This window comes from Vibrio sp. GJ43-1, assembly GCF_055808835.1.
Window position 1 is genome coordinate 1267719 of sequence record NZ_CM147885.1, and the last position, 57671, is coordinate 1325389.

Consider the following 57671-nt stretch of genomic DNA (forward strand, 5'->3'; position numbering starts at 1 on the left):
GCTTTGATGGATCGAATCTCATTGACCATTGTGTCGATATCTAACATGCCACATGGCAGTGAACCAAGTCCTCCTGCCTGACTAACCGCAACGCAAAGGCGGTGATCTTGCACGCCTGCCATTGGGGCTTGAATAATGGGTAAATCGGTTCCTATTAGCGCCTTAACGTGGTCTATTTTCTCGGTCTTTTGATACATCGCCATCTTCCTTTTGTTGAGTGTTTTCTACTAAACACCCATATGTACATCCGTTGTGCTGCTCTGTGTAAGCGGAAAATAATAGTCTACGGCATGGCGGTTTACTCTGTATTTAGACTTAAGTTGTGAGGTAAGAACAAATAGTCTTCTGAGGTACCGAGAAAAATCGTTGGTCATGGCGTATGGTTACTACTAGGGACTAAAAATAAGTATTCTACGTGATTGATGTTTACAACGGATTCAAGGCGGAGTGTTGTGTGGGCAACAGTAAAAGTACGGTATTTCTAGTGGGTGGGTTTTAGTAGGATGTGCCGCCATAGTGTTGACCGCACGAATAATAATAAAAATGAGGCTTTAAAGCATGCAGACAAGTTTACGGTGGTTAGGTTCTTTGTCATCTCTTGTGTTACTTGGGTGTAGCAGCGCTATTCCTCCCAATGAGCGACAAATGGTGCGTGATGAGATAGATGCAACTTCCGCTGAAATTGTTGGAAAACTGAGTGATGAGTACAGTGAAATACCGACGTTAGTCGATGAAGCGTACGGTTATGCTGCAATCAGCATGGCGGGAGTCAAAGTGCCTGTTATAGGTGGGGGCACCGGAATTGGGGCGATCTACAATAACCAAGATGGTAGCGTGACCTATATAGATGTTGATCGTTACGATGTTGGGTAGGCTTAGCATTGGGCAACAATGAGGCTTTGCTTATCTTTGACGATGAACAATCGTTGGAGTCCTATCAGTAGCGTTGTGTGGCGATTTTCAATTGGGGCGGATGTGAGTTTGGGAGAAAGTAGTTCGCATGCCAGTACTACTTTAGCGGGTGATGATGATGTTCCAATATACTTAATTACGAGCTCTGGTGCATCAGCCGTTGGTAGCGTCAGGGTAGTGTCGAGCTCAGTGAACTATGACTTAACGGAAACTGGAGTTGGGGACATTGGTATCGCGAATAAAGACTTGAACACCGAGGTTCCACCGAAAGGTGCAAAAAAATGGGATAGAGCACTGCCGTTTTTTGCTCAGGAAGTGATTGATAAAGGGTATTCACTGCCTAAGCCTTATGGTATTAGCATTATCTATACCGATACTTTTCAGTATATGGACATAACAGACCTTAATGTAGGGATAAATGGCTCTCAGAAGTACCCGATAGAGTTTGTTTCCTTTGATAACAATAGCAACAATACGCAGTCACCTCAGCTCAAACTTGATGCTTGGGTATTTCCCTTTATGAATGTGTTTGGCGCAGTGGGGAAAATCACTGGCACGGCTGATATAGGGATTAAATTCAGTGGTAATGATCTCATCAACCAAATGGGAGCAGACTGCAGTTTACCGCCCCTCCAACGACCAATAGTGTGTTTATTGAAAGATGAGGAAGCAGAGTTTGTCGCGCCAGCTCAGCTTGACGGAAATAACTATACGTTAGGTACCATCTTAGCGACAGGATGGAATGATTATTTTGTTACCCTGCCAATTTCATTTACTTATGCTGACATGCGAAAAAATGATGCAGAAGGGCTGATTCTCAATGTTTCGCCTCGAGTGGGTAAAGTGATCCCTACTGTGGGCTCACAATCAGTGGCGTTATATCTCGGCGCGACCTATCTTGATAGCACGCTAACTCTGACAGGGACTTACACCTACAGTGGGGTTGGTATTGACTATAAGGTAAAACAAAGCAATACCGATAAATGGGCGGGACTCGTTGGTGCGAACTACAACTTTAATCGTGATTGGTCATTGATGATGGAATACGGTTGGAAAAGTGATAGGAAACGCCAATTCATCTCCGCATTAAATCGACGTTTTTAATATATCGGGTTGAGAGCGTTGAATTAGGATAAATCGAAAGGGTTGGCAGAGGAGGAGGTGCTGATGACGGTTTATCAGTTCTAGTTAGGGAACACGAGCAAACCGATAGTGAGATAGAAGTCGTGGTGATTATTGGCCAAGCATTAGCTTTTCTAATAAGCGAACATGAATATAATTAGTAAGTTAATTACCAAATAATATTTGACCTGCGTCACGATTAGAGTAAAATTTGTCCTGTTCTTGAAATCAAATTACAAAACGGTACATAAAATGAACTCAGCACTACTATCAACACTCGACAATTCAGCAGAAAAAACAGAAGTAGCCCAAACTGCAACTAAACAAACGTCAACGCTTGTAGAAATCGTATCTCTAGCGACGATGTTTTTAGCAACGTCAGCAGTGGTTCTATTACTTAGCCTTACTTGGGTGATGTAATACTTCGTTTTCAGGGACATGAAACCGAGCGATACTCTTAGCATTATCATGAGTATCGCGTAAGTTCCCTGCTTGGTTACCTCTACCCCGTTAGTGGTCTTACCGCGAGTACGCGGGCACCTTTTTACTGTAACGCTATTTATTCTAACGCTATTTACTCCAAGGTTTTACCCTCATCCGCGAGTGGTATGACTGATAGAGCGTCTACAATAAACGTCTCACTAACACGTAAGCCATAATACGTTACGGTCTGACGACAACAAATTTCCCCTGACCTGTCGATAAAAACCAATCTCCTCTTGAGACAAAGTACTGTTGACCTCGTTTATTGACCGCCGTTGCACCTTCTGGCAATTTTCTGATCACTTGACCTAAGCGATAGCGTCTTTTCGGTGGCTTCTCGACCACGACATAATGGTCATCATTCTCTTTATAGTATTGACCGTTAATTAAGGCATAAGACACGCCAGCAATGGCAAGAAATATCGCTGAATCCGGCAGGCGGTGGCGGTCGTAGTGATGGACAACGTGCACCTCTTTTTTATGATGGCGATGGTGTTTATGTTTTTTCCAAGGGTCAGCCAAGCTACTGCAAGAAAGGATAAGTAAAGTCATGCCGATTATATAGCGGGTGTTGTTCTTCATAAATCTCGCACCTAATAATAGTCAGCCGCTATTTTTGTCTATGTTGAGTAAACGAAAGTGAAGACGATGTCAGCAGATGGTAGGGTTTGTATTGGGTGTCAATCCATCTGGTCGTAATCATCAATTGTGGTGATGTCACCGCGTGTCCATCTCCTCATGGTCCTTTCTTACCAGAGTGTGATATTGAATCCGGTAACTTACTCACTTAAACACGTGGAACCTATTACACTTAGTGGCTTAATCAGTTGAGTTAGCCGCTAATGGTTTAATTCATAGTTGGCAAATCAGCGACGTCTCCTTTTTGAAGGTTAAGTAAGGGCTCTAATGAAAAAGAAAATCTTAGTAACAGGCGCAACGAGCGGTATTGGCTACGCATTGGCGTTGGAGCTGTGTGAAAAAGGGCATGATGTTGTCGCGACAGGGCGAAATGCGCAAAAACTGTATGAATTGAGTTCGGTAACGGGTTGCCATACCATTGCCGCCGACCTCAGTATTGTCGATGACGTGTTGAGTATGTTTGAGTCTACTTGTTCTCATTTAGGCGGCTTAGATGTATTAATCAATAACGCGGGCATGATCTCCCGTAAATGCTCGATTGAAGATTTCACTTTAGAAGAATACGAAGCGCAGTACGCCATTAATCTTCGTGCGCCTTCTTTGTTGTGTCGTGAAGCCCTTAAAGTCATGAAGCCACAGCAACAAGGACAAATTATCAATGTCATCAGTACTGTGGCTAAGCGCGCGAATGCGACCATGAGTATTTATACGGCAATGAAGCAAGGCCTTGCAGGCTTCAGTGCTATCTTAATGAAAGAGGCACAGCCTCATGGCATTAAAGTCACATCGCTATTTCCCGGTGGAACGGATACTAACTTTCGTGAAGCTGAGCGTCCGGAATACATGAACCCAACCAGTGTGGCTAAAACCATTGCGCACCTGCTAGAACTCCCTGCGGATATTGTCATGCATGAAATGACATTCCGCCCACCAGTTGAACTTGAGTAGTGATGGTAACCTCTCCGTGTCAACATTTAGCGCTTAAACGAAAACGGTGGAGTGTTCGGTCTCTGAGGGCTTAGATACTCCAGCGTCGGCATCCCAAGGTAGTGCAGGAAGAAGAATATCTTGCATATCGCACAGATATTGAGCAACGAGCTCGGAACAATCAGCATGGTTATCTTGCGTAAAGGTAACCATGATATTTTCCATGATATGAATAGGGATCAATTGTACGCAGTGTGTTGGGTAATACATCAAATAGAGCCGGATATAACGGCGCAGATTTGTCATCACCGAGCCAAAAAACACATCCACTACTGCGGCGACTCGCTGATTTCTAAGCAGTGACAACAAAGCAACTAAATGGTCTTCAATAATAATCACGTTCAAATTATGACGTTCATTTTTATTTAGCTCGTTACGTAATTGCATGCAATGAAAAATAACCTCGGCGTGTTGCGTTGTTAGCCTATCAATAGAGGACCTCTCTTTTTCTTGAAAGGCAACACTATTACCAAAGTCTCTAAAGTGGGAAATTAAAAACTGTATTAAAGAACGTAATTCAAGCGCCGTAAGCGGGGTGACATACGCACCAATATTTGGCTGGTAATCTATAAATCCTAGCGATGCAAGCTCTTGTGTGGCTTCGCGAATAGGCGATAGTCCAAGACCATATCGGTTGGACAACTCTTGGATGACAAGCCTTTCATTAGGCGCAATCGATTGATTGAGGATATCTCGTGTTAAATATGCCATTGCTTTGTGTTTACTGGTTTTCACGGAACGTGACCTGTATTGTGGGTTTCGGATTATTGTCCATAATTTATAAAACGATAAACACCGTAAAATTACGGTATTTTTTAATTGTATTTATTTGAATCAGTAATTTTACGCTATGAAGTGACAGTAAATAGTTCAAACTCACTGACTCGTTAACAACTCTTAGTTTTTATAAGTTGTAGTTTTTACAAGTTTTAGTTTTTATAATTTTAGTTATTGAAAACTTTAGTTATTGAAAACTTTGCTTATTACAAGGTTTGGTTATTACAAAGTTTAGTTACAGTCAATTCTTGATTGTTAACAAGTGTTGATTATTAACAAGTATTGATTGTGAACAAGCGTTGATAACTAATAATTATCCAAACTCCACTAATTAACAAGTTAGAGAAAACCGCTCATGAATAAGCTTATTGTTTCTGCTGCTATTATCATCGTATCACCCTTTGCTATTGCCCAAACGACGGGGGGCGATATTGTTGATCCCAACTCCAAGCTGATTTTTACTTATAACAATGTGACCGAAGAGGTGGCTCGACAAGAGCTTGCCCATTGCCAAACGTTAGCGAACCATACGCAAGAAGAGGTGACGAGCAATCAAGGCTCTGCTGTTCGCGGTTTACTTAAAGGGGCAGCGGCTGGTGCGGCTGTTGGGGCCATTTCGGGCGGTAGTGGTTCCGATACCGCAAAAGTAGGGGCTGCGGGTGGTTTGGTTGTGGGTCGTATGCATGGTAATGCGAATCAAGCCGCGCAGCAAAGTAACAATCTGAATAACTATAAAACGGTCATGCGTAATTGCATGGTAGAAAGGCAGTATGTAGCACTAAATTAAGCACAGAAGTCGAAGACGTACGACGTGTATGGGTTGCCAAAGGGACATGGCAACGTCCAAGATCAGCGTAGCTTGATAGCAAACCTTGAACGTTAGCGATTGAGCGACGGTGTGTCGCTACGTTAATTACTCAGTTACATGGCGTTTAGATAAGATTTATAAGAGTGTAAACGTACCGTCGCAGCTCCAATCACATCAATAAAGCCAAAGAAAGCGTGTGGTTTGGTTGCAGCAATCCACGCCGAACCCGTTGCACCAATAGGAATCACTTTGCCTTCAGGTTCAATGATCTCTAGAACCACTGTTCGACCATGGGTACTGGTGTTTGCGCCTACGTGTTGACGCACACTTTGTGGCCCCTGAATCGGTGAGATGGATGACTCGCCTGTTCCTGCGGTAAAGCTGTGTACGCGAGCACGGAACACTTCCCCTGGGTAAGCATCAACATAGAATTCAGCGAATTGTCCTTTTTTGACGTATCGAAAAGTCTGGTCAGGAATGCGCATCTCTAGAAACTTACGGGATGTATCGTAGATATGCATATTACCTACACGGCTACCATCGGCGACGTTAACTACCGCGACTTGTCCATCAAATGGTGCGCGTACAGTCTTACGTTCTTGTTCAAATTCAACACGATCATAATCAGCATGCAACGACGCGAGGGAAGATTCTGAAATTCTGAGTTGTGACCTATAGTTTTCGACATCACGCTCTTTAAATATCTCTGGTGAGGTTTTCGCTCTACGCAGATCTCGTTTCATTTGAGCAATAGATTCTTCTTGTTTCACTATCGAAGCTTTAATTTTTTCTAATTCAGCATAGGAAGTCGTATCGATTAAGGTGTAGATGACATCGCCTTTCTTGACGACCTGATTGTGGTCGACGTGAATTTCATTGATTTGCTCCCGCAGTAGAGGGGATAAAACAGAATGTGGCGCCTTGATGGTAGACGAGTAGGTTAAATCCACTGGCGCCCAAAGGCGAGAAAGCACACCTAAGATCACCAGAATGAATACGCCTCCAGAAATAATCCAGAACGCATTTCTTAGAGTCCATTGAATGGCCCCTGTTGAGACCAAAATCCACATGATCAAAATATAAGGGATCATTACTTCTTTCATGATTGCACCTCATGTTTTGTATCGGAAAGATCAAGGTTTGATGCTCGGCTGTTTTTAATCACGCGGCTGATGGATGCGCCAATGTGCTCCCAGTTAGCGAAGGCGATAATGATCGCCAGAACCCACCAGGCTTTATGTACAAACAGGCCGCAAAGCGACAGCGCGAAAACGAGCTGAATATGAGAGCTTTTGCGCTCATGTGCTTTATGCACGGCAACTTCATGGACGCGCCAAAGTAGGTAAACAACGAAAACGGCGAGGGCAATGGTGACGGAAAATAGGTAACCACTAAAGTACTCTGAATTGAAAATCATCATCATGGCGTCGTTTGGAGTGTTGGTAAAGGTGGTCATATCAACGTTCTTGGAATTGATCGTCCCCATTGGTGCTAACAAGTAAGCACCTAAAAACATGGTTAACATAAAGACTGAAAATTTCATCAGCACCTTAATAATCACCATGATGATACGCATTATATTTTTTATCGCGTTCATACTATTTCTCATTGTTGTTGGTAGGGTTTTGTTGTGAAGAACCACTGCGAGGGTTCTTTTTCACTATGGTTCTCGCTAAAAAGCCGCTAATACAATTAGCGGCTTAGGATTAAGGTCAACGAAATAACATAGGGCTATTTCATTACTTGTTGGCTAGCTTGCTCAAGTTGCTTTAGCTTGCCTTGAAGCATGTAAGTATTCTGGTTGAAGTTACCAGGGTTAAGTACTTGGCTTTGTTGCATTGGGTATTCAGGCAAGGTTGCAATGAACTCTTGAACTTTTCCGCCTACTGGTACAAACAACCACATGTTGTCCGCCATCCAGCGAAGGTACATGCCTGATTCGTGCGGTGCTTTTTCAAATGGGTCGGCACGTAAGTGAACGATTTGAGGCCAGTTTGTTTGGAAACGAACCGCATCTGTGATGTTACCTTCTAGTAACGCAAATGAGATTTTAAAGTCGTTCCAACGAACTGCGTTTAATTCAGCATTCGCAGAGAAGTACAGTAGCGAGTCACGAGGGCCTTTTTCTTCTTTTCCTTCAAAGTAAGGTAAGAAGTTATAGCCGTCTAAGTGCACGCGCCAGTTCTTATTGTTGTAGCTTGCCCCTTTGTCTGAAGCGAGTTTTTCAACGACGTTGTCATCACCAGCTGCGGCTAGAAGGGTTGGGATCCAGTCTTGGTGCGCCATGATGTCGTTAATTTTTGAACCCGGTTCAATCACACCAGGCCAACGAACAAGTTGCGGTACACGCATGCCGCCTTCAAATGTCGTGCCTTTTTCACCGTGGAACGGTGTCGCACCGCCATCTGGCCAAGAGACGGTTTCTGCGCCGTTATCGGTTGAATAGATAACAATGGTGTTATCCGCGATGCCTAGATCGTCAAGTTTATCCAGTAGGATACCAACGTGATCGTCGTGCTCTAACATGCCATCGGCGTAGATACTGATACCAGATTTACCTTGGTATTTTTCTTGTAGACGTGTCCAAACGTGCATACGTGTGGTGTTGTGCCAGATGAAGAATGGTTTGTCTGCCTTGACCGCTTTTTCCATGAACGCTAACGACTCTTCTAAGAATTCCTCGTCGGCATTTTCCATACGCTTACGCGTCATCGGACCTGTATCTTCAATCTTGCCATCGGCAGACGATTTAATGACGCCACGGGGGCCGTAGTTTTTGCGGAACTCAGCATCTTTCGGGTAATAGTATGTTTCTGGCTCTTCTTCCGCATTAAGGTGATAAAGGTTACCAAAGAATTCGTCGAAGCCGTGGTTGGTCGGTAAGTGTTTGTCTTGGTCGCCCATGTGGTTCTTACCAAATTGCGCGGTCATATAACCTTGCTCTTTCAGTAAGTCTGCAATGGTCGGTGCCCAATCAGGGATGCCGTGATCAGAGCCGGGCATACCGATGGTGAGGAGGCCGGTACGGAATGGTTCCTGACCCGTTAGAAATGCAGCTCGACCAGCAGTACAGGATTGCTGTCCATAATGGTCGGTGAACAATGCACCTTCGTTGGCAATGCGATCGATGTTTGGCGTTTGATATCCCATCATGCCATTGTTGTAGGCACTGATGTTGTAGATACCAATATCATCACCCCAAATGGCAAGAATATTCGGTTGTTCAGCAGCGACTGCGGCACCAGAAGCAGCCAGTAAGCTGACTCCAACAGCAGCTTTGTTTAAACGGGTCGTCATAGGGACTCCAATTGTTATTTTGTGATTGGACGTTGGGACGTTATTTCTGTGAAACGTCCTACTGACAACTAAACTAATCCTATTACGCCTATGCGTCGCTTTATACTGACTATAACCAAAGGTTATGAGCTGCTTGAGTACTATCGAACCTAGACTACTATCTAATTATCTCTTATGACGATGTCACTAAGATGCCATCTCTGAGTGTTGGCACGCTACCTGGTGGTTTTAATCACTGGCTGATCGTCGTAATAACTGATAACCGTTTGATTTCTTGCGTGAGCCGTTTTTTCTGAACGTTCAATACACGCAAAGTACCTAACTTGATGAGATGACACATGAACCAAGCACAGCAAAAAATTAGCGAACTCATTACCCGTATTGAGCAAGATGTGGTGGGACAACAGCATGTTGTAAAAGCACTGGTGCTTGGATTACTCACCAACGGACACATTTTATTAGAAGGTTTACCGGGGACTGCGAAAACGCGTTCAGTTAAAGCACTGGCGAGTGCGCTTAATAGTCGATTTGGACGAATTCAGTTCACCCCAGATTTACTTCCATCCGATGTTACGGGTACGGAGGTATATCAAGAGCTAGAAGGCAAACCACAGCTTACGTTTCAGCAAGGTCCGATATTCAATGACATTGTATTGGCGGATGAAATCAATAGAGCCCCCGCTAAAGTGCAAGCTGCGTTACTAGAAGCAATGGCTGAATCCACGGTAACGGTTGGTGACCAAACACACGCATTGCCAGAATTGTTTATGGTTCTCGCCACTCAAAACCCAGTCGAACAAGAGGGAACGTATCCTTTGCCTGAAGCGCAAATGGATCGCTTCATCATGAAAGTGAACGTGGATTATCCAGAAGATGATGCCGAACTTGCCATTATTCGTTTAGTTCGAAGTGAGGAGAAGAAGGTTGATCGCCAAGCCGACCATGCGTCACCTTTACCGCCGATTGACCCTCAATTAATTCTTCAAGCACGCAGTGAATTGCCTACGATTGCGGTATCAGATTTGGTTGAAAAGTACATTGTGGCGCTTGTGATGGCGACACGTAAACCAGAACGTTATCCAGACAGTAAACTGAGCGAATGGATTGCCGTGGGGCAAGCCCGCGAGCATCCATCGCGTTAGATAAGTGTGCCCGTGCCAATGCGTGGTTAGAAGGGCGAGATTATGTCTTGCCAGATGATGTACGGGCAATGGCTTCCATGGTTTTGGGGCATCGCTTTAGTTTGTCTTATGATGCTTTAGCTGATGGTGTGAGTCACCAAGCTGTAGTGGACACGTTACTTGATAGCGTTGAAATCGGATAGAGGGTGTCATTAATATGATAAGCCCAACCACGCCTCCTAGTTCGGTAAGTCGCGACGCGCGAATTTATTGCGATTATGCGCAATTGGTTCGTTTGCAGTCTCAATCTCAATCTTTTCATTTACTCCCCAACCTTAAAGCGGGCAGTGCTTTGTCCGGGAGACATCAATCTCTGTTTAGAGGTCGCGGACTCAATTTTGAAGAACTGCGCCATTACCAACTTGGTGATGATATTAGAAACTTAGATTGGAAGGTGACGATGCGAACAGGCAAGCCGCATGTTCGCACCTATACCGAAGAGAAAGATCGAGATGTGGTGATTGTTGTTGATCAACGTAGTGCGATGTTTTTCTCCTCTGTGCAAGTGATGAAATCGGTCGTTGCGGCGGAAATTGCCGCATTGTGTGCTTGGCGGGTATTAAAAGACAGCGATAGAGTTGGCTTTTTGCTCGCTGATAGCCAGCGTTTGACATGGAGCAAGTCGAAACGAACCCAAAATGATCTGTTGGCACAATTAAAGCGCATTGCCCACGCCAACCAAGCGCTTGATGCCGCGAGTGTCGATGCCGCAGGGACGCAATTTGACGATATTGTTCAGTTACTACTGCGCTTAAAGCTTAAATCGACAACGCTGATATTGATCAGCGATTGGAGTGATGCGAGTACTCAAAACATTAGCCATTTACAACGCCTACAACAGCACAATGACGTATTAGCCATTATGGTGTCTGATCAGTTTGAGCAGCAATTGCCGACTCATGCGTCCACGCAAGGTTGGGTGATGGGTAATGGATCCCAACAAATTAGTATCCAGAATGAGGCGATGCTACAAGTCGTCAATCGTCAGCTACAAGACCGTATTGAGTCCAAGCGAGAGCAACTTTCCAAGCTGATGCATCGTTATCATATTCCGTTAGTCGAGTTGGATACATCTGGACAGCACATCGCCCAATTCAAGAAAACGGTGGGAGGCTGCAAAGATGGAGCATAAACCGCCAAGTACTTACATACTTCGAGAGATGGTAGATGTCGATATACCTGAACCGATTAGCTGGTTTCCTCAAACATTAGGCTGGAAGATTGTCGCAGTGGTGTTTGTCGCTATATTGCTGGTGGTTATCGCTAAATTAGTGATGCATTGGTGGAAAAATCGTTATCGTGGCGAAGCATTGCAAGCGATACAGCAAGTTAACGTGCTTGAACCCGAAGCTGAGTATCAAATATTTTTGGTGATGAAAGCAGTATTACGTTACCGAGACAAAGAGGCTGCAGCGTTGTATGGCGTGGATTTTCTTACTACGTTAGACCGTATGAATCCAAGTAACCCGGTTTGGGTGCCTAACGATCGTTGTCATGTTGATGAGCATTTAGGCATGCAGTGGATGGAGAGTATCGTTAATCCAAAATCAGCGTTAACCCATGAACAAAAACAAACCTTGGTGAGTGAGTTAAAGCAGTGGATTCTTCATCACGATTCTGGAGACGCGCATGTTACTTGCTAGCATAGGCATTACCGGTCTTGATATCAGTCAATTCCAATGGAGCAGTGTAGAGTTAGTCCATCCATTATGGCTATTATTACTGCCGTTACCCTTGGTTATTTATCATCTTATTCCTGCCTATAGAACCAAGAAAAAAGCAACCAAAGTGCCGTTTTTTCAATTGCTTGTCGATGCTTTAGGGGAGCCGCCACGGCAAGGTGCCCACCAACTTAAAGCGCGCTGGTGGCAACGCGCTGTGCTTTTGGTCGCGTGGATATTAGTGGTTCTAGCGTTAACAAAGCCGACCTTACTTGGGCCGCCGCAATATCGAGAAAGCATTGGGCGTGATGTCATGGTGGTACTCGATTTATCTGGGTCGATGGCTGAAGAAGATTTTATTTCACGCCAAGGCAAGAAAGTGTCGCGTTTACATGCGGCCAAAGACGTTTTGAACGAGTTTGCCGATGGACGAAAGGGCGACCGTTTAGGGATGATTTTGTTTGGTGATGCAGCTTTTGTACAAGCCCCTTTTACCGCCGATCATCAAGCGTGGCGAGAGCTTCTAGGGCAAACCAGTGTAGCAATGGCGGGGCCAAGTACTCGTCTAGGCGATGCCATAGGTCTAGCAATTAAGGTGTTTGAAAATCAGCAAGAAGACAGCAGTAATGAGTCTGAGCGAGAAAAAGTGGCGATTGTTTTGACAGATGGCAATGATACGGGAAGCTTTGTTGAACCGATTGATGCCGCCAAAGTGGCCGCTGTAAAAGGCGTGCGTATCCATATGATTGCAATGGGCGATCCGAGAACCGTTGGAGAACAAGCGTTGGACATGGAGACCATTCGCCGTGTTGCGAGTGAAACAGGAGGCGAGTCTTTTGAGGCGCTCGATCGTGATTCGTTAACGGCAGCATACCAGGTAATCTCTGAACTCGAGCCAAGGCTATATGAGAGTACCAGTTTCAGACCAAAGCAAAGTATCCATCACTATCTTGTGTCCATTGTGATTGGTTTAGTGTTGGTGGCATTTACTGTAGCAAGTGTGACCCGGCGATTTTTCCCCGTTCAGCCAAGAAGCGCTGAAGATAAGAAAGCGGGAGACACGTTATGATAGACACGCAATGGTTAGAACAGGTTATTACACAGTTTCATTTTATACGACCATTATGGCTATTGGCATTTATCCCGATGGCAGTGGTGTTCTATGTGCGGTGGAAACAAGAAGCGAATTCTGAAGATAGCCGATTTTTACCGTCACATCTCCGGCAAGCATTGACTATCGAATCACAAGGATGGAATAACCAACTGCCGCTAAAAATGCTGATACTCGGTACCACTCTACTTATTGTCGTCGCTTCTGGACCGACGTGGCAACGTCAGGCCTCGCCCTTTGGTGAAGATAAAGCGTCCTTAATGATTGTGCTTGATGTTAGCGAAAGTATGCTGCAAACCGATGTTGCGCCAAATCGTTTAGAGCGCGCGAAGCATAAAATACACGATTTGCTAGAGACACGACATGGCGGTCGAACGGGGCTTGTGGTTTATTCCGGCTCGGCGCATTTAGCGATGCCCACGACGCAGGATAACCGCGTTTTTGCGCCGTTTCTTGCGGCGATAGACCCACAAATAATGCCAGTGGCGGGGAAAGCGGCGGAGAACAGCTTACCGATCATTAAACAGCAACTCGACGGCCAGCCTGGTAGCACGGTGCTACTCATTACCGATGGTGCGACCCCAGCAACGGTCAAGGCTTTTGAATCTGAATTTGCGTCATCTTCTACCCAACTATTGGTGCTTGCGATGGGGAACCGTGACATTGTCACTAATAGTCCGTTAGATATAGTGGCATTGAAGCAATTGGCTAATGCCGCCAATGGCCGCCTTTTTCAGACTAGTATTGATAGCAGTGATATTCAGGCGTTGTCTCGTGATATTGATACGCATATGGAAATCAATGGAGAGTCGACCATGCCATGGAAAGACATGGGGTATGGCTTATTGGTTCCCATTGCGTTACTGATGCTGCTTTGGTTTAGAAAAGGTTGGTTAGTTCAATGGTGTCTACTTATCGTGTTGGTTGTGCCCACGTTCACGCCTACGACGGCGTTTGCCAACCAAGATTCATTACTGCAGGAGAGCGCTGAATCTAGCGTTGAGACATCTAGCCTTAAGACAAACGGCAACGAAGTAATGCAAACGCGAACGCTAATGGATAAAGGGTATCAATGGTGGATGGATCTTTGGTTTACTCAAGATCAACAAGGTCAGCGTTTATTCGACCAGCAGCGCTATCTAGAAGCCGCGCAGCATTATACCAAACCCCAATATAAAGGTGTCGCTTACTATTACGCGATGGAATATCGATTGGCGCACACGGAGTTTGTTAAAATGGACAGTGAACGAGGCGATTATTATGCCGCCATTGCCCTTGCTCGTCAGCGAGAGTATCTAGTGGCCAGAAACATGCTCCGTACGGTCGTAGAGTCCAAAACTATTGATGACAATTTACGAAGCAATGCCACACAGAATTTGACTGTCATGGAAAGTATTATCGACGAAATCAATCGAGTGAGCGAGAGTCAAACCAACACAACAGAAAGCATGGAAGAGTCTATTGAATTAGGGGATAACCCACAAACGGCAGATGGTGCGGAAGAAATGGCCTCGGGTATATTGATGAAAAAAGAGACATTAAATGCCAATGAAATCCTGGGTAGCGAGGCGTTGGCGGATAAGTGGTTAAAACGGGTAGAGGCAGATCCAAAACAATTTTTACGTGCCAAATTTCAACTTCAATATCGCGATCAAATGGCGTTGGGAGGCAGCAAGTGAACCTTAAATATAAATTCGTTTTAGTGTTGCTTGCGACAGTAGCGATGTTGTCTCATTCAGCCTTTGCCAATGAGAAGGACAGCTCGAAGATTCGGACCGTTAAAATGTCGGCCTGGTTAGGACAGGAAAATGCTGACAAGCCTCAAGAATTTACGGTCAATGAGCAAATAATTTTGTCGATTGAAGTCGCTACCCCCCGTTGGTTTACCGGGGGCACACGTATCAGTCGTATAGATGTGCCTAACCTTATTGCCAAGCAACGTAACCCAATGGCCATTAATTCAACAGAGCGTAAGAATGGCATCACGTGGTCAAAGCAGCGGTGGGAGGTGACGTTATATCCACAAACCTCTGGGACATTTGTTATTCCTCCTATCGCCATCCAAACGCAAGTATCGACGCAAAATGTACGCTCGGCCTCTCGGACGCTATATACGCAGCCGATGACATTTGAGGTTAGAATGCCAACTGGAAAATTGTCAGAGCAGCAGTCTTGGCTTTCTGCGAGTGATATGGCGCTAACGCAGCAATGGGAGATGTCGAGTGATGAACTCAAGGCGGGAGAGTCAATAACGCGCACGGTAACACTTAATGCAGATGATACTCTGTCGATTCTTATTCCTAGCCTAATACCCAAAGATGCGACGCATGCCTATCAAGTTTATCGTCAACTAGCTCGCCTAAGTGACAGTCATGAACGGGGGGCGTATAAAGCGCAGCGAACTGAGCAGCATACTTATGTCTTGCAAAGAGGAGGCAACGTTATCCTTCCTGACATAGATGTGGTTTGGTGGAACAACAGTACCAAAATATTGGAAACGGTGACCTTAGAAGGTAAAACGATTTCGGTTCGTCATACATTATCGTCATTTGTTGCTCAATATCAGCGCTGGCTTGCTGGCATGGCGGTTTTACTGTTCATGCTTATTGCTGGTAGCGTTTTGCTTTACAGACGTGTTCAACAGCAAGGTTTCTCAGAGGGTTTTAATTTACTATTCGCATTGAAAAACAAAAACTTTTCGCGATTACGTTTACTGACCTATCGAAAGCTGAAAATGTCTCAAGGGAAAGTTGCTTTATCTACGGTTTCAAATAATGAGCATTGGCAAGAGCAAGCAAGGCAGTGGCAAACGGGTAAGGAAAGCACCAGTTTGTTGTTGCAGGTGTGGCGTAAAGTCAGTCAAAAGCACAGTGAGGATGCGCTGAAACCGCGTACAAAGTGCAGTACGCGGTTTACGGTACTAAAAAATCGGATCCTTCCTACTGCATTGAATTTGCCAAAAGAGTAAATTTGCCAACTGTTTCAATAGTGTCTGTGATGTTGAATTGCAGACAATGTCGACGTTAACAGCAACCTCAAATTTCAGTGGGGTTGCGATGGATACTTATGAAAAACACAGAATTGAATCTTATCCCTATTTTCGTGGCGATTTATGAAGAAAAAAATCTATCAAAAGCGGCCAACCGTATGGATATCAGCCAGCCTGCGGTGAGTAAGGCGTTGGCCAAGTTGCGTGATATTTATGATGATCCACTGTTTCACCGAAATGCATCGGGTGTGGAGCCGACCCCATTTTCTAGCGATATTTATCCCGCGTTATCAGCGGCATTAAAAAACTACACGTCCACACTTTCGGCTTCTCGCGACTTTAATCCAAAGAAATCGAAGCGGATATTTTCAATCGCGTGCGTATCGCCGACAAATTTCAATCTTATTCCTATTGTGGTCAAACTCATTTCCGCATCAGCACCGGATATTTTTCTAGAAGTACACCCTTTGTTTACCGAAGATTATGAATCCGATCTTCGTTTACAACGCTATGATTTAATTATCGATATGACCCCTAAAGGGCGAACATCTTTAAAGCATGAAGTGTTGTATGACGAAGACTTGTTCGTAGTGTGTAGCCAGACTCATCCCAGAATCAATGACTCGATAGAAATGGTGGATTTTTTACAGGAAGAACATGTTGTGGTATCGCGTTGGCACACAAGACGAAGCCTACTAGAGGTCGAAGATTTTAGTGATCTTCAGCAAAGAAGGGTGGTGTATCGGGCGGCTGGCGCGGTAGAGATGTTACCTGTGATCTCGGGGACGGATTACATCGGGATTTTACCGGGGACGACCATTGCTGACTTTGCAGATAAATATAAGGTAAAAGCCATCCCTTTACCTTTTGATTTACCGTACCTTGGCTTATCTATGATTTGGCATCCAAGCCGAACCAATGAAAGTGGTCATCGCTGGTTGCGGAATAAGTTTAAGCAAGCGGCAAAGCATTGGGTTCAACAAAAGAGCGATGAGTTAATCGCTGGAGAGTGAGCTCATAGCCGGAGAGTGAAAGGACGATCCTTTGTCCTATTTTTGCGGTATCTTACCTTCGGTATTGTCTTACGATCATATGAGCAGCGTACTGTCAGTGGCTTTATGTTTATTGAACGGCATGATTACTTGTCTTTAGCAAGTCTTAGCCCAATATCTGACATGATAATGGATTGGCTGGCAAAATCACGGCGATAGTTTTCAGAGTCATGTTCTGCGTATGAGAAGCTGCCACCACGTAACGACTTATGGGCGAGTTTGATGCTGCTATCATGAGCATTGTTAGGGTTGTCTGTAGGGCCATAACGATAGTAAGTGTCATCGAACGCATCAATAACGAACTCACCGACATTGCCTGTCATATCAAATAAACCCAGTTCATTTGGCGCTTTTAAGCCTACTGGATGCGCTTGGTTGTTTGAATTACTCGCATACCATGCGACATCGTCGATGTTGTTTGAGCCGCTATAAGTATAGCCCTTACTCTTGTTGCCCCCTCTGGCTGCAAACTCCCATTCGGCTTCGGTAGGTAATCGATAGGATTCACCAGTTAACTCATTGAGGCGTTCAATGAAGTAATTCGCTTGTTGCCAACTTAAATTGTTGACTGGAATGTCCGCGCCGGAGAAGTAGCTCATGGATGAACCCATCACGGACTCAAATAGAGATTGAGTGACTTCAAATTTAGAAATATAGAAACTGTCAACGGTCACTTCTCGAGAGGGTTGCTCAGCTTTTGAAGCGGTATCTCCATCTGAACCCATCACGAAACTCCCGCCTTCAACCAAGACAAGGTCATCATTGATGAGTTTGGCAATAGGGTGGTTAGGTTGTGTCGTGCATCCTGTCATGACAAGGGCTAATGAGAGGGTACAACACCCAATATAAGTTTTACTTTTTAATGATGGCATGACAAGGATCTCTGGTCTTGTGTGGAAGGCTAGATTACCGATTTTGGTCATTCCAATTGGTTATAAAGGGTATAACGAGCAAAGACAGTGAATGAGAATTATGATGGGACAGTCCAACTCATTTCAGGTGTTCTCAGTATGCATATCACTCAAGGCCCTCAATTTAACGGTAAAGCGTCGAAAAGGTTACATGCCATGGCCAAGCCGATTGGTGCAGCATGCAATATCGACTGTACTTACTGTTATTACTTAAGCAAACAGGACTTGCTGGAATACAAAAAAGGATGCTCTCCTAGAATGGATGACGAGACATTAGAAACTTACATTCGTCAGTACATTGAAGGACAAAATACACCTGAGATTATTTTTTCTTGGCAGGGTGGGGAGCCGACCATGCTCGGGTTGGAGTATTTTCAAAAAATCGTAGCGCTACAGGCGAAGTATCGCCCTGCTGGCATTGTGATCTCAAATGACTTACAAACGAATGGTACGCTCCTTAATGATGAGTGGTGTGAGTTTTTGTCTGAGCACCAGTTTTTAGTCGGGTTGAGTATTGATGGCCCCGAACTCCTTCATAATACTTACCGTACCAACAAAGCGGGTCGAGGTACGTTTCGCCAAGTAATGAATGCGGTTGAGTTACTGCATAAACATAACGTCAAGTTTGCCACATTAACTTGCGTGAATAATCTGACGAGTCAAAACCCTCTAGAGGTCTATCGATTCTTGCGCGATGTTGTTAAGTCCCCTCAAATGCAATTTATCCCTATTGTTGAGCAGAAAACATTCCGAACTACTGCGCCACAAACATGGGCGGCGTCGGACCAGCTAAAGCAAGGCGATAAACGTTTGATCCCGGGCCATAAAGATTCCGTCGTAGAACCTTGGTGCGTATCTGATCAAGCATGGGGCAACTTTCTTATCGCGGTATTTGATGAATGGATTCAAAAAGACATCGGTAAAGTGTTCGTTCAGTATTTTGAAGCGAGCGTTGAAACGTGGACAGGGCGTCCTAATCCACTCTGTACGCTCAATGAATTGTGTGGCAAAGGGTTGGCAATGGAACCCAATGGTGATGTGTACAGTTGCGATCACTATGTCTACCCAGAATACAAAATCGGCAATATTCACCATCAAAAATTGGATGAGATGGCGTACAGCCCAGCCCAGCAAAATTTTGGCTTTGCTAAGTCACGCACATTAACTAGCCAGTGTCAGAGTTGTGATTATAAATTTGCCTGCCATGGCGAATGTCCTAAGAACCGCTTTATCAGAACTAAAGCAGGCGAGCCGGGGCTTAACTATTTATGCAGCCGGTTGGCATAAATTTTTTGCGCATGCCGATAAGGCATTAGCTTATATCTTAAGAGCGACGGGTCACCCTGTTGCCCACGGCAAGTTTAGTGATGAAGCACTGCGCCAACACCAAGTCGAGATGTCCGCGAAAAAGGCCACCGTGACAGCGTCATTTAGCAGCAAATTTTAGGAACCAACTCAAATGAAAAAATCGTTAGCCTGTGCTTTTCTGACGCTTGCATCCGCATCCGTTATCGCCGCCAACATTGCGCCATCTGGGACAAACCATAATGAACGACCTGTTACCACGCCCGATGAACAAACCGTAACAACCACACTTGAGCAGCAACTGAGCCAACTCTCTTATACCGCTCAGAATATCAACGAACCGGAACAAGTACGTGCCAAGGCACTCAGAGAGTTAGCGAATTACCCTAGTCAAAATGCGCTGGTGGCCGTGGCGCGAGGACTCAAAGATCCCTCTTACGTGGTGCGAGAAGCCGCCATAATTGGTGCTGAGCCTTATCAGCTAGAACATCGCTGGCGTATTGTTGCCCCATTACTGACAGACAAAAATGAGGTGGTGCGAGTGACGGCTAGCGCCAGCTTAGTGCGCGATTACGCCAATGTTACGCCAGAGCAGCAGCAACAATTGCAAATACCTATTGCAGAACTTAAGGACTATTTAGCCAACAAAGACGATTTTGATTCCCAGTTGCTGCTAGCCGATGTGTTACGCTGGAGCCAAGAGTGGGCACTGGCCGACAAACACTATCAGACGTTGCTCATCGAAAACGATGATAACCCGCAAGTGTGGTTAAACATTGCTGATAATTATCGCGCGCAAAATCAAGATAAATTGGCGATTGAAACACTCGATACCGCAATAAGCATTAATGAAGATGTGGCGTCTCTCCACTATGCTAAATCGTTAACTTTGGTTCGTATGGATGAAAAGAAGAACGCGGCCAATGAGATTGAAACGGCTGCAACGTTAGCAAAAGATAATAGCTACTACTGGTATTTAAATGGTGTGCTGCAAGAAGAGTATGACATTGATAAATCAACAAAGTCGTTTGAAAAAGCGTATTTAATTTCTGGTGCCCCGGAGCAATTATACGCTGTTTGTGACATTTATGTGCGCTATGGAAATGAGCATGCAAATTCATGTTTAGACGAGCTTGGTAAAATAGCCCCACCTTATGTGCTGGAAGACTTAAGAGCAAAGCAACAGAAAGACTTGGATTCTTAATGGATAAGTAATACCGCATAATAAAAAAACCTCCTTTCGGAGGTTTTTTCGTTTGGTGAATTCGTTTTATTTGTAAAACGCTTCAACCGTGCCTTTTAGCGTGATAAGCATTGGTTGGCCCCAACGATCAAGCGCTTTAGGTGAAGGAATTTTAACCCAACCTTCACTGATGCAGTATTCTTCTACGTCGAAACGCTCTTTGCCATTGAGGCGGATACCAATACTATACTCAAAAATTTCTGCTACGTGGTGCGGGCTACGAGGGTTGCCTGCAAGGCGATCGGGTAAAGCTGGTTGTGACTTAGAGTCGTTCATGTTCATGACCTGACATAAATAAAAAGTGCGTCATTGTAGACAAAAATTCGATAAATATCACCATCGAGATGGAAAGAAATGGCTTAAACGTCGTCTCTTTGAGGCGATAGGGGAAAAGCGGTTTAGGCTTTGTTTCAAGACTAAGCAAAAATAGCGTGTTATTTACTCACCTTCGGAACAAAGGTCGGGTGTAATGCGATTCCAATAGAGTTGGAAGATAGTCTGTTCCACTGATGATGGTGAGCGAAGCCCCGTATTGGCGGTATTCCAGCGGTGCGAATACGGGGAAGGTGAGAGGTGGGGTGATTATGAATCAACCAACTCTACCGCTTCTCGTGTCAATCGTGCCAGCTCATCCCATTGCCCTTGTTCAATTAGGGTTTTGTCTACCATCCATGTACCGCCACAGGCTAACACTCGTGGAAGCGCTAAGTAATCAGTGATATTTTTGGTGTTAATACCGCCAGTCGGCATAATGTCTATTTCACCATAGGGGGCCAATAAAGATTTAAGCATATTGATGCCACCAGATGCTTCTGCTGGGAAGTATTTTAAGGTGGTTATCCCCATCTCTAGCGCCGCTTCAATGGTACTGGGGTTGTTGACGCCTGGTATAATTTCGATGCCGATTTCCTGGCAGGCTTTGACTGTGTTTGGATTAAAGCCAGGAGACACAACGAATGTTGCGCCCGCTTCTTTGGCTGCAATAGCTTGCTCACGATTTAACACCGTGCTTCAGCACCAATTAACATGTTTGGTTGCGTTTCTCGAAGTAACCGTATCGCTTCTACTGCGGCATCGGAGCGGAACGTGATTTCCGCCGCAGGCAAGCCATTATCCGCCAATACTTTACCTAAGGGAATAATATCTTCAGCGTTATCGATTGCGATAACGGGAATCACTTTAAGCGCTTGGAGTTGTTCTTTTATGGTCGACATTGAGTATCCTTAGTTAAATTTTTGTCACGGTATCGGTGGCGTCGGTTGGAATAATTGCGCCTCGATGCTGAATAACGACACCAGCGAGCGCATTGCCTCGCTGACACGATTGTTTTAGGCTGCCACCTGCGAGGTAGCAAGATAAAAAACCGCCGTTAAATGAATCACCTGCTGACGTTGTATCAACGACACGACTCACGGGCGTAGTTGTGACTGAATAGGTTTCATTTTGGGTGCGGTCACCCACGAGACAGCCGTCTTTTCCCAGCTTGACGACGACCTTGTTTACGCCAAGTTGATGCAATCGACTTAGGGTATCTTGAGGGCTGACGTCACCCCAAATCAACTGCTCATCATCAAACGTCACAAGCGCTAAATTTGTGATTTGGTACATTGCTTGATAATCCGTTTTAACGGTCTCAAGATTATCGCTCGGCCATAAGGCCGGACGATAATTACTGTCAAAAGCTATCTCAATACCATGCGTTTGCAGCCGTGTTAATAAGGCCAATAATGCCTGTCGATCTTGTAGAGATAAGATAGCCAAGCTGATTCCGCTGACAAATACCATATCGACATTCATCAGCTGAGTTTCTATGGCCTTAAAATTAGGGTGCTGCAGCAAGTAACGGGCAGCAGACTGATTTCGCCAGTACAAAAAGGTTCGTTCGCCAGCGTCGTCGAGTTGAATAAGGTATAAACCTGGCGTTCTTTGGTTATCACGCAGCACCAGTTCGGTATGAATGCCTTCTTCTTGCCAACGAGATAGCATTCCGTCACTTATGGAATCAGTGCCCAATGCGGACACATAAGAGACCTTAATGTCCCTCAATTTAGCATTGAGAGCGCAGCTACGAGTTAGGTAAACTGCCGCATTAAGGGTGTCTCCACCAAAGGTTTGATGCATCTCACCAAACGGTTTTCCGTTGAGTTCGATCATGCATTCTCCAATAATGGCGATATGTTTCATATTAAGCCCTCGAACCATCAAAATAGCACTTGGCATTGTTAAAGCTGATATTCTCCACAAGTGAGCCCAGCATCGACATGTCATTGGGTATTTCGCCATTTTCGGCCCATTGGCCAACCATGTTGCAAAGGATGCGGCGGAAATACTCATGGCGAGTGTAAGATAGGAAGCTGCGAGAATCGGTCAGCATACCCACGAACTGACTTAATAATCCTAGCTGAGACAGTTGTTCCATTTGACGCTGCATGCCATCTTTTTGGTCGTTAAACCACCAACCTGAACCAAATTGCACTTTGCCAGCGATCCCACCACCTTGGAAGTTACCGATCATGGTTGCCATCATTTCGTTATCACGTGGGTTCAAGCAATAGAGAATGGTTTTTGGCAGCTCGTTACTTTGGTCCATGTCATCAAGTAGATGAGCCAATTCCCAAGCGAAGGTGCGATCGCTGATGGAGTCGAATCCAGCATCGGCCCCAAGACGTTTAAACATACGGCTATTATTGTTACGTTGAGCACCAATGTGCAGCTGCATTACCCATCCTAGCTTGGCGTAGCGCCGACCTAACCATACTTGAACTGCGGTTGAGAACTGCGCGCATTCATGTTCGGAAGGAACCTCACCATTTAAGCGACGAATGAGTAGGTTGTTTAACGCTTCCTCGGAGGGGATTTCAGCGTAACGGACCACTTCAATGCCGTGGTCTGCCGCTCGGCAGCCATGAGTGTCGAAATGAGCTAGGCGTTTGTCTAACGCATTAAGTAGAGAGTTAAAACTGGTAATTACGATATCCGCGGCTTCACCCAGTAATGTTAAATAGTCAACAAAGCCTTCCAGCTCAATCTTGAAGGCTTTATCCGGCCGCCAGCTGGGCAAAACTTCGACGTCAAAGCTTTGGTCGTTGGCGATGGCGCTATGGTGCGCCAATGAATCAATGGGGTCATCAGTGGTGCCAGCCATGACAACATTCATTTGTTTCATGATGCCGCGTGCCGAGAACTTAGGGCATTGCAATTTGTCGTTACACTCATGCCAGATACGATCGGCGGTTTCTGGGCCGAGCAATGTTCCCGTAATACCAAATGGACGACGTAGTTCAAGGTGAGTCCAATGAAATAGGGGGTTACCCAGTGTCATCGGTACGGTTTTCGCCCACGCTTGAAATTTATCGTAGTCCGAGGCGTGACCCGTTATCAAGTGCTCATCGATGCCAGCGGAGCGCATGCCGCGCCATTTATAGTGGTCACCTTCAAGCCAAATTTGACTTATGTTCGCAAACTGGCGGTCCTGCGCAACTTCTGCCGGGTTAAGGTGGCAGTGGTAGTCATAGATGGGTTGATCCGCAGCATGCTCGTGATAGAGACGGCGAGCCGTCTCGTTGCTGAGTAAGAAGTCGTCACATAAGAAGTGCTTCATCCGAATACCTTCTAAAGCGCTGAAACGGTTGCTCTTGCACCGTTGTCGATAAGTGATTGGTAAGCGTGAGTAACGGCGTCAATGACAAGCGGGTTTTTACCAATATCCGCAGCGAAAATAGCTTCGACAGACAGTAAAGCAGGGACAACGGAAGCATTCAGTCCGTGTGTATCGCAGATATCACTCAGCTTAGCTGCCATTGGGTCTCGAAGATCGATGTCATTACCTTTTTCATCGACACCCGCTACGTAGCGCATCCAGCCCGCAATACCGGTAGCCAGCCATTTGAAGTTAGATCCTTGCTCTAGGTGAAATCGCAGGCTTCCTCCCATACGCTGTGGGATCTTTTGGCTACCGTCCATGGCAATTTGCCATGTCTGGTGCTTTAGGCTTGGGTTAGTGAAGCGATCGATGAGTAGGTTAGCATAGCCTTCAAGGTCTGTTCCTTCAGGCATTGTTAGTGACGGGGCTTGAGCAAGCATCATCATATCAAGTGCGGCTTGGCGGTAACCTTGGTCCGTCATTGTGTCTGAAATATGCGCGTAGCCGCCTAGGTAGCCTAAGTAGGCAAGGAAGGAATGGCTGCCGTTTAACATACGTAATTTCATTTCTTCATAGGGTACAACGTCAGAAACAAATTCTGCATCAAGCGATATTCCAATTAGGTCGACCAGCGACGAAGTTGTCTTCAATCACCCACTGACGGAAGGGCTCACAGGCGATGCCACAAGGATCTTGAACGCCTAATAGTGTGGTAATTTCTGTCAGCGTTTCTTCAGTTGCAGCGGGGACGATACGGTCGACCATGGTACAAGGAAAGGTGACATGTTGTTCGATCCAAGCTGCAAGCTCAGAATCCAACAATTGAGCGAACTCTAAGATTGCTGCTTTGGCGACATGGCCATTTTCTTGTACGTTGTCGCACGACATCACAGTAAACGGTGCGATGCTTCGCTGACGACGCAGTTTCAGCGCTTGAACAATATAGCCTAGAGCCGACTTAGGTCGGGTGGGGTGCTCTAGGTCGGCAATAACTAAAGGGTTATTTTTGTCGAGTAAGCCAGTGGCAGGATCGGCACAGTAACCTTTTTCAGTAATGGTCATTGAAACGATGGCAACTTGTGGCTCGGCCATTTTTTCAATCACAGCCTCTACACCGTCTAAGGTTGGGTGCAGTGATTCGGTGACTGAGCCAATCACTTTTACGTCTGTTGCGTCAGTACCTTTCTCTGCGACAGTATAGAGGTGATCTTGGTTACGTAGGTCTTTGATGAGCGCTTCGCCCCCAAACAGGTTGACTTCGCAGATACCCCAATCACTGTCTGATTTTCGTGCGACTTCGTCAGTAAATAGACCTTGATGGGCACGGTGGAACGCGCCGAATCCAAGATGTACGATACGAGATTTTAGATTACGACGGTCGTAATTTGGAGTGCTGACGATAGCGTTAAGCTCAGTGTTGCTAATGTTTTTCATAAAATAGTCTCTGTAATTCGTTGTCTTCTTATGCTCGTTCTGTCAACGAGTTGTGTGAATAATGGGTTTGATGCGCAAGTTATTGCTGTTCTCGAATCACACCTTTCGTGAGTATGATATTGGCCTTCAACGCTCTTTCTGAGGTAGCAACAATGGCAAAGCACGTCCGCGCTTCTTTATAGAAATCAAATCGTTCTTTGAATTCCCATCCCTTAAATTGGTCGTGTTTTTCAATGATGACCTCATAGTCGTGCCAGACTTCAGGTGTTTGTTTAATCGAGATGGGCTCCATCACACAGGTGGGTTTGTCGATATAATCATCGAGAGGGAGAAAGGTTAAGATGGCATCCAACAGCTCAGCGATTCCATGGCCGTCTGCTCGTAGCACTCGTTGAGCGTTGGAAACGACCGGAAAATTGGCGTCGGCTAAGATGATTTTATCGCCATGGCCCATTTCCATTAATGTTTTCATTAGCTCAGGGGACAGAATTGGGGGGATATTTTTTAACATTATTTATTGTCCTGAATTAGTACTTTGTTGCTATCGGAACGCAAGCGATAAATGGTGATCAGGTTCATTATGATAAAGGTGGCTTCCATCAATGTGCCGCCAATCGAACCGACAATATAGTTATTGATAGTCCACCCGACATTGTTCGTGAGGAACAGCAACCTCATCTGGATACCACTCGTTCGATACAGACCATACGTGGCTAGGCTAGATGTCAAAATAGTGATGAGCTGATAATACTCAGTGAATTGAGATAAACCGAGTAACCACATGAGTGCGATAAAGCTCAGCATAACGCGTCGGCTTTTGGTCTTGCCTGAAAAGTAGGTTCGTGCGCCGTTTAGAATGCACATACAAGCGGAGATATAACTGCCCAATAGAGCGAAGTGCACCATCATGACTGCGCACATGCAAACCAATAGAAATCTAAGCTTCGCATCATCTTTTTGAAGGGATAATGTGATTCCTATTAAGTAGCCAAGAAAGCCTAGTGCCTGTGCAAAACTAACGTCCACGATAGAGTCTCCAAGGAGCTGCCGAAGCAGCTCCTGTGTTTACGAGGTTAAGATATCGTGCCGTTAGACAGCATTGAGTGATAGCGCTTGGCATCTTCGGTTTGCTGCTCTATATATCTAAATGCGTGTTGTGCTATGTCTTCGCTATTGCTCCAAGTTTCACGCCAGATAGCGAGTTTTCCAGAGTGAGCTGGCTCAGATACGGCTGATGAAAAGACTTCTAAACCAATAAAATGTTGGTAGTCTATTTCAGCGAGTGCTCTAAACAGTTTGGTAAAATTAAACTCACCTGTTCCTAAATAACCACGATAATTTTCAGCAACTTGTATATATCCAAGACGATCACCCAATGTCAAAATGGCACCGCGGATGTCGGACTCTTCAATATTCATATGAAACGAATCAAGCTGTACAAAAAGGTTATCAGCGCCTACTTTATCAACGAATTCTCGGCCTTGTTTCGCGGTATTAATAAGATTGTTCTCGTAGCGATTGAGTGCTTCTATACAAATATTAATACCGTACTGTTTTGCGTATTCAGCGAGTTCAGCCATAGAACGCGCAGAGTTATCGACTTCAAGGTCAGTACGTTGAATATCAAACTTTCCTAACGCCGAAGCAGTTGGGCCTGTTATCCATTTCGCGCCCAGTGCTGCTGCACAGTCGATGCCTTTTTTCATCTTTGCTACTGCGGCGATACGAACACTTTCATCTTCGGTCGCGATGTCGAGATCGGCAGCATGCACGTATGGACAGACACAAGTCATGTCATAAGCGTCAAGGATCGCCTTAATTGCGGTTACATCGACGGTTTCCGGAGCGCGAATTGGGACTTCTAGGAAGTGATAGCCAAGTGCCGATGCTTTTTTTGCGGCTTCTTCGACTTCACTTGGTGTCCATGTTGGTTTCCAAACTTGGATATGTGTACCGAGTTTATTCATCTTCTGCGTCCTCAATCATTCCAATTAGGTCAAATTTTTCAAAGCTAACTTCAAGTTTGTGGTCTTGGTTGAGGTTGGGGTAGCGAACACGAACTGTGTTGTCCGCACAGTCAAAGATCCACCCTTTGTCACAATCAGCGAAGTGGTTGCGATCGAGAACTTGTGGCAGAAGTTCGTCATCCAATTTACACCAGAATGCCCCTTTTTCAGGGCTAATGACGTGCCATTCAAAGGTTGATATTGGGCTAACATAGTCGCCCTTAGATTCAACATTGATGGTACAGATGTCTTTTGAGTCGACGTTGAATGTTGTTAGTTTGTAGTCACCAGACTGGAAGTTGTTAGTCTCGCCATCATCTTCATACAGCTCATGCGAGCCAGTTGCAGGGGCAAGGTGTAACTTCAATGTGTTTACTTGGTCGAGTTTTAGATGATTAATATCATGAGTACTCGTGACTAACCCACCTTGCTTAATGAACATTGGAATTGAATCGAGCTCTACGTCTAGCGTAATAGTTTGGCCGCCAGCATAGACTTCATGTGTTCCCCAGCGTAACCATCTTTGTCCTATCGGCAGATAGACATCGCGCTGCTTTTGTCCTTTTTTCAAGACTGGCGCAACGAGTAGGCTATCACCCCACATGAATTGGTCTTCAACATCAAAGACGTTTGGATCGTTTTGGAAGTCGACAATAAGGGCTCGTAAAATAGGCTCGCCAGTTTGAGTTGAACGACGCAACCAAGTGTACAAGTAAGGGCTCAGCGACAAACGAAGTTGAATGGCGTCTCTAACAAGCTGCGTGACGTCTTTATACATCCAAGGTTCTGTGACCGTATTATCGGTGTTGCATGAGTGAATGGAGAATCGAGGGTAGAACACACCGCTTTGTACCCAACGCACAAACAATTCTTTTTCAGGGCGAGGGCCAGCAAAGCCACCGACATCCGCACCATTATTAGCGACACCTGAAAGCCCCATACCCATAATCGTTTTTAGACCATATTCCATTGCGTCCCACGTAGAGGGATTATCGCCACTCCATGTTTGGGCATAGCGTTGAATACCGGCTAAGCCAGAGCGGTTAATGACATATGGACGAACGGTTGGCGCTGATTCTTCCAGTGCTTCATGAGCCACTTTCCCCATCAGGGTAGGTTGAATGGATTTCAGCTCGCCTGCAGTGCCACCTATGCCATCAAAATGGCATTTCGCCATACGATCATTGATTTCGTATTCGCAGTTGTCGTTCCAGATGGAAGTGACACCGTGGTCAATTAAAGACCTTTTCATTTGGTCTTTCCATACGCTGCGGCCATCTGGATGAGTAAAGTCGACGAAAGACCCCATTCCACCCCACCAACTATCGATATACGGATTGTCACCATCCGCAGTTTTTATGAAGCCATTGTTTGTCGCATACTCATCATAGTGAGGGTGGGTGACTAATATACCGGGCTTAATGTTTGGAGAAACAGGGCAGCCGCGTTCTTCCATTGCTTTGAAGAAACGTGATGGGTTAGGGAAGCGAGTGTCATTCCAGGTGAAGACATAGCGCTTATTATCAGGACCTACTGTATAGCCAGAAGAGAGTTGGAAACCACTGACTGGAATCTGCTCGCGGTCGTTTTGCTCCATGAAACCAAGAATCGCATCATCACAGTCTTTTGGCAGCTCCGGGTAATACATGGTTGAGCCAAGGTACCCCATTGAGTATTTGGGTGGCATGTAAGGACGGCCAGTAAGTTGCGTGTAGCGGTCGAGTACATCGGTAATCTTTGGTCCATTGATAAAGAATATGTCAATATCACCACCTTCAGAGCGGAAGTAAGAGTATCTAGGCCAGTAGCCAGACACTTCGCTATCCATATGAAACTCGGATTCCCAGCTGTTATGATAAAACATGCCTAGAGCATGCCCTGTTTCATTTTGAACGCGCATATAGAAAGGGATATGTTTGTACATGTTCTTGGTCTTAGACGGATCGTGGTTGATGGCGTCTTTTGGACTAAGCGAAATATGCTCGCCTTTCTTGTTGATGTTGCCAGTGGTCTCACCAAAGCCGAAATAGCGTTCATCTTTTACTTCACTGTAGTGATAAACACGGCCTAAATGGTCTTGTTGAATATTTCGATTTGGAAGGTCAGCGTAAATGACCTTGCCATCTTGGTCATAGATTTTAATGACAAACGGGTCTTTGAATAACTTGACGGTAATCGATGCTGTTTTTAGTAAGTAATGAGTCGGGTTATCAATGACTTCTGGTGATAATAAGTCGATTCGATGCCTTTCTTTCCCTAAAAATTCATCAAGACTGTCTTCCCAGCCAGTCATGGTAAGAACGTATGATCTTTCATCGAACTTACCACTAAAGTCAGCTCGGAGACGGACGATATCATCAGTTAAAAAATACAGTCTTAATGTTGTCGATTCAGTTTCTAAAGAAAACCAAGGGTTGTCTTTTTTTACACTTAGCAGTTTATTTGTAGTCTTCATATAATTATTCCAATAAAAATCAATTACATTAAGTTAAGTAAAGTTGGTAGGCCTGTTGTTAGGAATGGCACAAATGTAATGAACATGAGCATGACTAACAAAGCAAAGAAAAATGGAATTAATGGTTTAGTGACCCCTTCAATAGTGGTATTACCTACACTACAACCAATAAATAAAACACTGCCTACTGGTGGTGTCATATTTCCAAGTCCGAGGTTGAATATCATCATCAATCCGAAGTGAACCGGATCCATGCCTAGGTATACAGCGATTGGCATAAATATAGGCGTAAATATAAGTACAGCTGGCGTAAGGTCCATAAAGGTCCCAACAACGAGCAAACAAAGATTTATAAGTAGTAATACAAGAATAGGGTTTTCAATTTGAAGAATTAATTCGCTAATCGCATCTGGGATTCCAGTGAAGGCCATTACCCATGACATGATACCTGACGCGGCAATTAAGAATAAAATAGACGCAGACATAGTCAGTGATTTTCTTAACGTCTCAATATAGTCCTTCAGTGATGCCATTCGATAGATAATAGAAAGACCTAATGAATAAATGACGGCAACCCCAGCGCCTTCTGTCGCTGTAAAAATGCCCCCAACAATACCTCCGATAACCACAACAACTAATAGAAGACTCGGCAGTGCCTGCAAAGTGACGGTTTTAACTTCTTGAAAAGTAGGCTTTCCTGCGACAGGGTAGTTATTCTTTTTCGCGTAGTACCAAGCGACGATCATACATGCGAGTCCCATCATCATTCCTGGGATATAGCCACCAATGAACAACGCACTAATCGACGTTCCACCACTGACAAGTGAGAACAGAATTAAGGGGCCGCTAGGTGGGATAAGTATTCCTGAAGGCGCTGAAGCGATGTTCACGGCCGCTGAAAATTCAGGACTATAGCCTTCTTTCTTTTGTAAAGGAGCCATGACGCCACCAACAGCTGCCGCGGCAGCAATCGATGAGCCCGAAATGGAACCGAATAGCATATTAGCAACGACGTTGGTGTGCGCTAGACCGCCCGCGAATCGACCTGCTGAAAGCTTAGCAAAATTGACGAGTCTCAACGCTATACCGCCGCTATTCATTATATTTCCGGCGAGTATGAAGAAGGGAATCGCTAATAGAGTAAAGCTATCAATACCAGCATACATTTTTTGAGCACCGACAAACGCTGCCATGTCGGGCATAATGAACAGCCCTAGTATGGCGGAAGAGAGCGCAATTGCGATAGCAATCGGTACACCAATGAAAAGAAGAATAAAGAACGTACTAAATAGTAATATGGCTGCAAACAGCGGCTCATACATGAGCTCAGAAATGACATCAAACATTATCAATACCTTTAATTAACAGTATGAGCATCGGCAGGCGATTTATTTTCGTCCTGAGGCTCTGTGCTGAAGGTTGTTATTATGTGTTGTATTTGAATTACGGTAACGAGTAAGCCTGATATAAATACGCATGAATAAACTAACGACATGGAAATACCAAGGATTGCGGTTTTTTGAGTGCCCGCGGAAACTATTAAATCATACCCGCCATAAACCATTACTAGCAGTGTAAATGCTAAAACAATGCAATCATTAATAATTCGGAGTATCTTTGCTTTGCGTGGTGTTAATTTTTCAAAAATAAACACTAAAGCAAGGTGTTCTCTCGTTCTAAATGCTAATGCTGATCCAAGCATAACCATCCATACTAGAAAAGAGCGTAGTAATTCTTCAGTAAACGTACTTGGGTTATTTAATCCATAGCGGGAGAATACCTGCCAAAAACATAACATGACAAGCGCGACTAAAATGGCAATACAAAACCGTTCAAGGTTTTTAAATAATTGATTCATAACTACCACCAGTACGTAGGCCTAACGAGGTTAGGCCTACGTAAATATTATTTACGTTGAATTAAGTCAAGTAACGTTGCAATCTCTTGATTTTCACGATACTCGTCATACAAAGGTGCCACTTTTTCACGGAACGGTTCAATTTCAGGGTAAAAGAACTGAACCCCCATTTTAGATTTGGCTTCTTCGATGGCTAACGCTTCTTGCTCACCCCAAAGTTCTTTCTGGAAGTCTCTTGCGATATCGGCTGACGCTTGGACGGCCTCTTGTTGTTCTGGCGTTAACTTTTCCCAAGAACGTGTGCTGATTAAGACGAAATCAGGGATTCGATTGTGGCGATCAAAGCTATAGTACTTCGCTACTTCACCATGACGACCAAGAGTGAGTGCGGTTGGGTTGTTTTCTGCGCCATCAATAACACCTTGTTGAAGGGAAGTGAAAATTTCGCCATACGCAAGGGGAGTTGGTGTACCACCAATTAGCTGAACCATTTTGATTGCTGTAGGGCTATTCATCACTCGGATTTTTTGGCCTTTAAGATCCTCAGGTTTCATGATTGGCTTATTGATCGTGTAAAAGTTACGTTCACCACCATCAAAAAAGGTGAGTCCTTTAAGACCTGTCTCTAATGTTTGTGTGTAAACAAACTCACCAGCTTCACCTTGCAATGCCTTATACATGTGCTCACGGTCGTCGAAAAGATAAGGGAGCGTGAATGCAGAGTAGATAGGGTCAAATGTTTCTAATGTTGCTGCGCCAACACGTGTCATGTCGATGACGCCACGTTGCACTTGTTCAACAACAGAGCGCTCATCGCCAAGTACACCATTGAAAAACAAGCGAACTTTTACATCACCTTCGGTGCGCTCTTTCACTTCATCGGCGAATTTTTGCATGGCTTGGCTAGTCGGATGGTCCTCGGCCAGATTGTGGGCCATACGTAATGTCAGCGCATTTGCGCTGAATGCACTAATGCTTAACGCTAATGTAGAGAGGGTTGTGAGTAATTTTACTTTTTTATTCATAGGAAGTGTCCTGTCCTGTTATGTTCCACTGGTATGCCAATATAGGGATTTGGTGAACAATTAATACCCAAATATGGGAAAGGTGTGCCACTCATCACATCTTTTCGAAGAGAATATAACTTAATTGAGTGATTCATCAAAAAAATGAGTTTGCAGTAATTATACTGTATGCAAATGTGTTTTGCTTTAAAAACAATGAATTATAGTTGTTTGTTAGGGCTCTGTCAGCTAGGTGTCAAAACATGACGCTGTTCAAAAGTAAATTAACTTCTCTGCTTTTTGATGATTTTAAAATTGAAATTGGCATGCCAAATAGGGTAGAGTGATTGCGAATTGAAGAATTTTATTTGGAGAAGTAGCAAATGACGAAAAGAGTTGCGATATATTGGCCCGGTGAATTTTATGAGAAGCCAAATAAACTTGCACAGCCTGAAGCGGAACTAGCGTTGGTTCAACTGCAGCGAGCATTCGAGAAATTAGGGTGGGAACCTTATGTCATTGAAGGGTGTATTGATCGTCCTCATAAGGCACAAGAGAAATTGTGGAATATCCAAGACCCGATCGTTGGGCTGTTTGTACATTTTGCTTGGGGAACGCACACACTTGAGGGCGTAATTGGTAAAGATACACCATTGTTGCTTTGCTCCAACTTTAATAGAAAATGGCCTGGGTTGGTCGGATTACTGTCAACATCAGCATCGCTACAGTCTTTTGACCGTAAACATAGTCGAATTTGGACTGACGCTGAAGACTGGTCTATCGACGATGCGTTTATGTTGAGACTTGAAGAGTGGTGTACCACTGGTCAAATCAAGTATGATGATGCTCAGATTCAATCCGTTATCCCACTGGAAAAAGAGTCTGTTGATTTAGCGCATGCTGTTGCAGAGGAAATCAAACGCAAACGTATTACGATGTTAATGCTAGGGGATACGTCTCAAGGGATGGTGAACTCTTACTTTGGCCCACGCCTACTTATGCCATATGGTTTCTCTGAGTACAAATTTGACCAATCATGGATAGCTCATCGTGGCCAATTCATTGAGCAGCAGCGTATTGAAGATGCATTTGACTTTGTGGTGGATAAAGGGGTTAAGTTTCATTGGGAGGGTGATTTTACGCCGGAATCAACCAAAGAACAGCTTAGGGATTATCTGACGGTTTTGGATATGGCCAACGAATACAAAGCAGATTGCATCGGTTGGCAGCACCAAATTGGAATGCTTGAAGTACTTCCACCTTCCGACTTTGCAGAAGGGCTTTTGAACTCAGCATGCCGTCCCGAATCTAACGGTTCTACTATTGTTTGCGCGACTGAGGCGGATCAAGGCAATGCAATGCCAGCAGAGTTACTAAAACGTTTACTTGAGAAAAAAGGGCTTCATGGCGCTGTCTTTATGCATGACTTACGCTGGTGTGGAGAGCATGACAACAAAGACGTATGGATGATGTGTAATTCTGGCTCAAGCGGCGCGTATGGATTTAACAAACAAGTTGATTCTTTAGAGGGGGTAAACTCTTACCGTCAAGTTCGTCGTAAGTTCCCTATTGGTGGTGGCACATTTGCAGGCCTTGGTCAGCCAGGACAAATTACTTGGGCACGTTGCTATAATATTGATGATAAACTTATCATGGATATTGGCCGTGGAGATATCGTCGACCTCCCAGAAGAAAAGCGCAATGAGTGGTGGAACGGTGCAACGCCAGAGTGGCCGCTTTTACCAACCGATCTTGGAGTGAGTAAAGAGACCATTATGGGGCACTATATGAGTAATCACATTGCAATCTGTTACGGTGATGTACTCCAAGAAATGGTAGCATTGTCGACAGAGCTAGGCTTTAAAGTCAGAATTTTTGGTAATAATTAAGGATTTATAATGAACAGCAGTACGGTTAGGTTAAAAAAGTATCAGGAAATAGGTAACAGTCTAAAGCTGGATATTTTTGATGGCCAATATGTCGTAGGTGATAGGTACAAATCTGAACGAGAAATTGCAGAAACTTATGACGTAAGCCGTACCGTAGTTCGAGAAGCCTTTGTTATGCTAGAAATTGAAGGTGTTGTTGAAGTTAAAAAAGGGGCGGGCATCTATATTCGAAGAACACATGCTGTGAACGGTTCTGTGATCGTTAGCAGTGAATTGAGTGATGTTGGTCCTTTTGAGCTTCTTCAAGCTCGACAATATATTGAGTCAGAAATAGCATCATTAGCTGCGTTGCAAGTGACAAAAAATGACATTATCAAGTTGAAACAAGCGTTAGATAACGAGAGGAAGTTTTTAGATTCGGCGGATTTAAATCAATCTGATATTGAAGATGACGCTGATGAACAATTTCACTATTTGATTGCCGAAGCTTCTCAAAACAGTGTCCTGGCACAGGTCGCTAAAGACCTGTGGTCTAGAAGACACAGTAGCGCGATGTGGGCGCAGTTACACTCTCGGATTGAAAACAAAGACTATCGTAAAAAATGGCTAAAAGACCATGAAGTGATTTTGGCCGCGTTGGTTAGACGGGACGCGAGTGGCGCAAAAGATGCCATGTGGCAACATCTTGAAAATGTAAAGCAGACGCTTTTAGAGTTATCCAATGTAGATGATCCTAATTTTGATGGTTATTTATTTGGCTAATTATTGATATTCGCTATTTAGCATACGTTGGCTTCCTTAAGAAAATAAAGAGGAAGCAATATGGAACAAACATGGCGTTGGTATGGCCCTAATGACCCTGTATCTTTAGATGATATAAAACAAGCGGGCGCGACAGGTATTGTAAATGCACTTCACCATATTCCTAATGGTGAAGTATGGACTAAAGAAGAAATATTAAAACGAAAAAATATCATTGAAGATAAAGGCTTCGTATGGTCTGTTGTTGAAAGTGTGCCTGTACATGAGGAAATTAAAACTCGCACAGGAAATTATCAGCAATGGATCGAAAATTATAAGCAGTCATTAATTAACCTCGCTGAATGTGGTATTGATACCGTATGTTATAACTTTATGCTCGGTATTAGACTGGACGCGAACTGATTTAGAGTATGAATTAGCGGATGGGTCAAGAGCACTGCGATTTGATCAAATAGAATTTGCTGCATTTGAGCTCTATATTTTAAAACGACCAGGTGCAGAGTTTGAATATACACAGCAGGAAGTGGATCAAGCGCTTGAGCGTTTTAAGTCAATGCCACAAGCCGCGATAGATAAACTCACATCGAATATTATTGCAGGTTTACCAGGTGCAGAGGAAGGTTACACTTTAGAGGAATTTCAGGCTCGTTTAGACACTTATAAAGGTATTGATAAATCAAAACTGAGAGAGCATCTAGTGCTGTTTTTACAGGCTCTTATGCCAGTTTGCGAACAGTATGGCCTGAGATTAGCGGTACATCCTGACGATCCGCCTCGACCTATTCTTGGTTTACCACGCATAGTGTCGACGATTGAAGATATTGAAGCGTTGACCACTGCTGTTCCGAGCATGATGAATGGAATTACAATGTGTACTAGCTCGTATGGTGTACGAGGTGATAACGATCTAGTGAAGATGATTGATGTATACGGTGATCGTATTTATTTTACTCACTTACGTTCAACTCAAAGAGAAGAGAACCCTTTGAGCTTCCATGAAGCGGCTCATCTTGAAGGAGACGTGGACATGTATCATGTGGTCAACGCATTGCTCAAAGAAGAGCAACGACGTAAAAAAGTAGGTGAAACCCGCTTGATTGCGATGCGTCCAGATCATGGGCACCAAATGATTGACGATTTAAATAAAAAGACTAACCCAGGATATTCTTGTATTGGCCGCTTAAAAGGTTTAGCTGAAATTCGTGGGTTAGAGCTTGCACTTAAAACAGCGTTCTATAAGTGATAAATAGTACTAGAGTATAAAATAATGGCTAGCAAAGCGTAAGTTAGCCATTCATTTCTTTTATGGCATTACAGGTGGTAATAAACCTAACCGATATAATGTCCATGTTACTGCTATGAGTAAATACGACGTTTATGCAAAAACGTCGCATATGGAATTTTTAATTAAAAATACTTGGAATATATATGTCTGATCTTATTTTGAATTCAACGGACTCGTTCGTAATTGACTCCATTTATGGAGCGCTATATACATCTCAACGTAACAACCTCACGTTACTCGACTTTGAAAGTGATATTAAAGTTGTCGCTCGCAATGACTGGAATAAAGAGAAAGTCGCGTTAATTTGCGGTGGTGGATCAGGGCATGAACCCGCTCATGCTGGTTTTGTTGGCGAAGGAATGTTGACAGCTGCTGTTTGTGGCGACTTATTCGCAGCCCCAAGCGTTGATGCCGTGTTGAATGCTATATTGCATGTGACTGGACCTGCTGGCTGTTTAGTCATCATAAAAAATTATACGGGTGACCGCCTTAATTTTGGTCTTGCTGTTGAAAAAGCAAAAGAGATGGGACACAAGGTGGATTTGGTCGTTGTCGGGGATGATATTTCCATACCCGAAAACCCACAGCCGCGAGGAATAGCGGGTACTTTGTTTGTCCAAAAAGTCGCGGGTTATATTGCAGAGCAAGGCGGAACCCTTGAGCAAGTAAAACAAGCAGCGTTGGATGCTAATGAAAAAACTGCATCAATTGGCGTTGCTCTAACGAGCTGTTCATTACCTGGAGAAACAAACGAGCGTATTGCACAGGGTAAAGCAGAGCTCGGTCTTGGTATCCACGGAGAACCAGGAATTGAGACCATTGCACTTCCAGCAGCTCGAGAGCTTGTCACAGCGATGGTGAACAAACTTCTTCTAGCTAAACCTGTCACAAACAATGCCATTCTACTAAATAACCTCGGTGGTTTATCTCCGATTGAGATGAATATCGTTACCAAGGAAGTAATTGAGTCTGATCTCGGTCGTCAATGTGAATTGATTATTGGCGCTGCACCGCTCATGACTGCAATTGATATGAAAGGTTTCTCTATTTCCACTATTCAATTAAATAATGAGATTTCTGCGGCAATACAAGCACCTGTTGAGGTTGAGGCGTGGCCAAACGCCGTGATTCGCCGTGAAATTCCAACGTTAAAATGTCACAACAAAATAGAGAAGACTGCTTTTGAACCATCGGATGATGAAGGGACTGCATTAGCTATCCGTACCGTTTGTGATGCGATAATTACGATAGAAAAAGAACTCAATCATTTGGACTCAATTGTTGGCGACGGCGATACGGGTTCAACGTTTAGCGCTGGTGCTCGTAAGGTCTTATCGGAACTGAACGCAAATAATTTGCCACTAAAAGATCACGCCAAATTATTAACGGTTATCGCTAATAACTTGACTTCGGTAATGGGCGGATCATCTGGAGTATTGCTTTCTATCATGTTTACGGCGGCAGGTCGTGAATTAGAAACAACGGGTTCTTTTCCAAAGGCTTTGGCAAAGGGACTTCAGCAAATGATGGCATACGGTGGTGCTAAACCTGGCGATCGCACGATGATTGATGCGTTATATCCAGCGTTAGAAGCATGGGTTAATTACGGATTTGAAGCCGCGATTGATGCTGCCATGATCGGAGCTCAATCTACCGTCGCTATGACTAACGCGAACGCGGGGCGTTCCTCTTATCTTAATAGTGAAAGCTTATCAGGAACGAAAGATCCGGGTGCCTTTGCTGTAGAAACCGTGTTTACACAATTTAGAAAGTAGAAGCTCCTCTTATTTAGGGGTCGGCGCTTGAGTTAATTACGAATTTAAAGGAATAGAACATGGACAAAATCATCATCTCTCCAAGCAAATATATTCAGGGCGAAGGGGCACTCGACAATATTGGCAAATACATATCGGTTTTCGGAAGTAACCCGTTGGCCATTGCCGATGACTTTGTATTGGGTCTGGTTCGAGATCGCGTAGATACGAGTTGTAGCGTTGAATCAGTTGCGGTTAATTTTGAACAATTTGTTGGTGAGTGCTCTCGCCAAGAAATCGATCGATTAATCGAAGTATGTAAGAGTAATGGTAACGACGTTGTAGTGGGTATTGGTGGTGGTAAAACACTCGATACTGCAAAATCAATTGCATTTTATACCAAGCTACCTGTAGTTGTTGTACCGACAATTGCTTCAACAGATGCGCCAACCAGTGCGCTTGCCGTTATTTACACACCAGAAGGTGAGTTTAGCGAATATCTAATGTTCCCATCGAATCCGGATACGGTGATTATGGACACTGGCATTATTGCTGCTGCACCTGTTCGCACGCTGGTTGCGGGAATGGGCGATGCGTTGTCGACATATTTTGAGGCAAGAGCAAATGGTATCTCGGGTAAGGCGACAATGGCTGGCGGGGCACCAACTCGATCTGCACAAGCTTTAGCGCGTCTTTGCTATGATACGTTGATTGCAGATGGGGTAAAGGCAAAAGCGGCGGTTGAAAATCAAGTGTCGACAAAGGCTGTAGAAAACATCATTGAAGCGAACACGTATTTATCGGGTATTGGCTTTGAAAGCTCGGGTCTGGCTGCGGCGCATGCTATTCATAATGGTTTAACCAAATTAGAAGAGTGTCACCATTTATTGCACGGTGAGAAGGTGGCGTTTGGCACATTAACTCAACTTGTGTTGGAGAATGCTCCCAAGGAAGAGCTTGAAGAAGTTCTAAACTTTTGTAAAGCGGTAGGGCTGCCGACCAACTTACATGATATGGGTGTCAAAGAGGTGAATAAACAGAAGTTAATGGAAGTTGCTGAGGCGTCTTGTGCGGAAGGCGAAACTATCCACAACATGCCATTTGAAGTGACCGCCAACTCCGTTTATGCAGCACTACTCACCGCTCATACTTTAGGTAAATAACAACGTCTGAGTCATTAAATAACAAGAGTGGATGTTAAACGCCGTTCCACTTTTGTTATTTCCGCCTCAACTGAGCTCATCGCTACACAGTCAGCATCCGCTTTTTCTTTCCTTCAAATACACACCTAATGTTCTTATTGATATTGGTTTACTTCATTACGTTTCTGCATAGGAATGTATTTTAAATCGAATGTTGTTTTGCTGATTTTTACGAAAATACATCACAATTTACTGTAAAAGTGTAGTTTATCAATACGCAATTTGTGTCGTATGTCGTAACGTTATGCATAATGTCAATAAAAACTCCCACATTTACAGCAGATAGGCAATACATTGCCTATACTTCGGTTTCTGTCAATTTATCAAATGCTAAGGAACAGTGTGGGTAATTTGCAAAGGACAAAGAGTTCTGTTGAAACGTGTTTTCACTCTACGGAATATCAACTTGTAGAGAAGATTGGCGAGGGAGGCTTTGGCCAAGTTTATAAGGCGCAGCAACATAGTACAGGGAAGTATGTTGCGATAAAATTTTTGATTCTCAGCGATGACTTTAGCGTTAGCAAAAAAGATCGTTATATTTCACGTTTCCACCGAGAGTCAGAGTTAATTTCTCGACTGAATCACCCTAATATCGTCACGCTTATCGACAAAGGTCAGCAAGGTGATTACTTAATTTACGCCGTTTATGAGTATATTGAGGGCGAAACACTACAACAGCATTTGCAAACTCATGGCGCGCTCAATGCGTGTTTGGCTGCGGAAATTATGTCGTGTGTGTTGGATGCATTAGCGCACGCTCACCAGAAAGGTGTGATTCACCGTGATATTAAACCTGCCAACATTATGCTGTATCAAGTTGGGGCAAAAACACATGTAAAGGTCTTAGATTTTGGTATCGGCACTCTAAAAAACGAAGCAAGACAGCTTGATTATAAAAGTATTACGCTCACTCAAGAAACACTAGGTACTCCGACATACAGTGCACCGGAGCAGCTAAGGGGAGAGCCGCCCTTACCGCAAACGGATATCTATGTCTGGGGGTTGGTATTTTTAGAATGCTTGACCGGAGTACCGACATTCACAGGAACGAGCTTAGCTTCAATTTTTCATCAGCAGCTTAGCCAAGCTAATGTCCCTTTGGGAGTTCTCGTCGGTCATAGTTCGGCGAACTTTTTTTAGGCGGGTTTTAAATAAAAGACCGCTACAGAGACCTAGTGACACGGCTAAGTTGTATCATGAATTCAACCAGCTAACCTTTAGTAACTTAGTAGGCGTTTTGGAACGCTCACCGTTATGTGTTAACGACAGTAATGAAAGCTCCCTTCCTTTTTCGTGCCATGATGAAACCGTCATAACGGATGGTAAAATATCATTTTCGCATTTAAGTGAGCGTAAACAAATTGCAGTGCTGGCACTCATTATTAGTTCAGATAGCGTGGCAGATTCATATGCGCCACGGATTGCTCAAGATGTTGTAGATATGCTCCATCGAGATCAAATGCAGCAGTGCATTGATATTGCGGTGCGCTATGGTGCATGTCATATAGGATCTTTAGGGGACACCTTGCTATTTTATTTCGGCTACCCTCAAGTTACAGATAACGATAGCCGTTTATGTAGTCGTGCTGCACTTGAAATAGCAAGCAATGTAGCTAATAAAAATGCACTATTAAAATGGCAGCATTCAATTGTTAGTCAAGTGAAAATGGGTATTGATATCGGTTTAATAGCCGCACTCCCTAATTGCGTGCCAGAAGGAAGAATAGCTAATAGAGCGATGGAATTAAGTCGAGCAAGCTCAAAACGGGCAAATAGTTTGTACGGAAAATGTGCATGCAATACTCGATAGCTATGTTGAATTTGATGGACTTGTTTTAAATGAACAAAGTAGAAGAGTTAGCGATCAGGATACGAATACTTGCTACCTGCTATGTGGAGAACGGCAATCGGAGGCGTTTGGGTTTTTAAGAGGAAGCCGTAAACATAGGTCGTTTGTTGGAAGAGACTGTGAACTTATGCAACTTTCACAAATAGTGGCATATCAATCGGAAGAGAGTTATTCGGTTAGTCCACTAATTCATATTCAAGGAGAGGCGGGAATAGGGAAGTCTCGCTTGGTGATCGAATTTAGAGACAGTTTGCAAAACAGAAGACACCTTGTTGGGCAGTGTCTCCCTGAGCACAAGAACAATGCTCTATATCCGATACTGTCTATGCTTAAGCATAAATTGTCGCTCTTAGGGCTCACTGAATTGCAGAGTACTTTGCGCCTCAAGCAGGCCGTTGATCAGACGCCGTTGAACGGAGTTCAAGGTAAGCAAGGGCTAATTGTTTTGTCTGCGTGGCTTGGGTTACCCATTTCAGATTCTGATTCTCTAACGGAATTATCACCGGAGTTACAGAAAACACGGCTATTTGAGGTGATTAGTTGCTTATTTTGTAGCAGTGAAACGCGAAACCAAAAGATGGTGGAGCAATATCTTTTTGTTTTTGAAGACCTACATTGGAGTGATCCAACAAGTAGGGAGTTCATCCAACATTTCGTGCAATCCGAAGGGTTTGTACAACAGCGTCATTTATGGTTGACCACGTCCAGAAACTCATTACCTAAATCCTTAGTGAATATACCAAAAACACTAGTGCAACTTGACAAACTAAGTGTGCATCAGTCAAGGGTGTTTATTAATGATCTTTTTGATAAACAACCGTTGTCAGAAACGCTATTGACATTATTGGTTGAACGAGGTGATGGCGTCCCTTTATTTATCGAAGAATTGATTGCAAGTCTACAGAAGCAGAGATTGGTTCACAAAGTTAATGGTGTCATTGATTTTGTGAATAGTGATATGAAGAGTCAGGTGCCTGTTACGTTGCGAGCTTTGCTGCAGCAGCGACTAGATTCCTTATCATTTTCGAAAGATACCGCGCAACTTGCGGCCTGTATTGGACGTGACTTTGATTATCGATTACTGGTTAAGGCTTCTGATAAAGACGAAGCTCAGGTGCAATTGGATCTGAAAGAACTGGTTGACGCCGATTTGGTGATTTTGCAGCGTAAAATGAATGGAAATAGTTATATTTTCAAGCATGCCTTAGTTATGGATGCCGCCTATGAAAGTACTCATAAAGACCGGAGAAAAGCAGCCCATTTATCGGTAGCCGAAGCGTTAGAGGTAAGCATGGGAGCAGATATTCGTTTAATGGCAAACCATTATGAATTAGCAGGAAGGACAGAGAAAAGTCTTGCGTTATGGAAGTTGTTTGGTGATCAAAATAAGAAGGTGGGTTTACATGATACCGCCATTATTGGCTATGAGAAGTCGTTATCTCTTATCGAGGGAATAGAACAAACCGCGAGCCTTGCTGAGATAGAAATCGACACCAGAAGTGCGATTTCTATCTCATACTCTGCCACCCTTGGCTATGCTCATGAAAGTATTACTCCTCAAATCGTAAGAGCAATGGCTCTGTGCCGGGAGTATTCAATCACGGTAATAAATGAAAAAGCAGAGCAACTTTTCCTTATACAGTGGAGCTCTGCAATGATGCTGGTAGTTAAAGCACGGCATAGGGAAGCCTTAAAGGAGATTGAAGCGCTATATGAGATTGCTCAAAGTTCAAGGTTAGAGCACCTTTTCATTGCGGCTGCACAACTAAAAGGTGCTGTTGAGTTTGCACAAGGACGATTTTTAACATCGGTTAAAACACAAGATGAAGTAATTGATCTGTTTTGTTATGAAAAACACCATGAAAAATTGTCAATATATTCGTTCGATCCTGGTGTGTCTTTATATATTATTCAAGCAATCAACTATTGGTTCCTTGGCGATGAAAAACAGTGTGAACGATGCTTAAATACAGCTATCAAACTTTGTGAACAGTCTGACTTACCAACAGATAAAACACATGTATACAATTATTGTGCGTTTTTGTTTGTCTTTAAAAAAGATATCGATAACGCAAAGAAATATGCAAAAATATGTTTTGATTTGGCGGTAGAGTATAACCATGAGGTTTGGATTGCCCATTCTGAAGTAATGTTAGGGTGGGTTGAATGTAAAGTTGGCAATAATTGTGATGGTGTAGAGCTCATTAGGTCAGGTTATGAAAAGTACGTTAATACTGGTGGTGTTGGACACACCTCATTTTTATTAACGTTGCTATCCGAAGGTGTGTATTTGTCTGGAAATTTAACGGAAGCTATTGAAATACTGAAGCGTTCAATCACGCTTGCAGAAGAACACGATGACAAGTTTTATTTAGCAGGAAGTTATCTGCTGATGAGTGAGTACCAGAACGGAAATAAACAAAAGTCCGAATATTTTAATAGGTCTCATCATTGTGCACTCAATCAGGAAGCTACTGGGTTTATTGACAATATGCTGTTGAATAAGTCGTTAGTAGTTAGGTAATCAATATCATTGGATTAGGGAATTATGTTTAAAGGAATTATAGCGGTTCTAAGTTTAACGTTATCGATACCAGTTGTAGGTGAAGAACAACGCATCGACGAGGCAAAGTTGAATGCTATAGAGCAGCTTCCTATCGCCTGTGATAACTACATAAAACGGGGTTATACCAATGTTCAAGCGTGTTTTCCTGCTGTCGTTGGAAATAGGATTACAGATTTAGACGTAAAAGGGCTAACAGTCCAACAGTTTAACTCTTTAAGTTGGCCAGTGTCGGCACGTCATGTTGGGCTTCCTGACTTAAAAACGAAATTTGATACAACATATGACACGTATCCAGTGTGGCAGTCATGGATGACGCTGAATGACTTTTATGTACTTGATGATAAAGAGGACATGACATGGTTTTCTTCAAGATCGAGCATTCCTCAGTCGTGTAAAAAGCTAGTTGCAGGCGATGAAAAGGGTAACAGTAGATTGTCTGAATTTTTAGTGAAACACAAGTCGGTGCCCGTTGGACCCAAAGTTCAAGTGCTCACTATGGATAAGACAGCCTCAGGCCATCGTGTGTATGATGAACAAAAGAATAAACTCAAATTTCAGGTGTACTTTAATAATGTCGCATATAACAGCTTGTTAGAATATGAGGATGAAATAAAATTAGGTGGAGTCAAGTTTAAATCTGGTACGTTTAATGGCGTGAACGACAGTGAGCGAGGCGCTATATTCGTAAAAGCTGCATGGAAAATTCTACAAGAGGACAATACAGACTTACATCGAACGGTTTCTTTTGTCGTAAATGATGAAACCGAGACATGTGAGTTAGAGTTAGTGGGCTTGGTTGGGCTACATATAGTTAGTCGAGATATTCCCAGTAACCTTGCAAATGCGTATAAAGGAAATTTGTGGACATGGTCTACCTACGAGTACAAACACAATTCGCCTACAACTACTGAGTTTGATGATGGATCGTATTTAGACAGCAGGTGGTTATTTTTCAGTAAAGAGATGTCTAAGGAGGAAATCGAAAATCAGTGTTTTTATGGTGAAAAGGCTAAGCTGTCTAACTATAAAGTAGCCGATAAAACATCTTGTGTAGTTAATAATCCAAATATAAAGCCAAGCGTTATACTGTCGAATGACTATGGAGAGTTTTCAGATGATTTCCCAGTGGATCCAGAAAGTCCGATATTGAATACAGTCTGGAAAAATTATACCCCTGTGGGAGTTCAATGGTCAGAGGGGGAGTATTAATGTCAACAGCTAAAAATAAAAGGACAGATTCAGATGATCAACCATTTTTAGCAAATAATGTATTAGAACCATATACGCCTTTGTCTGGGTGTTCCCAGTGTCATACGCAAGGCAATAAAACACAGGAGGGAGAGTTAAGAAATGAAATGATGTTTTTGAACGACAATACAAGAAGAAAGGAAGGCTGGGTTGACTTTAACCTACTTACAATAAGGAAAATAAAATGAACGTAAAAACAGACTTAACTGAAGCATTTGTAATTAGAGATCAATTTTGTTGCTTGAAATTGCTGACATCGATAATAACCAGCAGTCAGCTTCAAGACCAAACATCGAGCATATACCAGTATCTTGATGAAAGTAAAAACTTACAAGTTATATTACAGAATATATTTTATATACCCAGTGCCATTCTTGAATTCGATAACACACCAGTGTTAAGTGCATTACTACTAAAATGTGCAGGTAATGATCTAAGTAAAAGCGATCTGAGTGTCTCTCACGCTATTATGAGTGATGAGTATGCCAGAAATTTAGTGAAAGAGAGTGCTAGCCGCACTACATCGACTCAGCAGATCTCTTTGACGATAGGAAAAGCAGCGTATAGATGTGCTTTTTCCATTTTAGATGAGCTATGTGACTTGGATGATATTAAGTATGATGATGGTGAGAAGCTACCAAGTACGGGGCAGTCTAAGAGTGTGACTTTGTTAATGCTTAAGGTGGCGAGTAACGAAGAGCTAAGAGAAGTCATCAATAAAACGGAAAACCCAGAGCAATTAGCAGAACGTCTACGTGAAGTTGATGTCGGTAAGGGTTTTGAACGCTTAGACAATGAAATTTCTATGAAGTTGTCACAACTAATTATCAATAAGAACGAAGATAAATCAGCCTTGGTGAATTTCGTGGGGCAAACAATGCATCACGTTACATGGTAATTGCAGATAAGATGGTCGCTGTCGAATGAACGGCATAACCGTATAGCGTGGGTCTTTAGTGGCATGTTTTAGTTTGTAATACTGGTGTAATAGACTTCTATTGCCCCAACGCTATTATCACCGATATAGAGTCTTATTAAACGGGCTTGGCAATGACTATTTTGTGAGGGGAGCTATGGCATTTTTAATATCACAGTCGACAAATTATCAGGTTTACCTGAAAGCATTCCATCAGTTTGGGCGTTTGACCTCGGCAGTTGATACCGTCATTGACAGTCCGGAAATTTCACGCATTCATGGCATTATTGAGTGGATAGACTCAGGTTGGTATATTCGAGACATCAGTAAAAATGGAATTTGGCTAAATAATCAACCTATTACTGCCAATTCATTGCAGCCTTTATCACTCCACGATACGATCAGTTTTGCAAATCGTCGAGACATTACCTTCGTGGTCGAAAACCTAGATAAACCTTGTGATGCTTTAGTGCCGATGTCTTCCTCTGAGCCCGATGACAGTAAAACTTATAAGCCCATTTTATTACAGCAATATCACTTTTTACCGTCTGAAACCTCACCTGAATTGATCATTTACTATGACGTCAGTGAGAAGCAGTGGTACTGCGAAAACTTATCGGAATCCTCGGTTCATAAAATTGAAGATGGAGAGATGTTAGAGTTTTCTCACTCAATGTGGCAGTTGATGAAAGGGGCTGATCAAACGGTTAATGAAACCGTCGCGATTAACGAAAATGTCGACGCTGACTTATGTTATGTCTTCAACATTAGCCAAGATGAAGAGTTGACGGAACTCACATTAAAGAATCGCAATGGTGATATTGATTGCGATACACGCACTCATCACTACTTAACAGCGTTGCTGGCGAGATACAAAGGGCAAGATCGACTTAATTCATTGCCTGCCGATCTACAAGGCTGGCGTAGTATAGAGCAGTTAACCAAAGATATTGGTTTGTCTGAATCTCATGTCAATATTCAAATTCACAGGGCGAGGAAGCAGATTTCAGACAAGCTGTTATCTGCTGGGATTTGTGAGCCACTGCTTATTGAGCGAAAACGTGGTCGAGTGAGATTGGCAGCGACCAATTTTAAAGTGTTCAAAGGGCAAGCGCTAGAATTAGATTCAACATCCATATAGTGATGACTTCATTGCTGTCTTCCTTATCGTTTGAGTGTTCCGATATTTATGAAAGTGAACAGGCTGGCCCTTCATCGTTTAGGTGAAATGGCTAGCTGTGCTTCTCGACAGATCCTGCTGTAATAAGCCGTAATAACATCTTGCGTTTTTTCGCTCTACTCTTTGTCCGTGGTGATTATCCTTGGGTGGACAGAATGTTTGCACTGGATAAAGCACAGAGGTCATTTGATTGCTGACGTTGTACTGGTCATGCAATCAGGTACTGGTTAAAGAGTAGGAGACTAGGATGAAAACAATACGGATATTAATTGGTTTAGTGGCATCGCTGGCACTTGGACCTGTCGTGGCGAGCGGTATCGAGTCGAACATATGGACACTGGGGAATGTCATCTTTGATGATGGTGGAAAGGCAAAGGGGTCGTTTGTTTTTTCTTCAGAATCAGGCCAATGTGAAGCAGTGAACGTCACAGTGAGTGGGCCTTTGTTCAATGGTGCCGACTTTACTTTTGCAAGCTATAAAGACCGAATTTCATGCAATGCAAACTATCTTGATGCTTGTGAGGGCGAGTGCCCTAGTGGCTCAAGATATTTTAGGCTCACCTTCGAAAATGCGCTTAGTGACAATGTCATTGAGACAAACGTCGCGACTGGTTCGGTAGAGAGCGGTACGTATTATGGAAAGGGAGCGTTTGCCAATGCAAAAGGCGGCAAGAATGGTCTCGTTCAGATCATGCCCAATAATATTGATTATGGGATGTACTTTGACGCTGATATTCGCGATGCGGAGTTTTGCCAGCTTTCTGTCGATAATGGAAAATTGAGTTTTGGAGACGGGGTGACAAATCCGGCGATGACCTGTCCAGATTTATTTTCGTGGTACTTATTTACTAAAGTGATTGATGATGAGTTTTGGGTGAAATGGGCAGATGAGACCCAAAATTGGCCCGAAAATCCGTTACCGTTATGTAGTTCAGAAAATTCAGCGGATTGCTGTAACCCTAATCAGGTGGTTAATCAAGACAGTGCTTACTTTAAAAACTGCCCTTATTTTCCAGGGGAGGAGCAACAGGCACTTATTGAAAAAGCGAAGCATGCCACCAATGCAAAAAGTGCTAATAGCAGCAATGTACAGTCATTCGTGGAAAACTTTGAGAGTTTGATCAAAGTGGGTAACCCGGTAATCAAGGAGAGACAAGACCAAATTGCGACCTATTTAGCCAATGAATGTACTTCTGCAGAGATCGATACCATTCTACCGAACGACCCTGAGAGCATTGGTCGTGTACTTCGCCAAACTAATGCAGAAGTGACCATCAGAAATCAGGAGTTTCACGAGTACCTATATCGCAACAATTTATACAATAGTGATGGTGTGTTAGCGGTGTATAGTCGAAACGATGCTAATCAAGTTAACAATGCACCTTATCATCTTGGTAATCAGTCAGCGGTGAATTCTGCTTCAAGCAAACTAGCAACGGTTGACCTTCCTCCTCAATCAATAATGATTAAAAGTAACTGGTTAAGTGAAAAATTGATCGGCGCGATGCGCGCAAAATATCCAGAGCAAATGGTTGACTTTGCGGCATCAGATCAATATATCAGACAGATACACAAGACACCTAGTCACGTTGAAAAATGGTAAAAATTGCCATATTACGGATAATCACCTGTTAATGGCTTTTCATGTCTCTTCGAAAGATATTCCCCGCTGGGTCTGGACGACGTTTGAGCATAAAAATAACCCCGGGCGCTGCGACTTTACGGGTTGTAATGATAGCTTTGGGTATAGGGCAACAAGGCCTGTTACTGGAGAGTCCACTAACTATATTTCGCCATGGCAGAAAAGCGACAATCTAGCTCAAAGTTCCGTGGTATTCGCTCGCGATCTCCAGTACCCAGAAGGGAAGCCAACAGAGCAACTCACGGTGTTATTGTCGCATTTTGGTATAGCAACACAAAGCAAACCGCAAGCTGTCAGTGTGCTTCCGAGTAAATCGGACTTTGCTTGGAAAAACTATCGCTTGAAGGGCTCTCAGGTGAACTTCACGGATAACCAAGGTCGACCCACTCATTTAGGGAACTCGATCACAGAGGCTGGGTTTATGTCTAACTCAAGTTGTATTGGTTGTCATGCAAGGGCGGGTGTTGCACTCATTGAAGCAACGAAAACGGGCGAGCGAGATAAAGCAAACTTCTTCCACCTAGGTGTATTTGAACCAACATTCAGTGAATTTGGCTATCAACAATCGCATGATGGGATCCCCAATCAAAAATGGTATTACCAAGACAACGGTAACCAATCTTTAGAAGTGCTACAAACAGACTTTGTTTGGGGCTTTCTTAATGCTCAACCACTTTGCATGGACGATTGTGGGTAATAATTCAGCAGAATTGATTGGTAAATAACTTGATGGCAAGGGAGGCGTCCCTTGTCATTGTAAATTGCAATATGGTTGTTGACCACATAGCTGCAATCTTTCTCTTCATCCCTTGCTTGCTGTAATAAACCGTAATAATAAATCGCTCAAATTGGTATTAGAGTAACTCGTTATACGAATCTAATTAATATCGTCGAGCGTGGTTCACGGTATCTCTAAAGAGGTTAATTATGCACTATTCACTGAGATTTTCTGGAAATGACTATTTAACGAGCTCGCTGGACAAGCTCGCTAGTGGGTCGCTCGACACGGATATAACGTTACAGTGTTGGTTTAAGACAACGGACTCTGGCACTTTAATTAGCCATCAAGCGTCTGGTTTGTTACTGAGCATACAAAGTAATGGCTCGCTACGATTTATTATCGGTGGTGAATCGTCGATTAAAGGAGTGTTATCGGCAGAATCAGGTTTCAATGATGGCCGTTGGTATCATATTAGCGCGGTCAAGCACATTGAAGGATTAACGATTCTAATTAACGGTCAAACGATCGCAGTGTTCCCGATCGATGACATAGAGACAAGATATTCTGATGTGTCAGATTCGGTGAGTCCTTTTTATGTTGGCGCATGGCATAACGAGAACACTGTAGCGGATCATTTTAGCGGTGATATTGGTGCCATTAATATTTATCTGGCGGCGTTAAGCGCTGAGAAAGTGATGGAGTGCATTTGTCACCCTCAAATGTTCGATGACTCCAATCGAGTGTTGAGCTTGAATTTTGACCGCCAAGCGGAGTGTTTAAACCCTGTTGCGCTGTATTTTGTTGGGCGGGCTATTGGCCGTGCATTACCAATAGGGTTGATTTCGGTCGTGATACGCAATGACTCTCAGTCGGAATTGCTTAAAGTGGCCAAAGAAGACGCCGCTTCATATTTTCCCGAGGTCCTCAAAGCAGGGGAGTATCATCGAGTTTATATCCCTCACGTTTCGGAGATAGCTCTACAGGCTGTGTATCACGATGAATTGAGTAATGCCAATCGCATAACAATTGATTTAGAAGCCAGTCAGTTTGATCCTCGGGTTTCACTTAATAGTTTCGCTAATGAAGACAGTCGCCTTGTCACTCAGAAAAGTATCAAATTAAATGTACACAACCTGTATGTTGCTGAGGTTTACATTGGTGACAACCCAGTGGTAGTACAAGGGCTTAATTTCACTAGCTTCATGCGAGAAATGGCGTTGTGCGTACCGAGAGATCAAGTGACGACACTAAGCGAGGATTCACGTTATCAATATAATGAAAAGGCACAAGTATTTAATCGAAAATTTCAATTTAAGCCACTTGCGATTGTAGAGTGTATAACCGAGCAAGATGTTGCTAATACGTTCAAGTGCGCGACACGTAATAATTTGCCAATACGAGTACGTTCCGGTGGGCATGACCATGAAGGAGAGTGTTCGGCTAATGACACTATAGTCATTGATTTAAGTCAGTTAACACTGGCGTCAGTAACCGCGACACAGATTACTAATGAGTATGAAACCGACCAAATAAAGTTTGAAGGCAATGAGCAAGGTATTAAGCGAGTGAGAGTCACGCCAGGTGTGCGCTTTGAAACATTGACGACGGTGCTTGCACAAAACCAAGTGATGATTCCTCATGGAACATGCGCGACTGTTGCAATTGGTGGGTTCATCATGGGAGGAGGCTGGGGACCGTGGACTCGAAAGCATGGTATGTGTTGTGAGTCATTGGTTCGCGCTAGGATTCTTTTGGGAGATGGAACAATACATGAGTTAACCATTAACCCAAATGAGAAAGACCTCTTATGGGCCTTGAAAGGAGGGGGAGGGTTGAGTTACGGCATCATTACTGAACTCGTCATTGACACCTTTGATTTACCCAAGCTTATCCAAAAATTTGAACTGTCATGGAACCCCTATCAGCTTGGCTCTCTGTCTTTGCCTATTCATGCTATGCCAACCCTTGATGTGTTAAGGCAATGGGAAGCGGTTATCAAGGATAAAAGTAACGTTGAATTGATCGGGACCAACCTTAAAGTTTCCGCGAAACATAGTGAGATTGAGGAGTTTGACTATCAAACGGTTACTCACAAATGTGTCATGTACGGGTACTTTGATGGCAACGAAACGAAGCTTAGAGAGTTTGTTAATGATAAGTTTGGCGCTGAACCGTTACTGACGATTACGGGGGTTGGTGGCAGCGATGTTCCCAATATGGATTATGGTCTGAATTTAGCCAGTAGTTGGGATCGTGAATCGCTCTATAATATCCGTCAGCTGTTGAGCCACAAGAATGCTGCGCCAATTCCGCCGGATCTGGATGACCCCGCGCCCCATAAAATCACTTCTCGTCTTGTCGACGCTAATGGGTTGGCCTGTGACTCATCGGTTGAAAATGGCTATGAAGCCTTGTTGAAAAGCTTGACCTCGTCGTTGCTTGGGCCTGCCAATGTCAAACTGGGGCTATTTAGTTACGTCACATTAGGCGCAATTACGGGTGAATTCTATCAAAATAAAGATGTGGTAAACACATTACACAGTGCCTTCCCATACAAAGATCGTTTGTACACGATCCAATATCAAACGTGGTGGAATGAAAAAGTATTGGACGTCGCTAAAGAGCAGGATAATAAAGTGTATCTCCACCTAAATAGAGCGCTAGATTGGATGGATGACGCTCGTGATTGCCGAATCAATGGCACAGGGGGAGCCTTTATTAGTTTTAAAGATAGCTCGATTCCAACGAAAACCTACTTTTCTACGAGCTATATCGACTTGATGAAAGTTAAACAACATTATTCGATTGATCCGCTCAATCACTTTAGAACACGTAAAACTATTTTATAGTTACAGGGAGTGTAATAGTGGTGTAATGGTGTTGTGAGTTTTGTTATTTATACTAGTAAGTAACATGGTGAATAAAATGTATTTTTGTTTGTTTTTATAATCATCTTGATGTGTAAGTTATTATATTCGTAGCTTTACTTATGATGAATTAATTGTAGCGTTAGAGTATACCATTATTAATGGTAAGGGGTAGGTATGTGTACAAATTTTTATATTAGAACCAAAAAGAACGAGATGGTCATTGGTCGAACACTAGAGTTTGCTCTGGATGTAGACTCAGACATATTCTTTCGAAAACCAGGTTATCGTTATAGCCAAGATATTCGTAAGATCCTGAATCAGATTCAAACCGAACTTCAACTTTCAGATAAGCAGTTAGAAAATTTCCAAATCAATGCTGAAACGCCGGACGCTGAACAGCTTTATAGTTGGGAAGGAAAGTATGGTTTTGTGGCCATGGGTAGTTTGGGACAAAGTTTCGCAACAAATGGCTTAAATACACAAGGGCTAACAACAGGCACAATGACGTTGGCACAAAGTGAATATCAGCCTTTTGTGGCAGACAAAAACTCGAAGACACTACTTTATCCATGTTTAACAAATTGGATTTTATCAAATTGTTCTACGTGTCAGGATGTTATCGACGCTCTTGATGTAAGGCGTGAAGACATTTGTTTATCCAAAGAAAGTACTCTGTCGACAGTGATGGCTGATAATGGAGAGGATAAGTTGAGAGTTTCTAACCCGTTTACAGGCGCATTACCACCAGGGTTTCATTTTCATATGCCGATTCAAGACAAACTTGGCCACAGTATTGTTCTGGAGTACACACATGGGCGCTTAACGATTACAGATTTAATGCCCATTGGTGTGTTGACCAATGATCCTGTGATTGGCTGGCAACAAGAAAACGTTATCAATAATTATATGAATATTACGCCAATTAATATACAAAGCTTAAACCCGAATGCGTTTTGGCTGAATAACAACTTTGCATGTGAAACGGTGGCACAAGGCTCTGGGTTTACTGGACTACCGGGCAGTTCAGCGCCTGTAGACCGCTTTGTTCGTGCATCCATGATGACAAATTTTGCTTTTCAAACTGATGACACGGTAGAAGCAACCAACTTGGCGTTTCACATACTAAATACCGTCGATATTCCTGATGGAACAAGTCGTGAGCATATCAATAGTGAATCGGGTAATGGTGCGGATCGCACCCTTTGGGCGACAGTCTCTGATCTTACTCATCAAATCTATTCTATTCGTATGTATGGCTCTCCTCAGGTGTTTAAAATTGACTTGAAGAAACTGGATTTAGAAGCGCTTAACGACGTTCGATATCGCTTACCTGTACGTGAACATCAATCTATTGATGTAACAAACAATATTATGAGTCAGGTTACAATATCAAAAGAGCCTCAACCAGAAAGCGTATAATAACAATGTTTAGGCTACCTTGATGTGCGAGTATCGTTCTAAACTTAGCAGTGTAATATTCATCAAATCGTTCTATGCTGTGTGACTAATATAAGTTATTAATAGCTAGTTTGAATTTTGTTCTAGTGAGTTTGAACGGTGTTCTCATAAATTAGTCGTTGACAGTAAAATTACTTTAAGAGAATTTTAAAGTAACGAATGAAACATAAAATCCCTGCGTTAAGCTGACGACTGTCTGCTTTGTAATATTCACAGTACTGTAGGGATATAATGAAAAGTAAAGTAGTAAGTGCGATTGCCCTGTTGTTAATTGCAACGGGGCATTGTCGTGCGTGGGAAGGCAATCCATTTCTAATTGATATCGATAATGGGGTTTCTTCGCAAGAGAATGAAAATACCTTTGCACCAATGGGTGCACTGACCTCGAATTATTTTGATATAAACCTAGATGCTTCACCCGGAAGTCGGGTGGTTGGTAAGATCAATTTTGAAGGTAATCGTCGACCGAATAATGTATCAAGTGATTTGCATTATCGCATTGCCGAAAGCTCTGGTGAAGGCCCGTCGCTATTTACGATTGAAAATGTTCGCGATAGTAAAGGTCGTTTGTTTGGTCAATTAGTCTATCAATCGGCCACGCCATTGGAGGTAGGTGCGTATCCGTTGCAAGTCGTTTTAATGGAAGCCAACCAAGCGAAAAGACGTTACGACATAACGGTAAATGTCGGCGCCGAAACACAATGGCAAGGTTTTTATCAGCGAGCGTTTGAGTTTATGCAGTCGTCCAAGCGACTTCAGGCTGTGTTTGATTTCGAGGATAGTGAAGTTGCAGATTATATAGCTGAATTGAACGATAATAATGGCGCCTTTACAGGATTTGAGTTTTACCACGCCAGTAGCGAAGGCGAACGGTTAGATATTGGCGCTCGTCAACTTGCCAAAGAGTTAACGTTAGCCGCTCATCAAATTCGAGCATTAGCCGCCGCATTAGGTGATAGTGATACTTATGGACCTAATGGAATACCAGAAGAGCGAGCAAATCTACAACATGCTTTGTATTTAGCGGTGATTCGTTATGTTGAACACTTCCCTGTGCGCGATTTTGCCAATACGTTAACATTGATGCACAACATGGTGACGCATCAATGGCGATTTACCGATCCAATGAGTTCAACCGGATTGATGATGGTTGTTGATATGGAAAAAGACATTGCTTCGGGCGATAGTTTGGCCATAAAAGCAAAAGAGCGTTTTCATGAATTATTGCAGATCGCATTTGATTTACCGTATAAGCAAAGGCGGCCAAAGTTCAATCGATACTACTTACCTAATGATCTCGCACACAGTCCCGGTGCCTGGGCCGATGCCAATCGCCATCACCGAATGCGGACATGGGTGATGATGGCTGCACTATGGCATGACTATAATCGTCCTCTTACCTACCAACGATGGTGGTATCGTGATTATCCGCCATTTGCTAAGCAAAATACTACTTTGCTTCCGGGGTGGGAACCAAAAGGTAGCTTATCGGACCTAAATACTTGGTTGGAAACGAATGCTCGTTATGCTTATAAGTATGGGCAGGCAGGGATGCTTCCTGATGGTACCATTTCGCATCACACAGGCTCTCGCCAAGACATGGCGTTTTTTGCTTATGGTTTTGAATGGATGACCGACACGCCTTTTTCTGCAATGAAAACGCTTGCCGATACACCATGGAAAGTCAGCTCACAGCCATACAATGATTCTAGCTATTTCCTAACTGACGTCTACCCAGCTCTACTCTATAAGGGTGGGTTGGACTTTCAAGTAAGTGGTCGCAGCCATGCTTCTCCCATTACGGAAGTATTTGGTAGTACAAAAATGCAAAAAGGTATTGCCTCAATACTAGAAGCTAAGAGCCATGATACTGAAATAAAAAATGAAACCGATTTAGTGACTCTGGGTGATCAGTTGTTAAACCAAACACATGAAAAATCGGCAAGTGTGGCATTTTGGAATAGTGACTTTTTGGTACATCGTCGTGGTGAGCAGGGTAGCCCCGCGTATTACATGTCTTTTAAAATGAATTCATCTAGGACACTCGGTGCAGAAAGTTTTGATCCAGACACCTGACTATCACAATGGCAGTGGGATATTGCAAATTAAAGTCAATGGTCAAGAGTATTCAAATGTGATGGACAGTTGGGATTGGCACGCGCTACCAGGGCTAACAGAGGAGCTTCGAGTTGACGAATTACCGATGAAAAGTGACTTAAAGCTGTTTAATCCAAATCACTATTCTGGCGTGGCGTCGGATGGTGATATCGGTGTTGCTGGTTTTAAATACGCAAGTGAGGCACCTTATAATTCAGCATCAGCGAATAAATCGGTCTTTTTTATTGGCGATGCTGCCTATGCGACTGGAAGCCAAGTTTCCCGAGTAAAAAACGAAGAATCCGATGAGCCCATTATTACGACCATTGATCAAGTGGAATGGAAGAGCGATGTGACTTATCAAATAGAGGGTGAAGAGCTTGAGACAATCGAGGTTGGGAGTTATGTCGATCAAGTCCTGCCTGTGCGAGGCACTGCATGGTTCCATCAAGGGGACGTCGGTTATGTCGTGATGGCAAGCTCAGCGGTACAAACCAATGTGATGTTACGAGGAGGGGATGCCGTCAACTCAACGCTTCGTGGTGATGTTCCTGTTATCCACCTTGCGATTCATCATGGCGTTGAGCCGCAAGCTAATGAAGAGCGTTCACATTATCGCTATGTGGCCATTCCTAATGTAACGGCAGATCAAATGCCTAGTATTGTCACAAGGTTAACGCGCTCATCTACTTTGATAGCAGATGAATCAATACACGGTATGTATCAACATGATGGGGCGAATGAGAGTATCGCCATGAGTTTCTTTACGGCGGGTGAAAAGACAATCTCTGTACCTCAAGGGAACCCTTTGACTGTTTCGGTCGATAAGTCGGCATTGGTGATCATGAATAGAGCACAAAGCACGTGGAAAGTGACGGTTCAGGATCCTTTACATCATGTTGATAAAGAAGCGATGGAAGAACGAGGAAAGCGATTTAAGTTTTGCGTGAGAAAAGGAAAAAATGAAATCGTTGTGAGTGTAAACCGAGCGCTCCAAAGTGGGCAGTATGACTACCCAAGACAAGGCCGCGTGAATACTAATACACCGAGCCAAATAGCAACGGTGAGCAGTGATGATGTCAATAGTACGATAGTGTTTGAGCTTCCCGACACAACGGACTCTAAAGACTATGCGGGTAAAGAGGAACTCTATGTTGGGATGCCAGCGACCATAACCGTACGAGAACGGTAAGCGCACCGATACTCAAAAAAATCAGCGGATAAATGAAGGCAAAGCACCGACAGAAGGTAGGTGCTTTTTTTGAGCATTAGAGAATGCCGAGTTGCTTTAGTTTTCGGTAGATTGTATTACGGCTGATACCCAAGACCCGCGACGTTTTACTGATATTGCCTT

At 43.6% G+C, this 57671-nt stretch carries 47 protein-coding genes and 5 pseudogenes (2 of these 52 cut by a window edge); 32 read left to right on the forward strand and 20 right to left on the reverse strand.

Annotation, left to right across the window (positions count from 1 at the left end):
* Positions 1-197, reverse strand: the 5' end (the start) of a protein-coding gene (locus AC0L66_RS23080; RefSeq protein WP_473569577.1) for an NAD(P)H-dependent flavin oxidoreductase. 868 nt of this gene lie to the left of the window's left edge; 197 of the gene's 1065 nt are visible here — the first part of the coding sequence; its start codon is at positions 195-197; its stop codon lies off the left edge, out of view.
* 361 nt (positions 198-558) lie between these two features.
* On the opposite strand from AC0L66_RS23080, the gene AC0L66_RS23085 reads away from it, so the two are divergent.
* The 3 genes from AC0L66_RS23085 (at position 559) to AC0L66_RS23095 (ending at position 2454) form a co-directional block, all read left to right on the forward strand.
* Complete coding sequence (locus AC0L66_RS23085) at positions 559-873, forward strand: hypothetical protein (RefSeq protein ID WP_473569579.1); 315 nt, start codon at positions 559-561, stop codon at positions 871-873.
* Between the two features lie 36 nt (positions 874-909).
* Positions 910-2016 (forward strand): hypothetical protein, encoded by a 1107-nt coding sequence (locus AC0L66_RS23090; RefSeq protein WP_473569581.1) that lies wholly within the window; start codon positions 910-912, stop codon positions 2014-2016.
* A gap of 270 nt (positions 2017-2286) precedes the next feature.
* Complete coding sequence (locus AC0L66_RS23095; RefSeq protein WP_265673860.1) at positions 2287-2454, forward strand: hypothetical protein; 168 nt, start codon at positions 2287-2289, stop codon at positions 2452-2454.
* 243 nt (positions 2455-2697) lie between these two features.
* Here the strand turns inward: AC0L66_RS23095 and AC0L66_RS23100 are convergent, their stop codons facing one another.
* Complete coding sequence (locus AC0L66_RS23100; protein ID WP_265673861.1) at positions 2698-3099, reverse strand: DUF6515 family protein; 402 nt, start codon at positions 3097-3099, stop codon at positions 2698-2700.
* 324 nt (positions 3100-3423) lie between these two features.
* Here AC0L66_RS23100 and AC0L66_RS23105 point away from each other — a divergent pair, with 324 nt between their 5' ends.
* Positions 3424-4104 (forward strand): SDR family oxidoreductase, encoded by a 681-nt coding sequence (locus AC0L66_RS23105; protein ID WP_473569584.1) that lies wholly within the window; start codon positions 3424-3426, stop codon positions 4102-4104.
* A 33-nt stretch (positions 4105-4137) separates the two neighbouring features.
* Here AC0L66_RS23105 and AC0L66_RS23110 read toward each other — a convergent pair whose 3' ends face one another.
* Positions 4138-4878, reverse strand: coding sequence for a GntR family transcriptional regulator (locus tag AC0L66_RS23110; protein ID WP_265673863.1), 741 nt, complete (start codon positions 4876-4878; stop codon positions 4138-4140).
* Between the two features lie 397 nt (positions 4879-5275).
* On the opposite strand from AC0L66_RS23110, the gene AC0L66_RS23115 reads away from it, so the two are divergent.
* Positions 5276-5707, forward strand: a complete 432-nt coding sequence (locus AC0L66_RS23115) for a glycine zipper family protein (RefSeq protein ID WP_473569586.1) — start codon at positions 5276-5278, stop codon at positions 5705-5707.
* Positions 5708-5841: 134 nt separating this feature from the next.
* Here AC0L66_RS23115 and AC0L66_RS23120 read toward each other — a convergent pair whose 3' ends face one another.
* From AC0L66_RS23120 to AC0L66_RS23130, 3 genes are all read right to left on the reverse strand, one after another.
* Entirely contained in the window at positions 5842-6831 is a 990-nt protein-coding gene (locus AC0L66_RS23120) for an efflux RND transporter periplasmic adaptor subunit (protein ID WP_265673865.1), read from the reverse strand.
* Positions 6828-7325, reverse strand: coding sequence for a magnesium transporter (locus tag AC0L66_RS23125; protein ID WP_265673866.1), 498 nt, complete (start codon positions 7323-7325; stop codon positions 6828-6830). Before AC0L66_RS23125 ends, AC0L66_RS23120 begins: the two co-directional genes overlap by 4 nt.
* A 134-nt stretch (positions 7326-7459) precedes the next feature.
* The gene (locus tag AC0L66_RS23130) at positions 7460-9025 is read right to left on the reverse strand and encodes an arylsulfatase (RefSeq protein ID WP_265673867.1); all 1566 of its coding nucleotides are present in this window, start codon (positions 9023-9025) and stop codon (positions 7460-7462) included.
* Positions 9026-9363: 338 nt separating this feature from the next.
* Between AC0L66_RS23130 and AC0L66_RS23135 the strand changes: the two are divergent.
* The 7 genes and pseudogenes from AC0L66_RS23135 to AC0L66_RS23165 all read left to right on the forward strand — a co-directional run bounded on the left by AC0L66_RS23135 (position 9364) and on the right by AC0L66_RS23165 (position 16980).
* A pseudogene (locus AC0L66_RS23135) lies at positions 9364-10349 on the forward strand (AAA family ATPase).
* 14 nt (positions 10350-10363) lie between these two features.
* A complete protein-coding gene (locus AC0L66_RS23140) occupies positions 10364-11338 on the forward strand; it encodes a DUF58 domain-containing protein (RefSeq protein WP_473569588.1) in 975 nt (324 codons plus the stop codon).
* A complete protein-coding gene (locus AC0L66_RS23145; protein WP_473569590.1) occupies positions 11328-11849 on the forward strand; it encodes a DUF4381 domain-containing protein in 522 nt (173 codons plus the stop codon). Before AC0L66_RS23140 ends, AC0L66_RS23145 begins: the two co-directional genes overlap by 11 nt.
* On the forward strand, positions 11836-12936 hold the full coding sequence (locus AC0L66_RS23150) for a vWA domain-containing protein (RefSeq protein ID WP_473569591.1): 1101 nt from the start codon (positions 11836-11838) through the stop codon (positions 12934-12936). The genes AC0L66_RS23145 and AC0L66_RS23150 overlap by 14 nt, the downstream gene beginning before the upstream one ends.
* Positions 12933-14657 (forward strand): vWA domain-containing protein, encoded by a 1725-nt coding sequence (locus AC0L66_RS23155; protein WP_473569592.1) that lies wholly within the window; start codon positions 12933-12935, stop codon positions 14655-14657. Before AC0L66_RS23150 ends, AC0L66_RS23155 begins: the two co-directional genes overlap by 4 nt.
* A complete protein-coding gene (locus tag AC0L66_RS23160; protein ID WP_473569594.1) occupies positions 14654-15946 on the forward strand; it encodes a BatD family protein in 1293 nt (430 codons plus the stop codon). Before AC0L66_RS23155 ends, AC0L66_RS23160 begins: the two co-directional genes overlap by 4 nt.
* Positions 15947-16044: 98 nt before the next feature.
* A complete protein-coding gene (locus AC0L66_RS23165; RefSeq protein WP_473569596.1) occupies positions 16045-16980 on the forward strand; it encodes a LysR family transcriptional regulator in 936 nt (311 codons plus the stop codon).
* Between the two features lie 125 nt (positions 16981-17105).
* On the opposite strand, the gene AC0L66_RS23170 is transcribed toward AC0L66_RS23165, so the two are convergent.
* Positions 17106-17831 (reverse strand): formylglycine-generating enzyme family protein, encoded by a 726-nt coding sequence (locus tag AC0L66_RS23170; RefSeq protein WP_390902896.1) that lies wholly within the window; start codon positions 17829-17831, stop codon positions 17106-17108.
* Positions 17832-18029: 198 nt separating this feature from the next.
* Between AC0L66_RS23170 and AC0L66_RS23175 the strand changes: the two are divergent.
* Positions 18030-19377, forward strand: a pseudogene (locus AC0L66_RS23175) (anaerobic sulfatase maturase).
* Between the two features lie 12 nt (positions 19378-19389).
* Positions 19390-20439 (forward strand): hypothetical protein, encoded by a 1050-nt coding sequence (locus AC0L66_RS23180; protein ID WP_473569597.1) that lies wholly within the window; start codon positions 19390-19392, stop codon positions 20437-20439.
* A gap of 66 nt (positions 20440-20505) precedes the next feature.
* Here AC0L66_RS23180 and AC0L66_RS23185 read toward each other — a convergent pair whose 3' ends face one another.
* From AC0L66_RS23185 to AC0L66_RS23240, 12 genes and pseudogenes are all read right to left on the reverse strand, one after another.
* A complete protein-coding gene (locus tag AC0L66_RS23185; protein ID WP_250618544.1) occupies positions 20506-20754 on the reverse strand; it encodes a DUF3297 family protein in 249 nt (82 codons plus the stop codon).
* 306 nt (positions 20755-21060) lie between these two features.
* Positions 21061-21692, reverse strand: a pseudogene (locus AC0L66_RS23190) (bifunctional 4-hydroxy-2-oxoglutarate aldolase/2-dehydro-3-deoxy-phosphogluconate aldolase).
* A gap of 13 nt (positions 21693-21705) precedes the next feature.
* Positions 21706-22662 (reverse strand): sugar kinase, encoded by a 957-nt coding sequence (locus AC0L66_RS23195; protein ID WP_473569598.1) that lies wholly within the window; start codon positions 22660-22662, stop codon positions 21706-21708.
* 1 nt (position 22663) lies between these two features.
* Entirely contained in the window at positions 22664-24079 is a 1416-nt protein-coding gene (uxaC, locus tag AC0L66_RS23200) for a glucuronate isomerase (protein ID WP_473569599.1), read from the reverse strand.
* 11 nt (positions 24080-24090) lie between these two features.
* Positions 24091-25555, reverse strand: a pseudogene (locus AC0L66_RS23205) (fructuronate reductase).
* Between the two features lie 79 nt (positions 25556-25634).
* Positions 25635-26066, reverse strand: coding sequence for an RbsD/FucU family protein (locus AC0L66_RS23210; protein WP_473569600.1), 432 nt, complete (start codon positions 26064-26066; stop codon positions 25635-25637).
* Positions 26066-26581, reverse strand: a complete 516-nt coding sequence (locus tag AC0L66_RS23215; RefSeq protein WP_473569602.1) for a YgjV family protein — start codon at positions 26579-26581, stop codon at positions 26066-26068. The genes AC0L66_RS23210 and AC0L66_RS23215 overlap by 1 nt, the downstream gene beginning before the upstream one ends.
* A gap of 47 nt (positions 26582-26628) precedes the next feature.
* On the reverse strand, positions 26629-27522 hold the full coding sequence (locus tag AC0L66_RS23220) for a sugar phosphate isomerase/epimerase family protein (RefSeq protein ID WP_473569604.1): 894 nt from the start codon (positions 27520-27522) through the stop codon (positions 26629-26631).
* Entirely contained in the window at positions 27515-30016 is a 2502-nt protein-coding gene (locus tag AC0L66_RS23225) for a glycoside hydrolase family 31 protein (protein WP_473569605.1), read from the reverse strand. The genes AC0L66_RS23220 and AC0L66_RS23225 overlap by 8 nt, the downstream gene beginning before the upstream one ends.
* Positions 30017-30039: 23 nt before the next feature.
* Entirely contained in the window at positions 30040-31362 is a 1323-nt protein-coding gene (locus AC0L66_RS23230; protein ID WP_473569607.1) for a TRAP transporter large permease, read from the reverse strand.
* An 11-nt stretch (positions 31363-31373) separates the two neighbouring features.
* Positions 31374-31874: a TRAP transporter small permease gene (locus AC0L66_RS23235; RefSeq protein ID WP_473569609.1), complete on the reverse strand. Its 501-nt coding sequence runs from the start codon at positions 31872-31874 to the stop codon at positions 31374-31376.
* Between the two features lie 47 nt (positions 31875-31921).
* Positions 31922-32899: a TRAP transporter substrate-binding protein gene (locus AC0L66_RS23240; protein WP_473569611.1), complete on the reverse strand. Its 978-nt coding sequence runs from the start codon at positions 32897-32899 to the stop codon at positions 31922-31924.
* A 362-nt stretch (positions 32900-33261) separates the two neighbouring features.
* On the opposite strand from AC0L66_RS23240, the gene AC0L66_RS23245 reads away from it, so the two are divergent.
* From AC0L66_RS23245 to AC0L66_RS23330, 18 genes and pseudogenes are all read left to right on the forward strand, one after another.
* Complete coding sequence (locus tag AC0L66_RS23245; RefSeq protein ID WP_473569612.1) at positions 33262-34767, forward strand: hypothetical protein; 1506 nt, start codon at positions 33262-33264, stop codon at positions 34765-34767.
* A gap of 9 nt (positions 34768-34776) precedes the next feature.
* Positions 34777-35529, forward strand: a complete 753-nt coding sequence (locus AC0L66_RS23250) for an FCD domain-containing protein (RefSeq protein ID WP_473569614.1) — start codon at positions 34777-34779, stop codon at positions 35527-35529.
* Between the two features lie 60 nt (positions 35530-35589).
* Positions 35590-36772 (forward strand): annotated as a pseudogene (uxuA, locus tag AC0L66_RS23255) (mannonate dehydratase).
* 185 nt (positions 36773-36957) lie between these two features.
* Positions 36958-38589, forward strand: coding sequence for a dihydroxyacetone kinase subunit DhaK (locus AC0L66_RS23260; protein WP_473569616.1), 1632 nt, complete (start codon positions 36958-36960; stop codon positions 38587-38589).
* Positions 38590-38648: 59 nt separating this feature from the next.
* Positions 38649-39731, forward strand: coding sequence for a glycerol dehydrogenase (locus AC0L66_RS23265; RefSeq protein ID WP_473569618.1), 1083 nt, complete (start codon positions 38649-38651; stop codon positions 39729-39731).
* Between the two features lie 381 nt (positions 39732-40112).
* Positions 40113-40910: a serine/threonine-protein kinase gene (locus AC0L66_RS23270; RefSeq protein ID WP_473569620.1), complete on the forward strand. Its 798-nt coding sequence runs from the start codon at positions 40113-40115 to the stop codon at positions 40908-40910.
* Between the two features lie 97 nt (positions 40911-41007).
* Positions 41008-41580, forward strand: a complete 573-nt coding sequence (locus AC0L66_RS23275) for a hypothetical protein (RefSeq protein ID WP_473569621.1) — start codon at positions 41008-41010, stop codon at positions 41578-41580.
* Complete coding sequence (locus AC0L66_RS23280) at positions 41561-44143, forward strand: ATP-binding protein (protein ID WP_473569623.1); 2583 nt, start codon at positions 41561-41563, stop codon at positions 44141-44143. The genes AC0L66_RS23275 and AC0L66_RS23280 overlap by 20 nt, the downstream gene beginning before the upstream one ends.
* Before the next feature lie 24 nt (positions 44144-44167).
* Complete coding sequence (locus tag AC0L66_RS23285; protein ID WP_473569624.1) at positions 44168-45394, forward strand: hypothetical protein; 1227 nt, start codon at positions 44168-44170, stop codon at positions 45392-45394.
* Positions 45394-45621: a hypothetical protein gene (locus tag AC0L66_RS23290; RefSeq protein WP_473569626.1), complete on the forward strand. Its 228-nt coding sequence runs from the start codon at positions 45394-45396 to the stop codon at positions 45619-45621. Before AC0L66_RS23285 ends, AC0L66_RS23290 begins: the two co-directional genes overlap by 1 nt.
* On the forward strand, positions 45618-46331 hold the full coding sequence (locus AC0L66_RS23295) for a hypothetical protein (protein WP_265673880.1): 714 nt from the start codon (positions 45618-45620) through the stop codon (positions 46329-46331). The genes AC0L66_RS23290 and AC0L66_RS23295 overlap by 4 nt, the downstream gene beginning before the upstream one ends.
* Positions 46332-46506: 175 nt before the next feature.
* Complete coding sequence (locus AC0L66_RS23300) at positions 46507-47490, forward strand: FHA domain-containing protein (RefSeq protein ID WP_473569628.1); 984 nt, start codon at positions 46507-46509, stop codon at positions 47488-47490.
* Positions 47491-47776: 286 nt separating this feature from the next.
* A complete protein-coding gene (locus tag AC0L66_RS23305) occupies positions 47777-49132 on the forward strand; it encodes a hypothetical protein (RefSeq protein WP_473569630.1) in 1356 nt (451 codons plus the stop codon).
* Between the two features lie 31 nt (positions 49133-49163).
* Complete coding sequence (locus AC0L66_RS23310; protein WP_473569632.1) at positions 49164-49868, forward strand: hypothetical protein; 705 nt, start codon at positions 49164-49166, stop codon at positions 49866-49868.
* 230 nt (positions 49869-50098) lie between these two features.
* Positions 50099-52741 carry an FAD-binding protein gene (locus AC0L66_RS23315; RefSeq protein ID WP_473569634.1) on the forward strand — a complete coding sequence of 881 codons (2643 nt, stop codon included), beginning with the start codon at positions 50099-50101 and terminating at the stop codon, positions 52739-52741.
* Positions 52742-52936: 195 nt separating this feature from the next.
* Positions 52937-54181: a linear amide C-N hydrolase gene (locus AC0L66_RS23320; protein ID WP_265673884.1), complete on the forward strand. Its 1245-nt coding sequence runs from the start codon at positions 52937-52939 to the stop codon at positions 54179-54181.
* Positions 54182-54451: 270 nt separating this feature from the next.
* A complete protein-coding gene (locus AC0L66_RS23325) occupies positions 54452-56296 on the forward strand; it encodes a hypothetical protein (RefSeq protein ID WP_473569636.1) in 1845 nt (614 codons plus the stop codon).
* Complete coding sequence (locus AC0L66_RS23330; protein ID WP_473569638.1) at positions 56268-57509, forward strand: polysaccharide lyase family 8 super-sandwich domain-containing protein; 1242 nt, start codon at positions 56268-56270, stop codon at positions 57507-57509. Before AC0L66_RS23325 ends, AC0L66_RS23330 begins: the two co-directional genes overlap by 29 nt.
* 76 nt (positions 57510-57585) lie before the next feature.
* Here AC0L66_RS23330 and AC0L66_RS23335 read toward each other — a convergent pair whose 3' ends face one another.
* Positions 57586-57671 carry the end of a sigma-54-dependent Fis family transcriptional regulator gene (locus tag AC0L66_RS23335; protein ID WP_265673886.1) on the reverse strand. 1690 nt of this gene lie beyond the right edge of the window, so only the last 86 of its 1776 coding nucleotides appear in the window; its start codon lies off the right edge, out of view; it ends in the stop codon at positions 57586-57588.

Bases quoted from the DNA above. Each gene is read 5' to 3' on its own strand.
- AC0L66_RS23085 (WP_473569579.1), top strand. From the start codon at position 559: ATGCAGACAAGTTTACGGTGGTTAGGTTCTTTGTCATCTCTTGTGTTA.
- AC0L66_RS23095 (WP_265673860.1), top strand. From the start codon at position 2,287: ATGAACTCAGCACTACTATCAACACTCGACAATTCAGCAGAAAAAACA.
- AC0L66_RS23100 (WP_265673861.1), bottom strand. From the start codon at position 3,099: ATGAAGAACAACACCCGCTATATAATCGGCATGACTTTACTTATCCTT.
- AC0L66_RS23105 (WP_473569584.1), top strand. From the start codon at position 3,424: ATGAAAAAGAAAATCTTAGTAACAGGCGCAACGAGCGGTATTGGCTAC.
- AC0L66_RS23115 (WP_473569586.1), top strand. From the start codon at position 5,276: ATGAATAAGCTTATTGTTTCTGCTGCTATTATCATCGTATCACCCTTT.
- AC0L66_RS23120 (WP_265673865.1), bottom strand. From the start codon at position 6,831: ATGAAAGAAGTAATGATCCCTTATATTTTGATCATGTGGATTTTGGTC.
- AC0L66_RS23125 (WP_265673866.1), bottom strand. From the start codon at position 7,325: ATGAACGCGATAAAAAATATAATGCGTATCATCATGGTGATTATTAAG.
- AC0L66_RS23130 (WP_265673867.1), bottom strand. From the start codon at position 9,025: ATGACGACCCGTTTAAACAAAGCTGCTGTTGGAGTCAGCTTACTGGCT.
- AC0L66_RS23140 (WP_473569588.1), top strand. From the start codon at position 10,364: ATGATAAGCCCAACCACGCCTCCTAGTTCGGTAAGTCGCGACGCGCGA.
- AC0L66_RS23145 (WP_473569590.1), top strand. From the start codon at position 11,328: ATGGAGCATAAACCGCCAAGTACTTACATACTTCGAGAGATGGTAGAT.
- AC0L66_RS23150 (WP_473569591.1), top strand. From the start codon at position 11,836: ATGTTACTTGCTAGCATAGGCATTACCGGTCTTGATATCAGTCAATTC.
- AC0L66_RS23155 (WP_473569592.1), top strand. From the start codon at position 12,933: ATGATAGACACGCAATGGTTAGAACAGGTTATTACACAGTTTCATTTT.
- AC0L66_RS23165 (WP_473569596.1), top strand. From the start codon at position 16,045: ATGAAAAACACAGAATTGAATCTTATCCCTATTTTCGTGGCGATTTAT.
- AC0L66_RS23170 (WP_390902896.1), bottom strand. From the start codon at position 17,831: ATGACAGGATGCACGACACAACCTAACCACCCTATTGCCAAACTCATC.
- AC0L66_RS23180 (WP_473569597.1), top strand. From the start codon at position 19,390: ATGAAAAAATCGTTAGCCTGTGCTTTTCTGACGCTTGCATCCGCATCC.
- AC0L66_RS23185 (WP_250618544.1), bottom strand. From the start codon at position 20,754: ATGAACGACTCTAAGTCACAACCAGCTTTACCCGATCGCCTTGCAGGC.
- AC0L66_RS23195 (WP_473569598.1), bottom strand. From the start codon at position 22,662: ATGAAACATATCGCCATTATTGGAGAATGCATGATCGAACTCAACGGA.
- uxaC (WP_473569599.1), bottom strand. From the start codon at position 24,079: ATGAAGCACTTCTTATGTGACGACTTCTTACTCAGCAACGAGACGGCT.
- AC0L66_RS23210 (WP_473569600.1), bottom strand. From the start codon at position 26,066: ATGTTAAAAAATATCCCCCCAATTCTGTCCCCTGAGCTAATGAAAACA.
- AC0L66_RS23220 (WP_473569604.1), bottom strand. From the start codon at position 27,522: ATGAATAAACTCGGTACACATATCCAAGTTTGGAAACCAACATGGACA.
- AC0L66_RS23225 (WP_473569605.1), bottom strand. From the start codon at position 30,016: ATGAAGACTACAAATAAACTGCTAAGTGTAAAAAAAGACAACCCTTGG.
- AC0L66_RS23230 (WP_473569607.1), bottom strand. From the start codon at position 31,362: ATGTTTGATGTCATTTCTGAGCTCATGTATGAGCCGCTGTTTGCAGCC.
- AC0L66_RS23235 (WP_473569609.1), bottom strand. From the start codon at position 31,874: ATGAATCAATTATTTAAAAACCTTGAACGGTTTTGTATTGCCATTTTA.
- AC0L66_RS23240 (WP_473569611.1), bottom strand. From the start codon at position 32,899: ATGAATAAAAAAGTAAAATTACTCACAACCCTCTCTACATTAGCGTTA.
- AC0L66_RS23245 (WP_473569612.1), top strand. From the start codon at position 33,262: ATGACGAAAAGAGTTGCGATATATTGGCCCGGTGAATTTTATGAGAAG.
- AC0L66_RS23250 (WP_473569614.1), top strand. From the start codon at position 34,777: ATGAACAGCAGTACGGTTAGGTTAAAAAAGTATCAGGAAATAGGTAAC.
- AC0L66_RS23260 (WP_473569616.1), top strand. From the start codon at position 36,958: ATGTCTGATCTTATTTTGAATTCAACGGACTCGTTCGTAATTGACTCC.
- AC0L66_RS23265 (WP_473569618.1), top strand. From the start codon at position 38,649: ATGGACAAAATCATCATCTCTCCAAGCAAATATATTCAGGGCGAAGGG.
- AC0L66_RS23285 (WP_473569624.1), top strand. From the start codon at position 44,168: ATGTTTAAAGGAATTATAGCGGTTCTAAGTTTAACGTTATCGATACCA.
- AC0L66_RS23290 (WP_473569626.1), top strand. From the start codon at position 45,394: ATGTCAACAGCTAAAAATAAAAGGACAGATTCAGATGATCAACCATTT.
- AC0L66_RS23295 (WP_265673880.1), top strand. From the start codon at position 45,618: ATGAACGTAAAAACAGACTTAACTGAAGCATTTGTAATTAGAGATCAA.
- AC0L66_RS23300 (WP_473569628.1), top strand. From the start codon at position 46,507: ATGGCATTTTTAATATCACAGTCGACAAATTATCAGGTTTACCTGAAA.
- AC0L66_RS23305 (WP_473569630.1), top strand. From the start codon at position 47,777: ATGAAAACAATACGGATATTAATTGGTTTAGTGGCATCGCTGGCACTT.
- AC0L66_RS23310 (WP_473569632.1), top strand. From the start codon at position 49,164: ATGGCTTTTCATGTCTCTTCGAAAGATATTCCCCGCTGGGTCTGGACG.
- AC0L66_RS23315 (WP_473569634.1), top strand. From the start codon at position 50,099: ATGCACTATTCACTGAGATTTTCTGGAAATGACTATTTAACGAGCTCG.
- AC0L66_RS23320 (WP_265673884.1), top strand. From the start codon at position 52,937: ATGTGTACAAATTTTTATATTAGAACCAAAAAGAACGAGATGGTCATT.
- AC0L66_RS23325 (WP_473569636.1), top strand. From the start codon at position 54,452: ATGAAAAGTAAAGTAGTAAGTGCGATTGCCCTGTTGTTAATTGCAACG.